46 protein-coding genes, 1 other RNA gene and 1 pseudogene (1 of these 48 running past the window's edge) are annotated in these 50,503 nt (G+C 62.6%); 14 read left to right on the forward strand and 34 right to left on the reverse strand.

Annotated features, from left to right (window positions below; genetic code table 11):
* The 10 genes from HU738_RS07780 to HU738_RS07825 form a co-directional block, all read right to left on the reverse strand.
* A protein-coding gene (locus HU738_RS07780; RefSeq protein ID WP_186601911.1) for an efflux RND transporter permease subunit crosses the window boundary here: on the reverse strand, positions 1-1,029 show its 5' end (the start). The gene continues 2,037 nt to the left of window position 1, outside the view; 1,029 of the gene's 3,066 nt are visible here — the first part of the coding sequence; it begins with the start codon at positions 1,027-1,029; its stop codon lies beyond the left edge, outside the window.
* Positions 1,026-2,093: an efflux RND transporter periplasmic adaptor subunit gene (locus HU738_RS07785; protein WP_176507562.1), complete on the reverse strand. Its 1,068-nt coding sequence runs from the start codon at positions 2,091-2,093 to the stop codon at positions 1,026-1,028. The genes HU738_RS07780 and HU738_RS07785 overlap by 4 nt, the downstream gene beginning before the upstream one ends.
* A complete protein-coding gene (locus HU738_RS07790) occupies positions 2,090-3,178 on the reverse strand; it encodes an efflux RND transporter periplasmic adaptor subunit (protein WP_186601913.1) in 1,089 nt (362 codons plus the stop codon). The genes HU738_RS07785 and HU738_RS07790 overlap by 4 nt, the downstream gene beginning before the upstream one ends.
* A 250-nt stretch (positions 3,179-3,428) precedes the next feature.
* Positions 3,429-4,322, reverse strand: coding sequence for an ABC transporter permease subunit (locus HU738_RS07795; protein WP_054885467.1), 894 nt, complete (start codon positions 4,320-4,322; stop codon positions 3,429-3,431).
* Positions 4,319-5,200: an ABC transporter permease subunit gene (locus HU738_RS07800; protein WP_176507617.1), complete on the reverse strand. Its 882-nt coding sequence runs from the start codon at positions 5,198-5,200 to the stop codon at positions 4,319-4,321. Before HU738_RS07800 ends, HU738_RS07795 begins: the two co-directional genes overlap by 4 nt.
* Before the next feature lie 35 nt (positions 5,201-5,235).
* Positions 5,236-6,378 (reverse strand): ABC transporter ATP-binding protein, encoded by a 1,143-nt coding sequence (locus tag HU738_RS07805; protein WP_186601915.1) that lies wholly within the window; start codon positions 6,376-6,378, stop codon positions 5,236-5,238.
* A gap of 71 nt (positions 6,379-6,449) precedes the next feature.
* Positions 6,450-7,544 carry a polyamine ABC transporter substrate-binding protein gene (locus HU738_RS07810; protein WP_176507559.1) on the reverse strand — a complete coding sequence of 365 codons (1,095 nt, stop codon included), beginning with the start codon at positions 7,542-7,544 and terminating at the stop codon, positions 6,450-6,452.
* A gap of 174 nt (positions 7,545-7,718) precedes the next feature.
* Entirely contained in the window at positions 7,719-8,816 is a 1,098-nt protein-coding gene (locus HU738_RS07815; RefSeq protein WP_176507558.1) for a polyamine ABC transporter substrate-binding protein, read from the reverse strand.
* Positions 8,817-8,985: 169 nt separating this feature from the next.
* Positions 8,986-10,347: an aspartate aminotransferase family protein gene (locus HU738_RS07820; RefSeq protein ID WP_186601917.1), complete on the reverse strand. Its 1,362-nt coding sequence runs from the start codon at positions 10,345-10,347 to the stop codon at positions 8,986-8,988.
* 46 nt (positions 10,348-10,393) lie between these two features.
* A complete protein-coding gene (locus HU738_RS07825) occupies positions 10,394-11,752 on the reverse strand; it encodes a glutamine synthetase family protein (protein WP_176507556.1) in 1,359 nt (452 codons plus the stop codon).
* Positions 11,753-12,326: 574 nt separating this feature from the next.
* On the opposite strand from HU738_RS07825, the gene HU738_RS07830 reads away from it, so the two are divergent.
* A complete protein-coding gene (locus HU738_RS07830; RefSeq protein ID WP_186601919.1) occupies positions 12,327-13,703 on the forward strand; it encodes a glutamine synthetase family protein in 1,377 nt (458 codons plus the stop codon).
* Between the two features lie 62 nt (positions 13,704-13,765).
* Here the strand turns inward: HU738_RS07830 and argA are convergent, their stop codons facing one another.
* A complete protein-coding gene (gene argA / locus HU738_RS07835; protein WP_186601921.1) occupies positions 13,766-15,064 on the reverse strand; it encodes an amino-acid N-acetyltransferase in 1,299 nt (432 codons plus the stop codon).
* A gap of 125 nt (positions 15,065-15,189) precedes the next feature.
* On the reverse strand, positions 15,190-16,332 hold the full coding sequence (gene argE, locus HU738_RS07840) for an acetylornithine deacetylase (protein ID WP_186601923.1): 1,143 nt from the start codon (positions 16,330-16,332) through the stop codon (positions 15,190-15,192).
* Between the two features lie 115 nt (positions 16,333-16,447).
* Here argE and HU738_RS07845 point away from each other — a divergent pair, with 115 nt between their 5' ends.
* Complete coding sequence (locus tag HU738_RS07845; RefSeq protein WP_186601925.1) at positions 16,448-17,815, forward strand: CYTH domain-containing protein; 1,368 nt, start codon at positions 16,448-16,450, stop codon at positions 17,813-17,815.
* Between the two features lie 91 nt (positions 17,816-17,906).
* Here HU738_RS07845 and HU738_RS07850 read toward each other — a convergent pair whose 3' ends face one another.
* Complete coding sequence (locus tag HU738_RS07850) at positions 17,907-18,377, reverse strand: Lrp/AsnC family transcriptional regulator (RefSeq protein WP_186601926.1); 471 nt, start codon at positions 18,375-18,377, stop codon at positions 17,907-17,909.
* Between the two features lie 126 nt (positions 18,378-18,503).
* Here HU738_RS07850 and HU738_RS07855 point away from each other — a divergent pair, with 126 nt between their 5' ends.
* The 3 genes from HU738_RS07855 to HU738_RS07865 all read left to right on the forward strand — a co-directional run bounded on the left by HU738_RS07855 (position 18,504) and on the right by HU738_RS07865 (position 21,000).
* Positions 18,504-18,821 (forward strand): ACT-like domain-containing protein, encoded by a 318-nt coding sequence (locus tag HU738_RS07855; protein ID WP_186601927.1) that lies wholly within the window; start codon positions 18,504-18,506, stop codon positions 18,819-18,821.
* A gap of 97 nt (positions 18,822-18,918) precedes the next feature.
* The gene (locus HU738_RS07860) at positions 18,919-20,595 is read left to right on the forward strand and encodes a GspE/PulE family protein (RefSeq protein WP_186601928.1); all 1,677 of its coding nucleotides are present in this window, start codon (positions 18,919-18,921) and stop codon (positions 20,593-20,595) included.
* A gap of 90 nt (positions 20,596-20,685) precedes the next feature.
* Complete coding sequence (locus tag HU738_RS07865) at positions 20,686-21,000, forward strand: DUF2388 domain-containing protein (RefSeq protein WP_060513227.1); 315 nt, start codon at positions 20,686-20,688, stop codon at positions 20,998-21,000.
* A 56-nt stretch (positions 21,001-21,056) separates the two neighbouring features.
* On the opposite strand, the gene gcvP is transcribed toward HU738_RS07865, so the two are convergent.
* From gcvP to HU738_RS07915, 10 genes are all read right to left on the reverse strand, one after another.
* Positions 21,057-23,930 carry an aminomethyl-transferring glycine dehydrogenase gene (gene gcvP, locus HU738_RS07870; RefSeq protein WP_186601929.1) on the reverse strand — a complete coding sequence of 958 codons (2,874 nt, stop codon included), beginning with the start codon at positions 23,928-23,930 and terminating at the stop codon, positions 21,057-21,059.
* Between the two features lie 195 nt (positions 23,931-24,125).
* On the reverse strand, positions 24,126-24,509 hold the full coding sequence (gcvH, locus tag HU738_RS07875) for a glycine cleavage system protein GcvH (RefSeq protein WP_054883889.1): 384 nt from the start codon (positions 24,507-24,509) through the stop codon (positions 24,126-24,128).
* A gap of 48 nt (positions 24,510-24,557) precedes the next feature.
* A complete protein-coding gene (gene gcvT / locus HU738_RS07880) occupies positions 24,558-25,640 on the reverse strand; it encodes a glycine cleavage system aminomethyltransferase GcvT (protein WP_186601930.1) in 1,083 nt (360 codons plus the stop codon).
* A 123-nt stretch (positions 25,641-25,763) separates the two neighbouring features.
* Complete coding sequence (locus HU738_RS07885) at positions 25,764-27,386, reverse strand: ABC transporter permease (protein WP_186601931.1); 1,623 nt, start codon at positions 27,384-27,386, stop codon at positions 25,764-25,766.
* Between the two features lie 34 nt (positions 27,387-27,420).
* A complete protein-coding gene (locus tag HU738_RS07890) occupies positions 27,421-28,422 on the reverse strand; it encodes an extracellular solute-binding protein (protein WP_176507546.1) in 1,002 nt (333 codons plus the stop codon).
* Between the two features lie 115 nt (positions 28,423-28,537).
* Positions 28,538-29,755, reverse strand: coding sequence for a 2-octaprenyl-3-methyl-6-methoxy-1,4-benzoquinol hydroxylase (locus tag HU738_RS07895; RefSeq protein WP_186601963.1), 1,218 nt, complete (start codon positions 29,753-29,755; stop codon positions 28,538-28,540).
* Between the two features lie 9 nt (positions 29,756-29,764).
* Positions 29,765-30,247, reverse strand: coding sequence for a DUF4442 domain-containing protein (locus tag HU738_RS07900; protein ID WP_176507545.1), 483 nt, complete (start codon positions 30,245-30,247; stop codon positions 29,765-29,767).
* Positions 30,244-31,443 carry a 2-octaprenyl-6-methoxyphenyl hydroxylase gene (ubiH, locus tag HU738_RS07905; RefSeq protein ID WP_176507544.1) on the reverse strand — a complete coding sequence of 400 codons (1,200 nt, stop codon included), beginning with the start codon at positions 31,441-31,443 and terminating at the stop codon, positions 30,244-30,246. Before ubiH ends, HU738_RS07900 begins: the two co-directional genes overlap by 4 nt.
* Positions 31,440-32,774, reverse strand: coding sequence for a Xaa-Pro aminopeptidase (gene pepP / locus HU738_RS07910; RefSeq protein WP_186601932.1), 1,335 nt, complete (start codon positions 32,772-32,774; stop codon positions 31,440-31,442). Before pepP ends, ubiH begins: the two co-directional genes overlap by 4 nt.
* A 22-nt stretch (positions 32,775-32,796) precedes the next feature.
* Positions 32,797-33,351 (reverse strand): YecA/YgfB family protein, encoded by a 555-nt coding sequence (locus HU738_RS07915; RefSeq protein ID WP_176507542.1) that lies wholly within the window; start codon positions 33,349-33,351, stop codon positions 32,797-32,799.
* 182 nt (positions 33,352-33,533) lie between these two features.
* Between HU738_RS07915 and HU738_RS07920 the strand changes: the two genes are divergently transcribed.
* From HU738_RS07920 to HU738_RS07935, 4 genes are all read left to right on the forward strand, one after another.
* On the forward strand, positions 33,534-33,716 hold the full coding sequence (locus HU738_RS07920; protein ID WP_031322377.1) for a TIGR02449 family protein: 183 nt from the start codon (positions 33,534-33,536) through the stop codon (positions 33,714-33,716).
* The gene (locus HU738_RS07925) at positions 33,713-34,033 is read left to right on the forward strand and encodes a cell division protein ZapA (protein ID WP_054883897.1); all 321 of its coding nucleotides are present in this window, start codon (positions 33,713-33,715) and stop codon (positions 34,031-34,033) included. Before HU738_RS07920 ends, HU738_RS07925 begins: the two co-directional genes overlap by 4 nt.
* A gap of 17 nt (positions 34,034-34,050) precedes the next feature.
* A non-coding RNA gene (gene ssrS, locus HU738_RS07930) (6S RNA) lies at positions 34,051-34,230 on the forward strand.
* A gap of 56 nt (positions 34,231-34,286) precedes the next feature.
* Entirely contained in the window at positions 34,287-34,895 is a 609-nt protein-coding gene (locus HU738_RS07935; RefSeq protein WP_186601934.1) for a 5-formyltetrahydrofolate cyclo-ligase, read from the forward strand.
* 18 nt (positions 34,896-34,913) lie between these two features.
* Here HU738_RS07935 and HU738_RS07940 read toward each other — a convergent pair whose 3' ends face one another.
* Positions 34,914-35,063, reverse strand: coding sequence for a hypothetical protein (locus tag HU738_RS07940; protein ID WP_176507540.1), 150 nt, complete (start codon positions 35,061-35,063; stop codon positions 34,914-34,916).
* Positions 35,064-35,242: 179 nt separating this feature from the next.
* Between HU738_RS07940 and HU738_RS07945 the strand changes: the two genes are divergently transcribed.
* A complete protein-coding gene (locus HU738_RS07945; protein ID WP_186601936.1) occupies positions 35,243-35,695 on the forward strand; it encodes an EVE domain-containing protein in 453 nt (150 codons plus the stop codon).
* 154 nt (positions 35,696-35,849) lie between these two features.
* Here HU738_RS07945 and HU738_RS07950 read toward each other — a convergent pair whose 3' ends face one another.
* Positions 35,850-36,290 (reverse strand): type II toxin-antitoxin system PemK/MazF family toxin, encoded by a 441-nt coding sequence (locus tag HU738_RS07950; protein WP_186601938.1) that lies wholly within the window; start codon positions 36,288-36,290, stop codon positions 35,850-35,852.
* Positions 36,291-36,421: 131 nt separating this feature from the next.
* On the reverse strand, positions 36,422-36,826 hold the full coding sequence (locus HU738_RS07955) for a flagellar basal body-associated protein FliL (RefSeq protein ID WP_186601940.1): 405 nt from the start codon (positions 36,824-36,826) through the stop codon (positions 36,422-36,424).
* Positions 36,827-36,982: 156 nt separating this feature from the next.
* Between HU738_RS07955 and HU738_RS07960 the strand changes: the two genes are divergently transcribed.
* Entirely contained in the window at positions 36,983-37,960 is a 978-nt protein-coding gene (locus HU738_RS07960) for an NADPH:quinone oxidoreductase family protein (protein ID WP_186601942.1), read from the forward strand.
* 65 nt (positions 37,961-38,025) lie between these two features.
* On the opposite strand, the gene HU738_RS07965 is transcribed toward HU738_RS07960, so the two are convergent.
* The 5 genes from HU738_RS07965 to trxA all read right to left on the reverse strand — a co-directional run bounded on the left by HU738_RS07965 (position 38,026) and on the right by trxA (position 43,324).
* Positions 38,026-38,700, reverse strand: a complete 675-nt coding sequence (locus HU738_RS07965) for a gamma-glutamylcyclotransferase (RefSeq protein WP_186601944.1) — start codon at positions 38,698-38,700, stop codon at positions 38,026-38,028.
* Between the two features lie 246 nt (positions 38,701-38,946).
* Entirely contained in the window at positions 38,947-39,915 is a 969-nt protein-coding gene (locus HU738_RS07970; RefSeq protein WP_176507534.1) for a CDP-6-deoxy-delta-3,4-glucoseen reductase, read from the reverse strand.
* On the reverse strand, positions 39,915-41,381 hold the full coding sequence (gene ubiD / locus HU738_RS07975; protein ID WP_099814417.1) for a 4-hydroxy-3-polyprenylbenzoate decarboxylase: 1,467 nt from the start codon (positions 41,379-41,381) through the stop codon (positions 39,915-39,917). The genes HU738_RS07970 and ubiD overlap by 1 nt, the downstream gene beginning before the upstream one ends.
* Positions 41,382-41,504: 123 nt before the next feature.
* Positions 41,505-42,764 (reverse strand): transcription termination factor Rho, encoded by a 1,260-nt coding sequence (gene rho / locus HU738_RS07980; RefSeq protein WP_003253661.1) that lies wholly within the window; start codon positions 42,762-42,764, stop codon positions 41,505-41,507.
* 230 nt (positions 42,765-42,994) lie between these two features.
* Complete coding sequence (trxA, locus tag HU738_RS07985) at positions 42,995-43,324, reverse strand: thioredoxin TrxA (protein WP_054883904.1); 330 nt, start codon at positions 43,322-43,324, stop codon at positions 42,995-42,997.
* A gap of 242 nt (positions 43,325-43,566) precedes the next feature.
* On the opposite strand from trxA, the gene ppx reads away from it, so the two are divergent.
* Entirely contained in the window at positions 43,567-45,069 is a 1,503-nt protein-coding gene (ppx, locus tag HU738_RS07990; protein WP_176507533.1) for an exopolyphosphatase, read from the forward strand.
* Here the strand turns inward: ppx and ppk1 are convergent.
* A complete protein-coding gene (gene ppk1, locus HU738_RS07995) occupies positions 45,056-47,287 on the reverse strand; it encodes a polyphosphate kinase 1 (RefSeq protein WP_176507532.1) in 2,232 nt (743 codons plus the stop codon). The genes ppx and ppk1 overlap by 14 nt on opposite strands.
* A 213-nt stretch (positions 47,288-47,500) precedes the next feature.
* Between ppk1 and HU738_RS08000 the strand changes: the two genes are divergently transcribed.
* Positions 47,501-48,145 carry a DedA family protein gene (locus HU738_RS08000; protein WP_186601945.1) on the forward strand — a complete coding sequence of 215 codons (645 nt, stop codon included), beginning with the start codon at positions 47,501-47,503 and terminating at the stop codon, positions 48,143-48,145.
* 501 nt (positions 48,146-48,646) lie between these two features.
* On the opposite strand, the pseudogene HU738_RS26185 reads toward HU738_RS08000, so the two are convergent.
* Positions 48,647-49,273, reverse strand: a pseudogene (locus HU738_RS26185) (sterol desaturase family protein); the annotation flags it as partial.
* Between the two features lie 113 nt (positions 49,274-49,386).
* On the opposite strand from HU738_RS26185, the gene elbB reads away from it, so the two are divergent.
* Positions 49,387-50,052 (forward strand): isoprenoid biosynthesis glyoxalase ElbB, encoded by a 666-nt coding sequence (gene elbB / locus HU738_RS08010; RefSeq protein WP_099814415.1) that lies wholly within the window; start codon positions 49,387-49,389, stop codon positions 50,050-50,052.
* Here the strand turns inward: elbB and HU738_RS08015 are convergent.
* Positions 50,053-50,503, reverse strand: a 451-nt coding sequence (locus tag HU738_RS08015; protein WP_217871437.1) for a YaiI/YqxD family protein, incomplete at its 5' end; no start/stop codon positions are given.

Genomic DNA, 50,503 nt, shown 5'->3' on the forward strand with positions numbered 1-50,503 from the left:
GAACAGCGCGCTGGTGAAGCCGCCTACGGCCTGCTTGACCACCACGGCCTGGTCCGACACGGTGTGCACGCCAACGCCAACCGGCAGGTCCTCTATGACCCGCTCCATGCGTTTTTTCAGCGCCGCGCCAAATACCTGCATGTTGCCGCCGGCCTTCATGCCGATGGCCAGGCCGATGGCGGTCTGGCCGTTGTAACGGAACATCGGTGAGGGTGGGTCGACGTAGCCGCGCTGGATGTCAGCGATGTCGGCCAGGCGGAAGAAACGGTCGTTGATCTTCAGGTTGACCGTCTGCAGGTCCTTTTCCGAAGCGAACTGCCCGGTGGTGCGTACCGAAATGCGCTCGGGACCAGCCTCGATAACCCCGGCCGGGGTCACCGCGTTCTGCGACTGCAGGGCTTGCATGACTTGGCGCTGGTCGATGCCCAGGGCCGCCAGCTTGCGGGTCGAGAAGTTCAGGTACAGCACTTCGTCCTGGGTGCCGACCAGCTCGATCTTGCCGATGTTGGGGACATCGCGCACTTCCGCGCGCGCCTGCTCCACGTAGTCACGCAACTGACGCAGGGTGAGGCCGTCGGCGGTGAAGGCGTAGATCGAACCAAACACGTCGCCGAATTCATCGTTGAACCCAGGCCCCTGGATGCCGGCCGGGAATTCACCGCGGATGTCCTGGATCTTCTTGCGCACCTGGTACCAGATTTGCGGGATGTCCTTGGCCTTGGTGGTGTCGCGCAGATACACGTACACCGTCGACTCGCCCGGGCGGGTATAGCTCTTGGTGTAGTCGAGGGAATCGAGTTCCTCGAGCTTCTTTTCGATGCGGTCGGTGATTTGGTACAGGGTTTCGTCCTGGGTCGCACCCGGCCAGCGGGTCTGAATCACCATGGTCTTGATGGTGAACGAAGGGTCTTCCTCCCGGCCAAGGTTGAAGTACGAGAAAATGCCCATCAGCAGGGCAACGAACATCAGGTACCAGACGAACGATTGATGCTTGAGCGCCCATTCGGACAGGTTGAAGCTTCCTTTCATTGCGCATCCTCGTCGAAGGTGACCTTCTGGCCAGGCTTGAGGCTGTTCACACCCGCCGTCACCACACGCTCGCCCGGCTGCACGCCCGACGCCAGGACGATGCTGTCGGCGGTACGGTCGATCAGGGTGACGTCGCGGGTACCTACGGTTTTCTGCTCGGTGTCGATCACCCAGACCTGAGTCTTGCCATCACGCTCGAGCAAGGCACTGAGCGGCAGCTCGCTGCGCGGGCTCACTTCAGAACTCAGGGTCACGCTGATCGCGGTGCCCAAGTGGAAGGCCGGCGGGGTGCTGGCCAATGTCAGGCGCGCGCGGCGGGTGCGGGTGGTTGCGTCGGCCTGTGGCTCCAGTTCACGCAGGGTGGCGGTGGTGTTGATGGTCGGGTCGAGCTGCGAGGCAACGGTGAAGGTCAGGCCTTTGTTCAATTGCTCGGCGAGGCCGATCGGCAGGTCGATCACCGCTTCCTTCACATCCGGCCGCGCCAGGGTCACCACGGCCTGGCCGGCGGTGACGGTCTGCCCGGCTTCGGCCTGCCAGGCAGTGATGACCGCCGCATGATCAGTGCGCAGGGTGCTGTAGTCGAGCTGGTCGCGGGCCTGGCTGAGCGCCGAGCGCGCCTGCTCCAGTGCGGCGCTGGTGGTTTTCAGGTTGGTCTGGGCGATATCCAGCTGGGCCTGGGCCCCGACGCCGCGGTCAAACAGCTGCTGCTGGCGGCGGGCATCGGCCTGGGCGTTGATCCACTGCGCCTGCACTTTGGCCAGGTCGCCTTCGGCGGCACGCAGCTGGTTCTGCTGGTCGGTGGGGTCGAGCGTGGCCAGGGTATCGCCCGGTTTGACCTGGGCGCCCACATCCAGCCAGCGCCGGGCGATGCGCCCGCCGACCCGGAAGCCCAAGGTGCTTTCGAAGCGCGCTTCGATAAGGCCAGCGAAGCGGCCCAGCTGCGATTGCATCTGTGGTTCCACCTTGACCGACAGCACCGGCCTGATCGGCTCGGGCGCTTGCTCATCGCTACCACAGGCGGCCAGCAGCATGCCGGCCGACAGTATCAGCAGCAGGCGCTTCATAGCTCACCTCCCTGGGACCTGGCATCGACCTTCTGCACCTGCATGCCGGGGTGCAGCAGCTGGCCACCGACCACCACCACGGTTTCACCGGCCTTCAGGCCGCTGGCAACCACGATCTTGCCGGTCAGATAACGGCTGACCTCGACCTTGCGCAGTTCGACCTTGTCGCCCTCGCCCACCACCCAGACTGCTGGCTCATGCAGCGCCTTGGTCAATGCCGACCATGGCAGCTCGACGCTGGGCCGCCCCACCGCATTGGTGCTGGCAGTGACCGGCGCGCCCAACTGCATGTCTGGCGGCACATCCTTCAGCGCCACCTTGACCTGCACGGTGCCGCTTTGCGCGGACACGGTGGGGGTGATTTCACGGACAAAGCCGTGAGCCTGGACCTGGGGGTCATCCAGCAGGCTGACGATGACCCCAGCGTCGCTGGGCGGCGCCACCAGCAGCGATTCGTAGACGTTGAACACCGCATCGCGGTCGCCGTCACGGGCCAGGCTGAAGATCGGCATGGTCGCCTGCACCACCTGGCCCACCTCGGCCTGGCGCTCGGTGATCACGCCATCGGCATCGGACACCAACGCGGTGTAGCTCAGCTGCTCATTGGCATCGGCCAGCTCTGCCTGGGCAGCCTTGAGCGCGCTCTGGTTGCTGCGCAGCGCAGCTTCGGCGGCATCGTATTCGCTCTGGCTGGTGTAGCCCTTGGGCAGCAATTTTTGCTGGCGGACAAAGGCCGCGCTGGCCTGGGTGACCCGCGCTTGCGCCGCGAACACCTCGGCCTTGGCCGAGTCGACATTGTTCTGCAGGTCTTTCGGGTCGAGCCGCGCCAGCACCTGGTTGGCCCTGACGTGATCGCCCACATCGACGCTACGGGAAATGATCTTGCCGCCCACGCGGAACGACAGGTCGGTCTGCACCCGCGCCTGCACGTCGCCCGTCAGGGTGACTCTGGCAGCGAAGTCGGTGGGTGTTACCTGCTGCACGCCGACCCGCGGCAGCGTTTCGGTGGTTTCTTCCTTGCTACAGCCAGCGAGCAGATACAGCAGCCCCAGGCAAACTACCGACAGCGGACGCATCAACGTCATGCAGGCTCCTTGCTTTGCGCGCAAATGATTCTTGGGATGCGACTGTCAGCGTAGTTCAGGGTTCGATAAACGGCACTGATCGGAATCAGCTATGGGAGGCCGTCATGGCATCCAGGTGCCTGACGTGACATTTTCGGCGGCGGTAAGATCGAGCGCCGCGCGGGCGGCGCTCGGTTTCGCAGGCGCTGAAGATATTGTGCCTGGCACCCGACACCCCACAGAACCAAAGCCCTGCAGGGTGCCCTCAAGATCAGGCCGAAGCGGCCACTTGAGTCGGGCGCTTGACCTGCGGCTGCGAGGCGTTGGCCGCCGCACCCTCTTCGATCGCCTGCTGGATCGCCTTGCGCCGACGCTCTTCGGCCTGGCGGCTGAAGAACCAGACAAAGAAGGTCACCAGCGACACCGACAGCAGGATCAGGCTGGCCACGGCGTTGATCTCAGGCTTCACGCCCAGACGCACCGCCGAGAACACCTCCATCGGCAAGGTGGTCGAACCTGGGCCGGACACGAAGCTCGCCAGTACCAGGTCGTCCAGCGACAGGGCGAACGACATCATGCCGCCTGCCGCCAGCGACGGCGCGATCATCGGGATGGTGATCAGGAAGAACACCTTCCACGGCTTGGCTCCCAGGTCCATCGCCGCTTCCTCGATCGACAGGTCCAGCTCGCGCAGGCGTGCCGACACCACCACCGCCACATACGCCGCGCAGAACGTGGTATGCGCGATCCAGATCGTGACGATGCCACGCTCCTGTGGCCAGCCGATCATCTGTGCCATGGCCACGAACAGCAGCAACAGCGACAGACCGGTGATCACTTCGGGCATGACCAGCGGTGCGGTGACCAGGCCGCCGAACAGCGTGCGGCCCTTGAAACGGGTGACCCGGGTCAGCACGAAGGCCGCCAGGGTACCCAGCGCCACCGCAGCCACCGCCGTGTAGCAGGCGATTTCCAGCGAGCGCATCACCGAACCCATCAGCTGGGTGTTGTCGAGCAGGCCGACGTACCACTTCACCGACCAGCCGCCCCAAACCGTCACCAGTTTCGAGGCGTTGAACGAGTAGATCACCAGGATCAGCATTGGCAGGTAGATGAACAGCAAGCCGAGCACCAGCATCAGCTTGGAAAAACTGAAACGCTTCATGCCCTGCCCTCCATTTCTTTGGCCTGGCTGCGGTTGAACAGCAGGATCGGCACGATCAGGATCGCCAGCATCACCACCGCCAGGGCGGATGCCACCGGCCAGTCACGGTTGTTGAAGAATTCCTGCCACAGCACTTTACCGATCATCAGGGTTTCCGGGCCGCCAAGCAGTTCAGGAATGACGAACTCGCCCACCACCGGGATGAACACCAGCATGCAGCCGGCGATGATGCCGTTCTTCGACAGCGGCACGGTGATTTTCCAGAAGCTGTTGAAGGTACTCGACCCCAGGTCGGAAGCCGCTTCGAGCAGGCTCGGGTCGTGCTTCACCAGGTTGGCGAACAGCGGCAGGATCATGAACGGCAGGTACGAATAGACCACACCGATGTATACCGCCAGGTTGGTGTTGAGGATCTGCAATGGCTGATCGATCAAGCCGGTCCACAGCAGGAAGCCGTTGAGCAGCCCGTTGTTGCTGAGGATGCCCATCCAGGCATAGACGCGGATCAGGATCGCAGTCCAGGTCGGCATCATGATCAGCAGCAGCAGGACCGTCTGGGTCTCCTTCTTGGCGTTGGCGATGGCATAGGCCATCGGGTAGCCGATCAGCAGGCACAGCAGGGTGCTGAAGAATGCCATCTTCAACGAGCCCAGGTAGGCCGAGATGTACAGCTCATCCTCGGTCAACAGGCCGTAGTTGGCCAGGTTGAGCACCAACTGGATCTTGTCTTCGACGTAGGTGTAGATCTCGGTATACGGCGGGATCGCCACGTCGGCTTCGGCGAAGCTGATCTTCAAGACGATGAAGAACGGCAGCATGAAGAACAGGAACAGCCAGATGAACGGCACGCCGATCACCAGGTGCCGTCCCTCCGGGATAAGGCGCTGGAAGGCTCGCTTGAGCTTGCGAGGTTTCATGACCGCAGTACCACGCCGCTGTCGTCTTCCCACCACACGTACACTTCATCGCCCCACGTCGGGCGGGCGCCCTGGCGCTCGGTGTTGGCGACGAACGACTGGACGACCTTGCCGCTCGGCAGCTCGACGTAGAACACCGAGTGGCCGCCCAGGTAGGCGATGTCGTGGACCTTGCCACGCGACCAGTTGTGCTCGCAGGTCGGTTGCTGGGAGGTGACCAGCATCTTCTCCGGGCGCAGGGCGTAGGTGATGTGCTTGTCTTCCACCGAGGTGGTGATGCCGTGGCCCACGTAGATCTTGCGCTCCAGCTCCGGGCTGGCAATGATCGCGTGGCCTTCGGCGTCGTCGACCACTTCACCCTCGAACAGGTTGACGTTACCGATGAATTCACACACCAGGCGGCTGGTCGGGGTCTCGTAGATATCCACCGGCGAGCCGATCTGGGCGATCCAGCCCAGATGCATGATGGCGATACGCTGGGCCATGGTCATGGCCTCTTCCTGGTCGTGGGTCACCATCACGCAGGTCACCCCTACGCGCTCGATGATTTCCACCAGTTCCAGCTGCATCTGCGAACGCAGTTTCTTGTCCAGCGCACCCATCGGCTCGTCGAGCAGCAGCAGTTTGGGACGCTTGGCCAGCGAACGGGCCAGAGCCACCCGCTGACGCTGGCCACCGGAGAGCTGGTGTGGTTTGCGCTTGGCGTACTGGGTCATGTGTACCAGCTTCAGCATCTCGGCCACGCGGGCGTCGATCTCAGCCTTGGGCATCTTGTCCTGCTGCAGGCCGAAGGCGATGTTCTGCGCCACGGTCATGTGCGGGAACAGTGCATAGGACTGGAACATCATGTTGATCGGCCGCTCGTACGGCGGCATATCGGTGATGTCGACGCCGTCGAGGTAGATGCGCCCCTCAGTCGGGCGCTCGAAGCCGGCCAGCATACGCAGCAAGGTCGACTTGCCGGAACCGGAGCCACCCAGCAGGGCGAAGATTTCGCCTTTGCGGATTTCCAGGGACACATCGTCCACGGCCACCGTTTCGTCGAACTTTTTTGTAACCCGGTCGATCTTGACCAGCACCTGCTTGGGTTGCTGGCCACCCTCGAGGGCTTTTTTATAGGCACCGGAGGCAACTGCCATGAGTGAAACTCCCAACAAGATTTTTGTGCCCGCGCGGCCTGTATTCCAGGTACCGCTACGGGTCTGGATGATTACTTGCCCGACTTGACCTTGGTCCAGCTACGGGTCATCAGACGCTGCACCTTGGGTGGCAACTCTGAGTTCACGAACATCTTGTCCAGCACTTCCTGCGGTGGGTAAACCGCAGCGTCAGTCCTCACGGCCTGGTCCATCAGGTCGCCAGCCTTTGGGTTCGGGTTGGCGTAACCGACGTAATCACTGACCTGGGCGATAACCTCAGGTTTCAGCAAATAGTTGATGAAGGCATGGGCCTCCTTGACGTTCCTGGCGTCCTTGGGGATCGCCAGCACGTCGAACCAGAGGTTGCCGCCTTCCTTGGGAATGGCGTAGGCCAGGTTCACGCCCTTTTTCGCCTCGATGGCGCGGGACTTGGCCTGGAACACATCACCCGAAAAACCTGCCGCGACGCAGATGTCGCCATTGGCCAGGTCGGTGATGTACTTGGACGAGTGGAAGTAGGTCACGTATGGGCGTACGGCCAGCAGCTTCTGCTCGGCCTTGGCGTAATCCTTGGGGTCGGTGCTGTTGGGATTGAGCCCCATGTAGTTGAGCACCGCCGGGAGCATTTCATCCGCCGAGTCGAGGAAGGCCACACCGCACTTGGAGAGCTTCTTCATGTTCTCGGGTTCGAACAACACGGCCCAGGAGTCGATCTTGTCCACGCCCAGCGTGGCCTTGACCTTGTCGACGTTGTAACCGATGCCGTTGGTGCCCCACAGGTAAGGCACGGCGTACTGGTTGCCGGGGTCGTTCTTTTCCAGGCGCTTCATCAGCGCCGGGTCGAGGTTGGAATAGTTGGGCAGCAGGTGCTTGTCGAGCTTCTGGAACGCGCCCGCCTTGATCTGCTTGCCGAGGAAATGGTTGGACGGCACTACCACGTCATAGCCGGTGTTGCCGGCCAGCAGCTTGCCTTCCAGGGTTTCGTTGGAATCGAAAACATCCTGCACGGGCTTGATGCCGGTTGCTTTCTCGAAGTCCGCAAGGGTGTTCGGGCCAATATAGTCCGACCAGTTGTAGAAGTGCACCGTAGGCGCCGCTTGGACGCTGCATGCCAGCGTCAGGCCCGCTCCAGCCATCAAGGCCTTGCGTAGTACAGAAATAGACAAGTGGGTGGTCCTCACAATCAGTGCCTCGGTGACGGCGTGCTTATCGGTACAAGCGCTGCCGCGCACACAAAACCGGCGCGCAACTTACCTGCGCAGCTTCGTTGCCGCAATCATCAATTGCCATTCACTGGCTCTGGGCCGGGAAACCCCGGCCCAGAGGTCACGCATCGGGGCTTATTTGCCCGATTTGATCTTGGTCCAGCTACGGGTGATGTCACGCTGGACCTTGGCATCCGGTGCAGCGATGGCGTACAGCTGTTTCTTCACTTCAGCTGGCGGATAGATGCTCGGGTCGCTGGTGATGGCCTTGTCGACCAACGGAGTAGCGGCCTCGTTGCCGTTAGGGAAACGCACGGCGTTGGTGATTTCAGCCATGACTTCCGGTTGCATCAGGAAGTCCATGAACTTGTAGGCAGCTTCCTTGTGCTCGGCATCTTTAGGGATGGCGACCATGTCGTAGAAGGTACCGGCACCTTCTTTCGGAATGATGTAGTCCACTTTGACCTTGTCGCCAGCTTCGTGGGCGCGGGCCTTGGCCTGCTCGACGTCACCCGAGTAACCGACGGCTACACAGATGTTGCCGTTGGCCAGGTCGCCGATGTACTTGGACGAGTGGAAATAGGTGATCGAAGGACGGACCTTGAGGAACAGCTCCTCGGCGGCCTTCAGGTCTTCCTTGCTGGTGCTGTTGGTCGGCTTGCCCAGGTAGTGCAGCGCGGCCGGGAGCATTTCGGTCGGGGCATCCAGGAAGCTTACGCCGCAGCTCTTGAGCTTGGCGATGTTCTCAGGCTTGAACACCACGTCCCACGAGTCGATCTTGTCCACGCCCAGCGCGGCCTTGACCTTCTCCGGGTTGTAGCCGATGCCGATCGAGCCCCACATGTACGGGAAGGCGTGCTTGTTGTCCTTGTCGCTGGCATCGCCTACGGCCTTGAGCAGGTCTTTGTCGAGGTTCTTCCAGTTAGGCAGCTTGGAGCGGTCCAGCTCCTCGTAGACACCCGCTTTGATCTGCTTGGCCAGGAAGTTGTTCGACGGCACGACGATGTCGTAGCCCGACTTGCCGGCCAGCAGTTTGGCCTCCAGGGTTTCGTTGCTGTCGAACACGTCGTACTTGACCTTGATACCGGTCTGCTTCTCGAACTTGGCGATGGTGTCCGGAGCGATGTAGTCCGACCAGTTGTAGACGTTCAACACGGTATCGTCAGCGTGAACAGCGGTAGCCATGCCACCCATCAGGGCGGCGGCCAGCAACGTTTTGCCCATTTTATTCATGCGTAGTGCTCCAGAATTTTTATGTTAGCAACTGTCCAGCAGCCAGAACCCACGGTGCAGAGCGCGCGGCGACTGAAACAACCGCTAGTCTGGCAAGTTACAAGGCTCTGTTTCAAGGAAAGCAGGGCCTTGTAACGACTTAATGTCACATCGCTAGCCTAGCAAACGCTTATCGAATCGCTTCCAACGTCAAATCGAGGCATTTGCGCGCCTTTTCCACCAACTCGTCGATCTCTTGATGGCTGATCACCAACGGCGGAGCGATGATCATCGTGTCGCCGACCGCACGCATGATCAGGCCATTCTCGAAGCAGAAGTTTCGGCAGACCATGCCGACGCCCTTGCCCTCGTAACGGCTGCGGGTCGCCTTGTCCTTGACCAGCTCGATCGCGCCGAGCATGCCCAGGCCACGTACCTCGCCAACCAGCGGGTGGTCTTGCAGCTCACGCAAACGCTTTTGCAAATACGGTGCCGCTTCCGTACGCGCCTTCTCGACGATTTTCTCGTCACGCAGGATGCGCAGGTTTTCCAGGCCCACCGCAGCCGCCACCGGGTGGCCGGAATAGGTGAAGCCGTGGTTGAAGTCGCCACCTTCGCTGATCACCTTGGCCACCTTGTCACGCACGATCACGCCGCCCATGGGGATGTAACCAGAGGTCAGGCCCTTGGCAATGGTCATCAGGTCGGGCTTGAGGTCGTAGTAGTCGGAGCCGAACCACTCGCCGGTGCGCCCAAAGCCACAGATCACCTCGTCGGCGATGAACAGGATGTCGTACTTGGCCAGGATCTCCTTGACCTTCGGCCAGTAGGTTTCCGGCGGAATGATTACCCCGCCGGCGCCCTGGATCGGCTCGGCGATGAAGGCGGCGACGTTGTCTTCGCCCACCTCCAGAATCTTTTTCTCGAGCTGCTCGGCCGCCCACACGCCGAAATCGTCGGGGCTCATGTCGCCGCCCTCACCGAACCAGTACGGCTGCGGAATGTGCACGATGCCCGGAATCGGCAGGCCGCCCTGCTCGTGCATGCCGCTCATGCCGCCCAGGCACGCACCCGCGAAGGTGGAGCCGTGGTAACCGTTGATACGGCCAATGATGGTCTGCTTATGCGGCTTGCCCTTCAGCGCCCAGTAATGGCGAACCATGCGCAGCACGGTGTCGTTGCCTTCGGAGCCAGAGCCAGTGAAGAACACATGGGTCATGCCCTCAGGCGCCACGTCGGTGATCGCCTTGGCCAGCTCCAGCGCTGGCGGGTGAGCGGTCTGGAAGAACAGGTTGTAGTACGGCAGCTCGCGCATCTGTTGTTCTGCCGCCTGCACCAGTTCTTCACGGCCATAGCCGACCGCCACGCACCACAGGCCGGCCATGCCGTCGAGGATCTTGTGCCCCTCGCTGTCCCACAAATGCACACCCTGCGCCTTGGTGATGATGCGCGGCCCCTTCGCCTTCAGCTGTTTGTAGTCAGAGAAGGGTGCAAGGTGGTGCTCGCCGCTCAGGGCCTGCCATTCACGGGTTTGCGGGTTGTTGACGCTCATGTGCCTCTCCATTTTCCGGCGGCCGCACCCGCGGCCTCAGGGTTGATCAGACAGCGAACAGCAGGAACTCACGCTCCCAGGAGCTGATGACGCGCTTGAAGTTCTCGTGCTCGGCGCGTTTGGTGGCGACGTAGCCGGTGATGAACTTCTTGCCCAGGTACTGCACCAGCGCACGGCTGTTTTCCATGCGCTCGAGGGCGTCCTCGATGGTCAGCGGCAGGCGCAGGTTGCGGCGCTCGTAGCCACGGCCCTGGACTGGCGCGCTGGCCTCGATGCCCTCGACCATGCCGATGTAGCCGCACAGCAGGCTGGCGGCGATGGCCAGGTAAGGGTTGGCATCGGCGCCTGGCAGGCGGTTCTCGACGCGGCGGTTTTGCGGGCCGGCATCCGGTACGCGCAGGCCGACGGTGCGGTTCTCCTCGCCCCACTCGACGTTCACTGGCGCCGAGGTGTCAGGCAGGAAGCGGCGGAACGAGTTGACGTTGGGGGCGAACAGCGGCAGCGCTTCGGGAATGAACTTCTGCAGGCCACCGATGTGGTGCAGGAACAGTTCGCTCATGCTGCCGTCTTCATTGCTGAAGATGTTCTTGCCGGTAGCCACGTCGATCACGCTCTGGTGCAGGTGCATGGCGCTGCCCGGCTCGCCGGTCATCGGCTTGGCCATGAAGGTCGCGGCCACGTTGTGCTTGAGCGCCGCCTCGCGCATGGTGCGCTTGAACACCAGGATCTGGTCGGCCAGGTGCAGGGCGTCGCCATGACGGAAGTTGATCTCCATCTGCGCCGTGCCGTCTTCGTGGATCAGCGTGTCGAGGTCCAGGCGCTGCAGTTCGCACCAGTCGTAGACGTCTTCGAACAAAGGGTCGAATTCGTTGGCGGCTTCGATCGAGAACGACTGGCGGCCGGTTTCCGGGCGGCCGGAGCGGCCGACCGGCGGCTGCAGCGGGAAGTCCGGGTCTTCGCTGCGCTTGGTCAGGTAGAACTCCATCTCCGGCGCGACGATCGGCTGCCAGCCCTTGTCAGCGTAGAGCTTGAGGACTTTCTTGAGCACGTTGCGCGGCGACAGTTCGACCGGGTTGCCCTTCTTGTCGTAGGTATCGTGGATCACCTGGGCGGTCGGCTCGATGGCCCACGGCACGAGGAACACGGCATCCTGGTCGGGGCGGCAGATCATGTCGATGTCGGCCGGGTCGAGCAGGTCGTAATAAATGTCATCGTCGACATAGTCGCCGGTCACGGTCTGCAGCAGCACGCTCTCGGGCAGGCGCATGCCTTTTTCGGCGATGAATTTGTTGGTCGGCGAGATCTTGCCGCGGGTGATGCCGGTCAGGTCGCTGATCAGGCATTCGACTTCGGTGATCTTGTGCTCTTTCAACCAATCGGTGAGCTGGTCGAGGTTGTTACTCATAAATACCTCAGGAGGTAAGGTGGTCCGCGCCCTGATTCTGGATGGAGTACATTGCTAAAGCAAAAACCCACGCGCAGGCGCACTGTGGATACACTGAGAATGAGCGTGTCCGCAGCGGTTTCAAAGGGCAGATAGACGAGAAGAGCAACGAAAAAGCGTTACGAGGTGTGGTCCGGGTTCGCCAAGCGTCAATTATTGCGACCATGCAGGCCACAGCTTGACTGATGCGTGCGGGAACGGCAGGGATACCCGACTGCACTGCGCAGGCAGCGCGTTCAGGTCGCGACAAGCGGACCATGTGACCCTCGTATTATTGTGTTCTGGGTTGAGTCCGAGCTTAGCCTTGTTAATTTTTTTACACAACACCTCCGTAAAAAATAAAACACGGCTTGTCGGAGATAGCCCTTTGTGAGGGAAATAGCGGATAATGGCACGCCCCGATATGCAGCAAATCTGCCGTCGATGTGCCATTTCGAGGCATCATGGGGTTGGCTTGACATCAGTTTGTCTTTTCGATTGACTGGTCCTGCAAGCCCCCCTTGATTGATATTTTTAACAACAAAGGTGTTGCATCATGTCGGTACCCCCGCGTGCCGTTCAGCTTAACGAAGCGAACGCGTTCCTTAAGGAACATCCTGAGGTTCTCTACGTTGACCTTCTGATTGCAGATATGAATGGTGTGGTGCGTGGCAAGCGCATTGAGCGCACCAGCCTCCACAAGGTTTACGAGAAAGGCATCAACCTGCCTGCCTCCCTCTTCGCCCTGGACATCAACGGTTCCACCGTCGAAAGTACCGGGCTTGGCCTGGACATCGGCGATGCTGACCGCATCTGCTACCCGATCCCCGGCACCCTCTCCAACGAACCCTGGCAGAAGCGCCCGACCGCGCAGCTGCTGATGACCATGCACGAACTCGAAGGCGAACCGTTCTTCGCCGACCCGCGCGAAGTGCTGCGCCAGGTGGTGAGCAAATTCACCGAAATGGGCCTGACCATCTGCGCCGCGTTCGAGCTGGAGTTCTACCTGATCGACCAGGAGAACGTGAATGGCCGTCCGCAGCCGCCACGCTCGCCGATCTCCGGCAAGCGCCCACAGTCGACCCAGGTATACCTGATCGACGACCTCGACGAGTATGCCGACTGCCTGCAGGACATCCTCGAAGGCGCGAAAGAGCAAGGCATTCCGGCTGACGCCATCGTCAAGGAAAGCGCCCCGGCGCAGTTCGAAGTCAACCTGCACCACGTTGCCGACCCGCTCAAGGCCTGTGACTATGCGGTGCTGCTCAAGCGGCTGATCAAGAACATCGCCTACGACCATGAAATGGACACCACTTTCATGGCCAAGCCCTACCCGGGCCAGGCTGGCAACGGCCTGCATGTGCACATTTCCGTGCTGGACAAAGATGGCAACAACATCTTCACCAGCGAGGATCCCGAGCAGAACGCCGCGCTACGTCACGCTGTCGGCGGTGTGCTCGAGACCCTGCCCGCGTCCATGGCCTTCCTCTGCCCGAACGTCAACTCGTATCGCCGTTTCGGTGCACAGTTCTACGTGCCGAACGCACCGAGCTGGGGCCTGGACAACCGCACCGTGGCCCTGCGCGTACCGACCGGTTCGCCGGACGCCGTACGCATCGAGCACCGCGTGGCCGGTGCCGACGCCAACCCGTACCTGATGATGGCTGCCGTGCTGGCTGGCGTGCACCATGGCCTGACCAACCAGATCGAGCCAGGCACGCCCATTGAAGGCAACTCGTACGAGCAACTGGAACAGAGCCTGCCGAACAACCTGCGCGATGCCCTGCGCGAGTTGGACGACAGCGAGATCCTGAACAAGTACATCGATCCGAAGTACATCGATATCTTCGTCGCGTGCAAGGAGAGCGAGCTGGAGGAGTTCGAGCATTCGATCTCCGACCTCGAGTACAACTGGTATCTGCATACCGTGTAAGCAAAGACGCCGCCCACCAGGGCGGCGTCTTTCATTCCGGCCCGCGAACAGGCCGGTGCAGCCTACAAGGATTTCTCGAAAATCTTCGAATTGCGCTGGTAGTTGTACAGCGAAGCTCGCGCCGCCGGCAGGCGCTCGACGCCGCTGGGCGCAAACCCGCGCTCGCGGAACCAGTGCGCCGTGCGCGTAGTGAGCACGAACAAGGTATTCAACCCCAGCTGCCGGGCCCGCCCCTCGATGCGCTCGAGCAGCTCATCACCGCGCCCGCCATGGCGGTATTCCGGGTTCACCGCCAGGCACGCCAATTCACCTGCCTGCGAATCGGCAATCGGATACAGCGCCGCACAGGCGATGATCATGCCTTCGCGCTCGACCACGCTGAATTGCTCGATCTCACGCTCCAATACCTCGCGCGAACGACGAACCAGGATGCCCTGCTCTTCCAGCGGACTGATCAGCTCCAGCAAGCCACCGACATCGTCGATGGTCGCCTCGCGCAGCACTTCGAACTGCTCCTGGGAAACCAGCGTACCGCCACCTTCGCGGGTGAACAGTTCAGTCAGCAACGCACCGTCCTCGGCATAACTGACGATATGGCTGCGCGCCACGCCGCCTTTGCAGGCCTCGGCGGCGGCATCCAGCAACTCGCCCTGATAATCGCTGCCCAGCCGCGCCAGGTGCGGGGCGATCTGTTGCGGGCGCAGTTCACGCACCAGTTTGCCGTTTTCGTCCAGCAGCCCAGGCTCGGCGCCAAACAGCAGCAGCTTGTCGGCGCCCAGCTCGATGGCCGCCCGCGTGGCGACGTCTTCGCAGGCGAGGTTGAAGATTTCCCCGGTGGGCGAGTAGCCCAACGGCGACAGCAGCACGATGGAGCGCTCGTCGAGCAGGCGGCTGATGCCCTTGCGGTCGACCCGACGCACCTCGCCGGTATGGTGGTAGTCCACCCCTTCAAGCACGCCGATCGGCCGTGCGGTGACCAGGTTGCCGGAGGCCACCCGCAGGCGCGAGCCTTGCATCGGCGAGGCGGCGATATCCATCGACAGGCGCGCCTCGATGGCCAGGCGCAGGGCGCCGACAGCGTCGATCACGCAGTCCAGGGTGGCGGCATCGGTAATGCGCATGCCCCGGTGGTAGTGCGGGGTCAGGCCACGATCCGCGAGGCGGCTTTCGATCTGCGGACGCGAACCATGCACCAGCACCAGGCGCACACCCAGGCTGTGCAGCAGCACCAGGTCGTGGACGATATTGCCGAAATTCGGGTGTTCAACCCCATCGCCGGGGAGCATGACAACGAACGTACAATCGCGATGGGCATTGATGTAGGGGGAGGCATGACGCAGCCAGTTGACGTATTCGGGCATGACAGGGCCTGTGGATAAAGGGGACGGAGAACGGTGGATGACACGGCGTTCAGGATCATCGTCGGAACAGGCTTGCGGTCACGCGCGGTCTCCTCTAGGCAAGAACGAATCGACAAGGTGTTCGTTTAGGACAGGCAGTAATGCCGTATCAGGTCACGCAATAGACGCACGGTAGGCTCGATTCGTGACATTTCAAGGTACTCGCCAGGCTGGTGGGCGCAGGCGATGTCGCCCGGGCCCAGGACGATGGTCTGGCAACCCAGCTGCTGAAGATAAGGCGCTTCGGTACCGAACGCCACCGCTTCGGCGCGATGGCCGGTGAGGCGCTCGGCCACTTGCACCAGCTCGGCATCGGCGGCCTGCTCGAAAGGCGGCACCTCAGGGAACAGCGGCGCATAGTCGATACGCACCTCATGGCGCTCCGCCACCGGCTGCAGCTTGCCGCGAATGGCGGCGCGCAGCTGCTCCACGTGCATGCCAGGCAGCGGGCGCAGGTCGAATTCCAGGGCGCACTGGCCACAGATGCGGTTGGGGTTGTCACCACCATGGATACAACCAAAGTTCAGGGTTGGCGTAGGCACGGTGAACTGCGGGTTGCTGAAGGTTGCCTGCCACTGCCGGCGCAGGCTCATCAACTCGCCCATCACGTCGTGCATGGCCTCCATCGCGCTGTGGCCCAGGCTCGGGTCGGACGAATGCCCGCTGCGCCCGAGGATGTCGATGCGGTCCATGAGGATGCCCTTGTGCATGCGGATCGGCCGCAAGCCCGTGGGCTCGCCGATCACCGCTGCGCGGCCGAGCGGCTGGCCAGCGGCAGCCAGGGCGCGAGCGCCGGACATGGAGCTTTCTTCATCGCAGGTGGCTAGGACCAGCAGTGGCTGCTTGAAGTCGTGCTCCAGCAGCGGGATTACCGCTTCGATGATCAAGGCAAAAAAGCCTTTCATGTCGCAACTACCCAGGCCGACCCAACGGCCATCGGCCTCGGTGAGCTTGAGCGGATCGCTGGACCACAGCTGTTCGTCATAAGGGACCGTGTCGCTATGGCCGGCCAGCACCAGGCCACCAGGGCCGCTACCGCGGCTAGCCAACAGGTTGAACTTGCCAGGGCTGACCTGCTGGATGTCACAACGGAAGCCCAGATCGCCCAGCCAACCGGCCAGCAGGTCGATGACCTGGCGGTTGGACTGGTCCAGGGCGGCTTGGGTGCAACTGACCGAGGGCGCGGCGATCAAGGCGGCAAACTGGTCTTTCAACGTCGGCAACGGCATGCGCATACTCCTCGGAAGCGTTGCCCATCATAGGACTATCCGCCGTCTGGAATAAACCGTTGGCGGCCGACTCCTGTAGACTGCCCTGCAACGACGCCCCTCCTTCGAGCCTGTGATGCACAAAGAAACCGAACTCAAGCTCCGCGCCAGCCGCGATACCCTGGCCGCCCTGCGTGAACACCCCCTGCTGAAAAAGCGCAACAAGTCCGGCTGGCAGACCCGCGAGCTGCTGAATCAGTACTTCGACACCCCCGAGCGCGACCTCTCCGCCGCCCGTGTCGCCCTGCGCCTGCGCCGCGACGGCGAGGAGGTCATCCAGACCCTGAAGTGCCGCGGCCAGAGCGTCGCCGGGCTGTCCGAACGCAACGAATACGAATGGCACCTGGACAAGGTCAAGCTCGACCTGAAAAAACTCGACGCCACCTGCTGGCCCGAGCAGCTGGCCGAGCTGGACAAAAAAACCATCAAGCCGCTGTTCACCACCGACTTCACCCGCGAATACGCTGAAATCAGCTGGGGCCGCGGCAAGAGCAAGGTGGTGATCGAAGCGGCGCTGGACCAGGGCTTCGTGATTGCTGGCAAGCGCAAGGAAGCGATCTGCGAGGTGGAGCTGGAGCTGCGCGAAGGCGCCCCTGAAGCGCTGCTGGAGCTGGCCGCCGAACTGGCCGCAAGCTTGCCACTGATGCCGTGCGACATCAGCAAGGCCGAACGCGGCTACCGCCTGCTGGAGCCGGACAGCTACGAGCTGGGCCTGCCGGCGACCGAGCTGAGCCCCGAAATGGCCGTGGACGATGCCTTCACCGCGCTCGCCTGGCAATTGCTGGGCAGCAGCCAGCGCCTGGCCGAACAGTACCGCCACAATGGCCACTGGCGCCTGCTGCAAGACTGGGTGCAGTGCCTGGCCGAACTGCGCGCACTGGTTGCCAGCCTGGGCCAGGCCGCGCCACGCGCCACCACCCGCGAACTGCGCGCCAGCCTCGATGCGCTGCTGGAAGACTGGCGCCCGCTGGTGCAGGCCGGCAATGACGACGAAGACATCCGCCGTGCGGCGCCAGAGCAGTTCAGCGACGAACTCGAAGACGTACGCTGGGGCCAGTTCTCCCTGGAAACTTCGCGTTGGCTGCTGGCCCGTGCCTGGACCGTGGAGCGCAAGGGCCGTGGCGAGCGCCAGGGCAAGGCGCAGCTGGCCAGCTGGCTGGCGCACCTGCTGGGCGAAGAAGGCCGCTCGCTGAAGCTGCCGCTGTATACCCAGCGCCCGGAAGACCTGGCCGAGCAGCTGCCGCGTATCGAACAGCTGCTGGCCTGGCTGCACCATGCCCGCCAGGTGCTCGAAGCGCCGCAAATGGACCGGCTTTATGGCGACCTGAAAAAACTGCACGAGCTGGCGGAACTGCCGATCAGCGATGAAGTGCTGGAAGCGCGGATCGAGCAGGCTCGGGCTGTAGATCAAAGCCGGGGCTGGAAGCACCTGCTCAAGGCTTGATTCGCTTCGCGGATAAATCCGCTCCTGCAGGCCCTGCGCAGCATTCAGGCTTCGTGCAATTCCTGTGGGAGCGGGCGAGCCCGCGAAGGCCTCACCTCGAGAGTGGCAAGCTGATAGTAGACTTGATCTCCGACAGCGCCACGATCGAGTTCACTTCCTGGATCCCTGGCACGTTCGATAGCTTTTCGAAGAAGAAGCGTTCATAAGCCTCGATATCCGCAGTAACGATACGCAGCAAAAAGTCCACCGCCCCCATCAGCACATAGCACTCCAGCACTTCCGGAAAGCCGCGGATCGCCTCGGTGAACTCGGCGAAGTTGGAACGGCCGTGGGCGTTCAGTTTCACCTCGGCGAAGATCTGCGTATTAAGGCCGACCTTCTTGCGATCCAGCAGGGTCACCTGCCCTCGGATTACACCCTCCTCTTTCAACCGTTGAATCCTGCGCCAGCAGGGGGACTGTGACAGCCCTACGCGATCGGCGATCTGCGCACTGGACAGCGATGCATCCTCTTGCAGGAGTTCGAGAATGCGTCGGTCATAGGCATCCAGTTCGCCTTGCATGAATAATTCTCCAAACCACACTTATTCGAATTGAACGATCGGTAGCACACGGGATTTGATGGAATCATAGCGAAAAAATACCGGCCTGGACGTGCAAAAATTTCTCCCATATTTGCGGAGACCAGCATGAACGCACTCGAACGCCCACAGCCCCGCTGCGATGCCTGGGCCGCCAACGCCAGCCACAGCAACGTACGCTATCGCCTGCAGGCCGAAGCCGAGCCGGATACCCTGTGCCGGGTGCTCAACTTGTTTGCCTTGCAGTTCCTCACGCCGCACACGGTGCATGTCCGCCAGCAGGATGACTGGCTCGATATCGAAGTCGGTATCGGCGGGCTGAGCTGGCATCGGGCGGAGGTGATTGCACAAAAACTGCGCAACCTGGTGTGCGTCGCGGACGTGAGCCTGGAAAACCTGGCGCGCCTGGAGCTGGCGGTGATCTGACCTCCGGTGGCGCAAAATCCTGAAAACCTTTGCCGCGCCTCGCCCAGCCTGGCCCGGCTAGCCTTGCATCAGGATCCCCGAAGGTACGGACGCCGTTATGTTCCTCCCCAACGAGCAACCCCTCGACCTCAAAAGCCTGCTGGATGCCTTGCAAGCCGACCAGCACCTGAACGCCAACGATTGCTGCCAGGTTCGCGAACAGGCCTCTCGCTACACTGCTCACCACCCGCTTGAAACCATCGCGGCCGCGGGCCTGGAAGACCGCAGTCAGCCCGGCCAATGGCTGAATCTTGACACCCTCTGCCAGTGGTTGGCGCGAAAGGTCGGCCAGCCTTACCTGCGCCTCGACCCCATGCAACTCGACCTGACCCAGGTCAATGGCCTGATCTCACCGGCCTTCGCGCAACGCCACGGCATCCTGATCGTGGCCAACGACGCCAACGCCATCACCGTGGCCAGCGCTGAGCCCTGTCAACAGCTGTGGCAGGCCGACCTGGCGCGCAGCCTGGGCAAGCCAATCCGCCGCGTACTGGCCAGCCCGCTGCAACTCCGCCAACTGGGCCAGTCGCTGTTTCGCCTGGCGCACTCGGTACAAGGTGCGCAGCACCAGCAAGCCGCCAGCCTGGGCGAGCTGGAGCATTTGCTTGAACTCGGCAAGCGTCAGGCGCAGGCCACCGCAGACGACGCGCACATCGTGCATATCGTCGACTGGCTGCTGCAGTACGCCATCGAGCAACGCGCCAGCGATATCCATCTGGAGCCGCGTCGCGAACAAGGCCATCTGCGCTACCGCATCGACGGGCTGCTGCACACGGTCTACACCTTTCCGGCCAACGTCACGCTCGCCGTGGTCAGCCGCCTGAAACACCTGGGCCGCATGGATGTTGCGGAAAAGCGCCGGCCGCAGGATGGCCGGGTAAAGAGCAGCCTGCCAGGCGGTAGCGAGGTGGAGCTGCGCCTTTCGACACTGCCTACACCCTTTGGTGAAAAGCTGGTGCTGCGCTTGTTCGACCCTCGGCAATTGCAGGAAAACTTCGACCAGTTGGGCCTGGAGGGCGAACAACTGGCCCAGTGGCAAACACTGCTGCAGCGCCGCCAGGGCATCCTGCTGGTCACCGGGCCTACCGGCTCCGGCAAAACCAGCACGCTGTACGCCAGCCTCAAGCAACTGGCTACGCCACAGGTCAATCTGTGCACCATCGAAGACCCGATCGAGCGGCTGGAGCCGGCGTTCAACCAGTTGCAGGTGCAGCCTGCCCTGGGCCTGGGTTTTGCCGATGGCGTGCGCGCGCTGCTGCGCCAGGACCCGGACATCATCATGATCGGCGAAATTCGCGACCGCGAGACTGCACTGGTGGCCGTTCAGGCTGCGCTCACCGGGCATCTGGTGCTTTCGACCCTGCACACCAATGACACGTGTAGCGCCATTACCCGCCTGCTGGAGCTGGGCGTGGCCGACTACCTGATCCGCGCGACCCTGGGCGGAATCATGGCCCAACGCCTGGTGCGCTTGTTGTGCGACACGTGCCAGGGCCTCCCATCGAGCGATCCGTGCCAGGGCTGTCGGGGTACCGGCTACCGTGGCCGCACAGGCTTGTTCGAATTGTTGATCCCGAGCGAGAGCCTGCGTGCACGGATAAGCGCCAGCACCGACCTGGCAGAACTGCAACGCCAGGCTCTAGCCGACGGGTTACAGGATTTACGCAGCTGCGGGGAGGCGAAAGCGGCCCGTGGGCTGACCCGTCCCGAGGAGGTATTGCGGGTCTGCTCTTGAGCAAAAAACCCATGTATTCAAGGAACTTGCGCCCGTTTCTCTGGATCAAAGCGGCCATCCCCCAACCCTCACCCTTCGAGGTGTTTCATCATGCGTCTCAAAACCGCCATTGCAGCGGCTGCCCTGCTTTCGCTGCCCGTTGGCTCTGCCATGGCCGATACCTTCTGGCGTAACGTAATGACCTCCGGCGCGACCACCGCGTCGAGCTATATCACTTCGCACGATCACAAGCTGGTACTCGCGGCGCAGGATGACGCCGGCAGCTTCGTCGCCAGCGAGGGCGCAATCCGCGGGCCGTTCCTGGAGCAGGCGCTGCAGCAGGTGCGCGCTGAAAACCCAGGCCTTGAGGCCTCTGACATGGATCTGGCCAACGCCATCCTGGCCAAGAACGCGGTAGCCGAATAACCGCGCCGCCTGCTTCGCGGGTTTACCCGCGAAGAGGCCTACGCCGATCCTGTGCCTTACCGGTAAGCCTCTACCGGCACGCAAGCACAGAACAGATTCCTGTCCCCATACACATTGTCGACCCGGTTCACCGCTGGCCAGTACTTGTGCAAGCGCACGTGGGCACTGGGCGCAATCGCCTGTTCCAGGCTGTAAGGCCGGTTCCAGGGTGCCAATACATCGGCCAGGGTGTGTGGCGCATGCTTGAGCGGATTGTCCTCTGCCGGCCAGTTACCCTCCTGCACCTCGGCAATCTCTGCCCGAATCGCCAACATCGCGTCGACAAACCGGTCCAGCTCGGCCTTCGATTCGCTTTCCGTGGGCTCAACCATCAAGGTTCCCGGCACCGGGAACGACATGGTCGGGGCATGGAAGCCATAGTCCATCAGGCGTTTGGCGACGTCCTCCTCGGTGATGCCGGTCTGCGCCTTGAGCGGCCGCAGGTCGAGAATGCACTCATGGGCTACGCGCTGATTGCGCCCGCGATACAGCACCGGGAACGCGCCACCGAGCTGGCTGGCTAGGTAGTTGGCCGAGAGGATCGCCACCTCGCTGGCATCGGCAAGCTGTGGGCCCATCATGGCGATATACATCCAGCTGATCGGCAGGATGCTCGCACTGCCCCAGGGCGCGGCGCTGACTGCAGTGTTGTTCGGGTCCAGCCCCGGCACCGGGACGACCGGATGGCTGGCGACAAACGGCTTCAGATGAGCACGAATGCCAATCGGCCCCATGCCTGGGCCACCACCGCCATGGGGGATGCAGAACGTCTTGTGCAGGTTCATGTGCGAAACATCGGCGCCAATGTCCGCCGGCCGCGCCAGACCGACCTGAGCGTTGAGGTTGGCGCCATCCATGTACACCTGGCCACCGTGCTGGTGAATTACCTCGCAGATTTCGCGGATGCCCTCTTCATACACACCATGGGTCGAGGGATAGGTGATCATCAGGCACGACAGCCTGGCCCCGGCGGCATGGGCCTTGGCCTTGAGGTCTTCGAGGTCGACGTTGCCAGCATCGTCGCAATCGACGATCACCACCTCCATGCCAGCCATCTGCGCCGAGGCTGGATTGGTGCCGTGGGCCGACGATGGAATCAGGCAAAGCGTGCGCTGGGGCTCATGGCGGCTGCGGTGATAACGGGTGATGGCCATGAGCCCGGCGTATTCACCTTGGGCGCCGGAGTTGGGTTGCATGCAGATGGCGTCGAAGCCGGTAATCGCGCACAACCAGCCTTCCAGCTCATCGATCATCGCCTTGTAGCCCATGGCCTGCGCGGCGGGGGCAAAAGGGTGCAGCTGGGCGAAGGCAGGCCAGGTGATGGGAATCATCTCGCTGGTGGCATTGAGTTTCATGGTGCAGGAGCCGAGCGGGATCATCGACTGGTTCAGCGCCAGGTCCTTGCTTTCCAACTGCTTGAGGTAGCGCAGCATCTCGGTTTCGCTGTGATGCAGGTTGAACACCGGGTGGCTGAGGAATGGCGTGCGTCGCACCAGCGCAGCGGGAATGCCTTCGGGCAGCGCCTGCTGGTCGAGCGCGGCGATGTCCAGGCCGTGATCGACGCCCAGGAAAATGTCGAGCAGCCGCTGCACGGTGGCTTCGTTGCAGGTTTCGTCCAGGCTCACACCCAGATGGCCGCGCCCCAGGATGCGCAGGTTGATGCGCGCAGCCTCGGCGCTTTCAATGATCGCTGCCTGGGCGCCACCGACATCGAGGGTCAGGGTGTCGAAAAAGTGCTGGTTGAGGCGCTTGATGCCTTTGGCCTCAAGGCCTGCGGCTAGCACAAAGGTCAACCGGTGCACCCGCTGGGCAATGCGCTGCAGGCCTTCCGGGCCGTGATACACCGCGTAGAAGCCAGCGATATTGGCCAGCAGCACCTGAGCGGTGCAGATGTTGGAGTTGGCCTTTTCGCGGCGGATATGCTGCTCTCGCGTCTGCAGGGCCATGCGCAGTGCCGTGTTGCCACGCGCATCGCGGGACACGCCGATGATGCGCCCGGGCATCGCTCGCTTGTACTCGTCACGGCAGGCGAAGTAGGCCGCGTGCGGACCTCCGTAGCCCATCGGTACGCCAAAACGTTGGGTCGAACCCAGCACCACATCGGCACCCAGCTCGCCGGGCGGTGTCAGCAGCACCAGGCTGAGCAGGTCGGCAGCGACGCAGGCCAAGGCCTGCTGGCTGTGCAACTGGTCGATCAGCGGGCGCAGGTCGCGCACCTCGCCGTGGGTATCCGGGTATTGCAGCAAGGCACCGAAGACCTGGTGCCTGGCGAGGTTATCCACCGCGTCGATGATCAACTGGAAACCAAACCCTTCGGCGCGGGTTTTCAGCACCGACAAGGTCTGTGGATGGCAATGCTCATCGGCAAAGAACGCGTTGCTCTTGTTGCGCGCCACTCGCTTGGCCAGGGCCATGGCTTCGGCAGCTGCCGTGGCCTCGTCGAGCAATGACGCGTTGGCCAGCGCCAGGCCAGTGAGGTCGATGACCATCTGCTGGAAGTTGAGCAGCGCCTCCAGGCGGCCTTGGGCGATTTCGGGCTGATAGGGCGTGTACGCGGTGTACCAGCCGGGGTTTTCCAGCACATTGCGCAGGATGACCGTAGGCGTGACGGTGCCGTGGTAGCCCATGCCGATGAGGCTGGTCCACACCTGGTTCTGCTCGGCGAAGCCGGCGAGCCTGGCCAACGCAGCCTGTTCATCGAGGGCCGGTGGCAGGTCAAGGGCGCGGTTGAAGCGGATGCCAGGCGGCACAGTCTGCTCGATCAGCTCACTGCGGCTGTCGAGGCCAAGGGTGCTGAGCATTGCTTGCTGCTCCGAGGCATCGGGCCCCAGATGGCGGCGCAGGAAAGGGTTGAGCTCTTGCAGTTGATGCAGGGATGGCGACTGGGACATGTCGACGCTCTCTTCCTAGCCAGGTCTCATGGAGACTTATAAGTCTAGGAAGGGATCGGCGATGGTGCGGGAAAACTTGTTTCAGCAGGCTCGCGTCTTCGCGGCTGAAGCCGCTCCTACAGGGGAACGCACAGGCCTTGAATGCGGCACTGTACCTGTAGGGGCGCCTTCAGCCGCGAAGCAGGCGACGCGGTTTTACTCGCCGATAGCGGCTTTATAGCCAGCGGCATCCAGCAGCTTGTCCAGATCAGCCGGGTTGCTTGGCTTGAGCTTGAAGATCCACGATGCGTAAGGTTCTTCGTTGAGCAGTTCCGGGCTGTCGGCCAGCTCTTCGTTGACCGCGATCACTTCGCCGGCAACCGGGGCATAGATGTCGGAAGCGGCCTTGACCGATTCGACCACACCAGCAGCGTCGCCAGCAGCGAACACCTTGCCGACTTCGGCCAGCTCGACGAACACCACGTCACCCAGCGCCTGCTGGGCGTGGTCGCTGATGCCGACGGTGACAGTGCCATCGGCTTCCAGGCGCGCCCACTCGTGGCTTTCGGCGAAACGCAGATCGGCGGGGATATTGCTCATGTCTTGAATTCCTCGTTTGGGTCAGCGGTTCGGCCCGCCGTTGAATGTTCAGATCAAAATCTTGCCGTGGCGCACGAAGGTCGGTTTGACCACCCGCACCGGGTACCATTTGCCGCGGATCTCGACCTCGGCGCGGTCACCGGTGGCCATGGGCACGCGCGCCAGGGCGATGGACTTGCTCAGCGTAGGCGAGAAACTACCACTGGTGATCTCTCCTTCGCCAATCCCGGCTACACGAACCACCTGGTGAGCCCGCAGAACGCCGCGCTCCTCCAGCACCAGGCCAACCAGTTTTTCCTGCACGCCACGCTCGATTTCCGCCAGCAGGCTGGTACGGCCGACAAAGTTGCGCTCTGCCGGCTCCCAGGCAATGGACCAGCCGAGGTTCGAGGTCAACGGGGTGTGGCTTTCGTCGATGTCCTGGCCGTACAGGTTCATGCCGGCTTCCAGGCGCAGGGTATCGCGCGCGCCCAAGCCGCTCGGCGCGATGCCGGCGCCAACCAGGTCGTTGAAGAAGGCGACGGCCTGATCGCCCGGCAGGATAATCTCCAGGCCGTCTTCACCGGTGTAGCCGGTACGGGCAATGAACCAGTTGCCTTCGGCAACACCTTCGAACGGGCGCAGTTCACGGATCAGCGCGGCACGGGCAGGGCTCAGCAGCGCGGCGACTTTCTCGCGGGCATTCGGCCCCTGGATGGCGAGGATGGCCAGGTCGGGGCGAACGTCGAACGATACGCTGAAACCGGCGCTCTGCCGCTGCAACCACTCGGTGACCTTGGCCCGGGTGGTCGCGTTGGTGACCAGGCGGTAACCGCTCTGGGTACGGTAAACGATCAGATCGTCGATGACCCGGCCGTCTTCGTTGAGCAATGGGCTGTAAAGGGCCTTGCCAGTGCTGTCGAGACGGGCCACGTCGTTGGCCAGCAAACGCTGCAGCCAGGGAGTGGCATCTTCACCGGCAATGTCGATGACCGTCATGTGGGAAACATCGAAGACACCGCAGTCGCTGCGCACCTGATGGTGCTCCTCGACCTGCGAGCCATAGTGCAGCGGCATGTCCCAGCCGCCGAAATCGACCGTCTTGGCGCCGAGCGCCAGGTGCAAGTCGTACAAAAGCGTGCGCTGTCCCATGGGTTTCTCCTTCCGGGCGTGGCGAAGCGGCGGCGGTCGATGACGTTTGATCGTCAGCTCTTCTTGTAGGACCCGCCGCGCGAATGCCGCGCATTGTAGCCGCAAGGGCGCAAGCTGGCATCCTTAGTGACTGTGACCCGGACGACGCGCTGAACGACGGATCAGCCCGATGACCGGCAGTAGCCCTACCAGCACCAACGTCAACGCCGGCAGCGAGGCACGCGCCCATTCGCCTTCGCTGGTCATCTCGAACACCCTGACGGCCAGGGTGTCCCAGCCGAACGGGCGCATCAGCAAGGTGGCGGGCATTTCCTTGAGCACATCGACGAACACCAGCAACGCGGCGCTCAAGACCCCTGGCACCAGCAGCGGCAGATACACCTTGAAAAACAACCGCACGCCACCGACGCCAAGGCTGCGCGAGGCTTCCGGCAAGGAGGGGCGGATGCGCTCCAGGCTGCTCTCCAACGGGCCATGGGCCACGGCGATGAAGCGCACCAGGTAAGCCAGCAGCAAGGCCGCCAGGCTGCCCAACAGCAGCGGCTTGCCTGCACCACCCAACCAGGTGGACAGCGGAATGACCAGCTGATTGTCGAGGTAACTGAATGCCAGCATGATGGAGACCGCCAGCACCGAGCCAGGCAAGGCATAGCCCAGGTTGGCCAGGCCAACGCCAGCGCGAATGCCGGCCGTCGGCGCCTGACGGCGGGCGAAAGCCAGCAGCAATGCCACGCAAACGGTGATCAGAGCGGCCATGCCGCCCAGGTACAGCGTGTGCAGCACCAGGCCGACATACCGCTCGTCCAGGTCATGCCGACCGCGCTGCCAGCACCACACCAGCAACTGCAGCAGTGGAATGACGAATGCGCAGGCGAACACCAGCAGGCACCAGCCGCTGGCGAGCAGCGCCTTGGCCCCGCGCAAGTGATAGAGCGCATGCCCGCGCGGGCGTTCGTTGCCGCTGCGGGTTGCGCCACGGGCGCGGCGCTCGCCGTACAGCACCAGCATTACCGCGAGCAGCAGCAGACTGGCCAGCTGGGCTGCGCTGGACAGGCTGAAGAAGCCGTACCAGGTCTTGTAGATCGCCGTGGTGAAGGTATCGAAGTTGAACACCGCCACTGCACCGAAATCGGCCAGGGTCTCCATCAGCGCCAGGGCGACGCCCGCGCCAATCGCAGGCCGCGCCATTGGCAAAGCCACCCGCCAGAAGGCCTGCACGGGCGACAGGCCGAGTACCCGGGCGGCCTCCATCAAACCCTTGCCCTGGGCCAGGAACGCCGAGCGCGCCAACAGGTAGACGTAGGGGTAGAACACCAGCACCAGGACGAAGATCACCCCGCCGGTGGAGCGGACCCGTGGCAGGCGCATGGGCCCGAACACCTCGCGCAAGGCGCTCTGCACAGGGCCGGCAAAGTCCAGCAAGCCGACGAAGACAAAGGCCAGCACATAGGCCGGGATGGCGAACGGCAGCATCAGCGCCCAGTCGAGCCAGCGCCGGCCGGGGAACTCGCAGAGGCTGGTCAGCCAGGCCAGGCTGACGCCGAGCAGGGTCACCCCGATACCAACGCCGACCACCAAGGTTGCGGTATTGCCCAGCAGGCGCCCCATCTGGGTGTCGAGCAGGTGCGACCAGATCTGCAGGTCGACCGACTGCCAGGACAGCAGCAGCACGCTCAGGGGCAGGAGCACCAGGGCGGCGGTCAGGGTGACCGGGAGGTACCAGCGGCGTTGGGCAGTATGGGGCAAGGTTGGATTCTCGATTGCGCTGGCGGCCTGCTACTTAATTCCAGCCAGCGCGATCCATCAGACGAATAGCTTCGGCCTGGCGCTTGCCGGCCACTTCAACGGGAATGCTGTCAGCCTTGAAGCTGCCCCAAGCCACCACTTCGTCCGACGGTTTGACCTTCGGGTTGGCCGGGAACTCCTGGTTGATGTCGGCAAACAGCTTCTGCGCCTTCTCGCCAGTCATCCATTCCACCAGCTTCCTCGCGGCTTCCGGGTGCGGCGCATGCTTGGTCAGGCCGATGCCCGACAGGTTGACATGCACGCCGCGGTCGCCCTGGTTGGGCCAGAATATCTTCACCGGCAGTTTCGGGTTCTGCGCGTGCAGGCGACCGTAGTAGTAGGTGTTGACCACCCCGACATCGCACTGGCCGGCCTCGATGGCCTGGATCACCGAGTTGTCGTCAGAGAACACATCGGTGGCCAGGTTGCCGACCCAGCCTTTGACGATCTGCTCGGTCTTGGCCTCACCGTGGTTCTCGATGAGCGTGGCGGTCAGCGACTGGTTGTAAACTTTCTTCGCCGTGCGCAGGCACAGGCGGCCTTCCCAGTGCTTGTCGGCAAGGGCTTCGTAGGTGCTCAGCTCAGCCGGCTTTACCCGTTCGGTGGAGTAGACGATGGTCCGTGCGCGCAGGCTCAGGCCGGTCCAGTCATGGGATGAGGCACGGTACTGCGGTGGAATGTTCTGGTCGATGATGGCCGACTTGATCGGCTGCAGGATGCCCATCTGCTCGGCCTGCCACAAGTTGCCGGCATCGACGGTGAGCAGCAAGTCGGCCACACCGTTCTCGCCCTCGGCCTTGATGCGCTGCATCAGCGGGGCTTCCTTGTCGGTGATGAACTTGACCTTGACCCCCGTCTCGGCGGTGTAGGCGTCGAATACCGGCTTGATCAGCTCGTCGATGCGCGAGGAGTACACCACCACTTCGTCCGCCGCCTGAGCGGTGCCGCCGAACAGGGTCAGGGCCAGGGCGGCCAGTAGGGGCTTGCGTGGCAACATGGAAAGCACTCCTCGGATCGTATGAGAGGCGCAAATGGTAGTGAATCCCATTTTCCAGCTCATCATCAGAGCAGTTACCGGATGTTGCAGAGGGACGCAAAGCGCCCCCGTGGTCTCAAGCCTTGGCCAGTTCCGGCAGGTCCCCGGTCAGCCCCAACGCCTGGCGCACGAACATCGCCTTGGCCTCCGGCATCTGCTCCACCAGCTTCAACCCGCTGTTACGCAACCAGCGCAACGGCAACGGATTGGCCTGGAACAACCGCTCGAAACCTTCCATTGCCGCCATCAACGCAAGGTTGTGCGGCATGCGCCGGCGCTCATAACGGCTGAGCACTTTCACATCCGCCAACTGCTCGCCGCGCTCGCTGGCATGCTCCAGCACCTCGGCCAACACCGCAGCATCGAGAAAGCCCAGGTTGACGCCTTGCCCGGCCAACGGGTGAATGGTGTGTGCGGCATCGCCAATCAGCACCAGCCCTTCGTCCACGTAGCGCTTGGCGTGACGCTGGCGCAACGGCACGCAGACGCGCGGGTCGGCCTCCAGCACCTCACCCAGTCGCCCCTCGAAGGCCCGCGCCAAAGCCTTGAGGAAAGCCGGCTCATCCAGCGCCATGATCTGCTCGGCCTGCTCCGGAGTCGTCGACCAGACAATCGAGCACCAATCCTGCTTGCCGTCACGCGACAGCGGCAGGAAGGCCAGCGGCCCCTCGTCGGTGAAGCGCTGCCAGGCGGTGGCCTGGTGCGCGGCGCTGCAGCGCACACTGGTGACGATCGCATGGTGCAGGTAATCCCACTCCCGCGTCTCGCAGCCAGCCAGGCGGCGCACCGCCGAGTTGGCGCCGTCGGCGGCCACCACCAGCGGCGTACGCAACTGACGGCCATCGGCCAGGGTCAGCAGCCATTCGTCACCGGAGCGGCGCAGCTGCTCCAGGCGGGCATTGGGCAACAGGCCGATGTCGCTATCGTGCAGGCGCTCCAGCAGCCCGTCCTGCACCACCCGGTTCTCGACGATATGGCCGAGCACCTGGGCATGCACACTGGCGGCCGAGAAATGTATCTGACCGGTACCGCTGCCGTCCCACACATGCATGTCGGAATACGGCGACACGCGCCGCCCGGCGATGCCGTCCCAGGCCCCGAGGCGTTCGAGGATGCGCTGGCTGGCCGCCGACAGGGCACTGACCCGCGGCTCGAACGGTGCATCGGCGTCGAACGGTTTGACCGACAGCGGGCCGCCGTCGAGCAGGACAATTTCCAGGCCGCTGTGGCGAAGCGCCAGGGCCAGGGCGCTGCCGACCATACCGGCACCGACAATCAACAGATCTGCGCGCATTTCCATGCCTTACGCCTGCCTCGCTTGCGGCTTGAGCCGCACGTATAGGGTTTTATCGACCCGTGCCACCAGCTCGCCGGCTTCGTCACGGATATCGACCTGCACACGCGGCAGGTACTTCTTGCCGGTGGCCGTCTGCTGGCGGATGTCGTCCAGCAGCGCGTCATCGACGTGGAATTCGGCGTACACCGTGCCCTTGCCCGGCGCAATGAAATCGATGCTGGCAGCCTTGTCCCAGACAATGTATTCGCGGCCCAGCTGCTCGATCAGCAGCAACATGTAGAACGGGTCGACCATCGAATACAGGCTGCCGCCGAACTGGGTACCGACGTAATTGCGATTCCAGCGGGTCAGCTTCATGCGTACCTTGACGCTGCGCATGTCCGGGCTGATGTGCTGGATGTGGATGCCTGCGCCGAGGTACGGCGGGTAGACATTCAGCAGCCAGCGCAACATGCGCGCGCGGCGCGCCAGCCTGCGCGGGTTGCTCATGCCTGGCCCCGCGGATCGGGGCGGGTCCCGAGGCCCATGGCCTGGCGAGCGAACCAGCTTTTTGCCGGTGGCAACAGGTCAAGCCCGAGCAGGCCGATGTTGCGCCCGGCCGCCAGCAGTGGCTGGTTGCTGCCGAACAGGCGGGTGACCTGGTCGGAGAAGCCGATGGTCAGGGCCTGGTCGAGACGCTGGCGCTGGTGATAGGCCTGCAAAGTGGCGAGATCGCCCGGATGCTGCGGGCCGAGCAGCAGCGCGTCGGCCAGCGCCTGCACATCACGCAGCGACAGGTTGAAACCCTGGCCGGCAATCGGGTGCAGGCTGTGCGCGGCGTTGCCCAGCACCACCAGGTGTGGACGAACCTGCTCCTGGGCTTCGATCAGTGCCAGCGGGTAGAGATGCCTGGCACCGACTTGGCGCAGGCCGCCGAGCCGATAACCAAAGGCATCCTGCAACTCCCGCAGGAAACTGCGCTCGTCGATCTCGGCCAGACGCTTGGCATCCATCCCCTGCCGCGTCCAGACCAGCGCGCAGCGGTTTTCCGGCAGTGGCAGCAAGGCCATGGGACCTTGCTCGGTGAAACGCTCAAAGGCTTGGCCGCGGTGGGCCTCGCCGGGTGTGATGTTGGCGATCAGCGCGCTTTGCTCATAGGGCGTACGGCGCACGTGGATACCCAACTGCTCACGCAGGCCGGAGCGGCCACCGTCAGCCAGCACCGCCAGGTCACACTCCAGGCTGGTGTCGTCGTCCAGCAGCAGGCGGTAGCCACCCTCGATGGCTTGCATCGCCTTCACTTCGGCCGGGCAGCGCCAGCTCACCACCTCACTGTCCAGCCCTTGCCACAGGCACTGCCCGAGCCAGGCGTTCTCCACCACGTATCCCAGGGCCGGCACGCCTTCTTCCATGGCGTCCAGGCGGGTGGCGCCGAAACGGCCACGGTCGGAAACCTGGATCTGCCGGATCGGCTCGGCGCGCGGGCTGATGGTTTGCCAAAGGCCGAGGTGCTGGTAGATCTGCCGAGTACCGAACGACAGTGCCGAAGAGCGCGCATCGTAGCTGGGCTGGAAGCTGTCGCCGGGGGCGAACGGCTCGATCAGCAGGATCTTCCAGCCGCGCGCCTTGGCGCCTGCCTGCAGGGCCAAAGCCAGGCTTGCGCCCACCAGACCACCACCGATGATCGCCAGGTTGACCCGACTCATGCCGCGTCCTTGCGCGCAGCCTGCATCAGCGCCTCGATCTCGGCAACCGTGCGGGGCACACCCGAGGTCAGAATTTCACAACCTTGCTTGGTCACTACCACGTCGTCCTCGATCCTGATACCGATGCCGCGCCATTTCTTCGCGACCTCCTGGTTGTCGGCGGCTATGTAAATGCCTGGCTCGACAGTCAGTGCCATGCCGGGCTCCAGCACCCGCCACTCGCCACCGACCTTGTATTCGCCGACATCGTGCACGTCCATGCCCAGCCAGTGCCCGGCGCGGTGCATGTAGAAAGCCCGGTAAGCCTCGCTGTCGATCAGCGCCTGCACCTCACCCTTGAGCAAACCGAGCTCCACCAGGCCCTCGGTGATCACCCGCACGGTCGCCTCATGGGCGTGGTTCCAGTGCTTGCCCGGGGCGATCTCGGCAAAGGCGGCAGCCTGCGCCTTGAGCACCAGCTCATAGATCGCCTTCTGCTCGGGCGAAAAACGCCCGCTGACCGGGAAGGTGCGGGTGATGTCGCTGGCGTAGCAATCGATCTCGCAACCGGCATCGATCAGCACCAGGTCGCCATCCTTGAGCGGCGCATCATTCTGCTGATAGTGCAGGATGCAGCCATTGCGCCCGGCGGCGACGATCGAGCCGTAGGCCGGCATCTTCGCCCCACCCTTGCGGAATTCGTAGTCCAGCTCGGCTTCCAGGCTGTACTCGTGCAACCCGGCCCGGCAGGCCTGCATGGCGCGCACATGGGCGCGCGCAGAGATCTGCGCAGCCGCACGCATCACCTTCACTTCCGCTGCCGATTTATACAGGCGCATATCGTGCAGCAGATGATCCAGCGCAACGAACTCGTTTGGCGGCTGGGCGCCGAGGCGCGCCTTGGAGCGGATCACGTTGATCCAGTCCATCAACCGGCGGTCGAACTCAGCGTTGCTGCCCATGGCGCTGTAGACCCGCTCGCGGCCTTCGATCAGGCCCGGCAGGATCTCGTCGATATCGGTGATCGGGAAGGCATCGTCCGCGCCATAGTCACGGATTGCGCCTTCCTGGCCGGCACGCAGCCCGTCCCACTGCTCACGCTCCGGGTTGCGCTCGCGGCAGAACAGCACGTACTCGCCATGCTCGCGGCCAGGGATCAGTGCAATCACCGCCTCAGGCTCGGGGAAGCCGCTGAGGTACTGGAAATCGCTGTCCTGGCGGTACACGTGCTCGACGTCGCGGTTGCGGATGGCAACGGCGGCGGCGGGCAGAATGGCGATGCTGTTGGGGACCATCTGCGCCATCAGCGCCTTGCGCCGACGGGCATACTCGGCCTTGGGTATGTGGCTCATGGGCAGAACTACCCCCGGTTGATCAGTGCAGCGAAGGTTTTGGTGCGGGTGCGGCAGGCGCGGCCAGCTCCGTGTACAGCAGCAGCGGTGCGACGCGCAGGTACTCCATGACTTCCATGTAGTCGCTTTCGCCGTCTTCGGATTCCTCGAGGGCTTCCTGGACCTGGGAAATGGCCACCAGGTCCTGCAGCACTTCCTTGGCTTCGGTAGACAGGTCCTGCCCCCCGGCGTTCAGGCCGAAGCCGGTGATGAAACCCTGGCACCACTGGCCCAGCGCTTCGGCGCGGTCGGCAAGTGCCGCATCGTCGCTCGGCAGCAGCAGGACAATGGCCATGTCTTCGCTGCTCAGCTCGCCCTTGACCATCTCCTGCAGGCCGATCAGGGCATTGCGCACGGCGTCACCGGGTTCGGTTTCCAGCAGTTGGGCGGCATCAGCCAGCCAGGCCTCGGCATCGAAGCCTGCGCCGGCACAACTGCGGCCGATCAGCAGGCCGTGCAGTTCGGCAGGGGTTACAGGGTGGCCATTGCTGGAAAGGAGCATGGCGAAGGCAACGTAAGGCGATTGAGTATTAGGCATGGTCGGCTAGGCGCCAGACGGCGCATTTGACTAGAATGAAGACCTTGTATCCTAGCACCGGCAGGCGCGCCAAGACCATCGGCACTGGCCGCCGCTGCGCCGGGAGAGGCATCCTCGCAGGGTGATTCAACGACGGAGCGAATCGAGTGCAACCCACGCAAGAGAACGACCTGCAAGCGCTGATGAGCCGATTCGAGTTGCTGATTGAACGCATCGAGCAACTAAAACGGCAAAATGCACTCCTAGTAGCTCAGGAAAAATCCTGGCGCGAAGAGCGCGCCCACCTCATCGAAAAGAACGAGATCGCCAAGCGCAAGGTCGAGTCGATGATTTTACGCCTGAAGGCCCTGGAGCAAGACTCATGAGTTCAAGCAATAGCGTCACCGTGCAGATCCTCGACAAGGAGTATTCGATCATCTGCCCGCCGGAAGAGCGCAACAACCTGGTCAGCGCCGCGCGCTACCTGGACGGCAAGATGCGCGAGATCCGCAGCAGCGGCAAGGTGATCGGTGCAGACCGCATTGCGGTCATGGCGGCGTTGAATATCACTCACGAGATGCTGCACCGCCAGGAGGATCGCGCCGACGCCCCAGTGAGTGGCACCAGCCGTGAACAGGTGCGGGACCTGCTGGAGCGGGTCGATCAGGCGTTGTCCGACGATGCGGGTACCAAAAACGGCTGAGATTGGTATACTGGCGCCACTCCCTGGGGGATGCGCCAGTCGGTTATGTCCCTGAGCCGATACGCACAACCACGGGGGTTGCACGCTGGGGCCGGTGTGCATGTCCGCCCGACGGAAAGCCTTAACGCCCCCTGCAATCTCCACCTTGAACTTTCGGGTTCAAGGGCTACACCGATAGCGGTCTTATCGGGGAGCCTGATTCCTCCTGCCGAGCGCTCAGCTGGGCAATCCGACACCTGGGATAACCAGTGCCATGACCGAAACTGCGTCGCTTTCCCGCCCCCAGCTTCGTCGCCTGCTTCGCAATGCCCGCCGCGCCCTGACACCCGCACAGCAGCACCAGGCCTCACGCGGCCTGTACCGCCAATTGGCGCAGCACCCCTTGTTTCGCCGCGCCCGGCATATCGCCCTGTACCTGCCCAACGACGGTGAAATCGACCCGCGCCTGCTGCTGCGCGAGGCTCAGCGCCGGGGCAAGCGCACTTACCTGCCGGTACTGCATGCCTGGCCGCGCACACGCATGGTGTTCCAGCGTTTCGAGCAGGGCGAAAAACTCAAGCGCAACCGCTTCCGTATTCCCGAGCCATTGACCGACCGTCGGCGCCAGCGCCCGGTCTGGTCGCTGGACCTGATCCTGTTGCCACTGGTCGGCTTCGATGAGGTCGGTGGGCGACTGGGCATGGGCGGGGGGTTCTACGACCGCAGCCTGGCCTACCAGGCACGTCGCAAGACCTGGAAGAAACCATTGCTGCTGGGGCTGGCGCATGAGTGCCAGAAGGTCGAGCGACTGACGCAAGCCAGTTGGGACGTACCGCTGCAAGGGACGGTCAGCGACCGCAGCTGGTACCTGGCGCCGACCTGAGCGGCGTTAGCGGGTAGTTCAGCGTTTCTGCAGGGTAGCGTCGACCGGTGTCTGATAGGCGGTATCCAGCTTGCGCTCCCAGATACCCTGGGCATAACCGGTGGTGACCACACCAAGACCAAAGATGAAGACCAGGATCCACAGTAGATCCGGTTTGCGTTGGTTCATCGAAGAATGCCCCCCTAGGCATACGTTCAGGCTCGGCGACCTTCTCGGTGCCGCCGGAGCGTCTAGCTTTAAAATCGGCGCATTTTCCGACAACCTGAGTCGACAACGCAAACGTTGACGCCAACCGGCTGTCGGTTTCGTGCAACAGGTTATTTCAAACCTTTTCAGGAGCAGTATCCATGGCCTATTGGCTGATGAAATCCGAGCCCGAAGAACTCTCGATCGAAGGCCTTGGCCGGCTGGGCGAGGCGCGCTGGGATGGCGTACGCAACTATCAGGCGCGCAATTTCATACGGGCCATGAGCGTAGGCGACGAGTTTTTCTTCTACCACTCCAGCTGTCCGCAGCCGGGCATTGCCGGCATCGCTCGAATCACTGCAGCGGCCTACCCTGACCCGACGGCACTGGACCCGGAAAGCCACTATTTCGACGCCAAGGCCAATGCCGAGAAGAACCCGTGGAGCGCGGTAGATGTGGCCCACGTGAAAACTTTCCGTCAGGTGCTGGGGCTGGGTTTGCTGAAGCAGCAGAGTGCGCTGGCAGAGCTGCCGCTGGTGCAGAAAGGCTCGCGGCTGTCGGTGATGCCGGTGACTGAAGAGCAGTGGGCGGCGATCATTGCGCTGGCGCGCTGAACCGGTTCCACACAGGCCAATAAAGACAAAGGGCGCCTTGCGGCGCCCTACTCACAGACAGGTAGGCTTGTTATCGCCTGTTACCTGCCCGGCTCTGTAATTGCTGGATAGACCAGGATCCGCAGAGTCTCACAAGCCCCTCTCGGGAACGCACTCAGTATGGTGCATCCTGCATGCCACTGACAACTGTCGGCACTGTTGCCGGATGTGTGAAGCCCAGCGCAAAGCTGACAGCTTCCCGTACAGCGGCAAAATGCTCAGGCTGCATCGTCAATACCACATACTCTCGACCACCACCTCGGCGCGACTTGATGCGACACCTGTCCAATCTGGTTATGGAGACGGTGTAAACCATGTCGCACTTGGCCCAGCATGCCAAAGCAGAGCCCGGCAGATAACTAGGCAACACGACATGATGCCTGGCCAACCGCTCAGGCTCCGTCGTACTCAGTGGCACTATCGTCACCAATTGTTGATTATGGCTATGTTTGCGAAGGACAACGACCGGACGAATCTTGACCATCTCAGGTACCTGAAAACCTGAGAAATCGCACATCAGCACCGTCGCTTCCTTTGGCTGATACCTCAATGGCATTTGCCAACTTCTCTCGAACGCCTGAACCCATGCGCAATCTAGCGTGGTAGAGACATCACGAGTCGAAAATTGGCAGGCCTACAGGAAAGATAGAGTTCTCCTACGCCATAGGTGCCATCAGAAAAGCCTAATCACTGCACAATCAAGTTATTGAACAGCAGATCCTCGACAATCGGCTTGCCCTCTTCCGATTCCATCACCTGCTGCACCTGCTTCAACGCTTCCTGGCGCAGCTTCTCCTTGGCCTCGACGTTGCTCATGCTATCCACCGTCTGCTGGGTGAACAGTGCGACCAATTGATTACGGATCAACGGCTCCTGGTGCTTGACCGCAGCCGCCGCAGCATCGCCGGTTACGCGCAGGGCCACATCGGCCTTGTACACGCGCAGCTTGGGGCTGCCATCGAGGGCGTAGTTGCCGACGAAGGGCGGGCTCAGGGTGATGTAGGCAACCTTCGGCTCCCCTTCCTTGGCTTCCTCGGCCATGGCCGCCGCTGGCAGCATCAGCGCCAGTACCATCAAGATCCACGCTTTCACGAATTCGCTCCTCAAAACAATTGGCGCCAGCTTACCCAGCATGCCGTTCAAACCCAAGCCCAGGCTTATGCCAGCACATCAGGGCGGGCCATGCTCGTTGACCCGGCAGACGACCCTCCTACACTTATCGGCCACTACACGCAAAGGAATAGCCCGATGAAAGCTGTGTTGTGCAAAACCCTGGGCCCAGCTCGTGACCTGGTGCTGGAGGAAGTGGCGAGTCCGGTGCCGAAGAAGAACGAGATCCTGCTCGATGTGCAGGCCGCCGGGGTCAACTTCCCCGACACGCTGATCATCGAAGGCAAATACCAGTTCCAGCCCCCCCTGCCTTTTTCACCGGGTGGCGAAGCCGCTGGGGTGATCGCAGCGGTCGGCGAACGGGCTGGGGCCTTCAAAGTCGGCGACCGGGTGATGGCCCTGACCGGCTGGGGAGCATTTGCCGAGCAGGTGGCGGTGCCGTTCTACAACGTGATGCCAATCCCCGAGCACATGGATTTTGCCACCGCCGCCGCGTTCGGCATGACCTATGGCACCTCGATACATGCATTGAAGCAGCGCGGCCAACTGCAGCCCGGCGAAACCCTGCTGGTGCTCGGTGCCTCCGGTGGTGTTGGCTTGGCAGCGGTAGAAATTGGCAAGGCCATGGGCGCAAGAGTGATCGCCGCAGCCAGCAGCGCCGAGAAACTTGCCGTTGCCAAGGCCGCAGGGGCTGACGAAACGATCGACTACAGCCAGGCCAGCCTCAAGGAAGAAATCAAACGCCTGACCGGTGGCCAGGGCGTGGATGTGATCTACGATCCGGTAGGCGGTGAGCTGTTCGACCAGGCCGTGCGTGGACTGGCGTGGCAGGGCCGACTACTGGTGGTGGGCTTTGCCAGCGGGACGATTCCGCAGATGGCGGCAAACCTGGTGCTACTCAAGGGGGCCGCTGTGCTCGGGGTGTTCTGGGGGGCCTTTGCCCAGCGCCAGCCCGAGGACAATGCGGCGAACTTCCGGCAGCTGTTTGCCTGGCATGCCGAGGGCAAGCTGAAACCCTTGGTGTCGAAGACTTATCCACTGGCTGAAGCCGGGGCCGCCATTGACGCGTTGGGGCAGCGGCGGGCTGTGGGTAAGTTGGTGGTACTGGCCAGGTAGGCAGGACCGGCCTCCTGTAGGTAAACCCGCACCTACAGGATTGTGCGATCCCTGTGGGAGCGGGTTTATCGGGGCGCCGAACCGCCGCGAAGAGGCCCGTGCAAGCTATGACAGCGCCGGAACCGCGCCTCGAGGTTGCGATCAGGCATCTGATGGCTGCGCAGCGCATTCAGTGTCTGCTCGACATAATCCCGCGTGGTGCCGTAGCGCCCTTTGGCACTGGCCAGAATCTGGCTAAGCAACGTATCCGGCAAGTTGCCTGCATAACACGGCAAGTGCCGCTCCAGTACGAAGCCCAAGGCCTGGACCTTGCTGCCATCACCCAGTCGGCAGCTAAGCCAGTGCGGCCGATAAGCTGGGTAAGGCATCTCCCGCTGCCACAGGGCCATCAGTGAATCGTCGAGGTTGCTTTCCTCCAGACGGTAGGCAAAACCGCTGCAAGAACCGCCGCGATCAAGGCCAAACACCAGGCCTGGCGTTTCCGGCGTACCCCGGTGCTCGTGCGACCACAGGTACAACCCGCGGTGATAACCATGCACTCGAGCCCGCTGGCGCTCCACGGAATTGCATTCCGGGCGCCAGATCAACGAACCATAGGCGAACAACCAGACCGGGCCACCTTCATGGCGGGACATGGTCGTTTGCATGGAGTTGAGCAATTGCTCACGGGTCAGTTGCTGGCCGAAGTCGAGCGTCGGTGGATAGGTAACTTCCCAGGACAAACTTTCAAGTGCCGACATAAGCTGCCGCCATTATTCCCTGTGTACTACGCATAAAGCTGGAGGCGCTGGCGACGCGGCCTGCGCAGCCGCGCCACGGGCGCTTGCAGTAACCATAGGATAGAACCGCAGCAATACTCAAGTCCCATGAACAGTGTTTCACGTACAGTTCCGACGACTGGGAAGTATTGTTTCTGTGGCCGCGAAAGTTAATGGCCCAGGCGGTAACAATGACCGCCTTATACCCACTACTTCAAACTTCGGTTATTAACTGCGTGGTGCGTAGGCAAACACATCGGCGCGCATGCGATGCGCATCCATGCCAGCCTCGACCAGTGCGTCGAGGGTGGCGTAGACCATGTTCGGAGAACCGCTGGCATACACATGCACGGTATTGAGGTCTTTCACATCTTCACGCACCGCGTCGTGCAGCATGCCGCAACGCCCTTCCCAGCCACAGAGGTCACTGACCACTTTGTGCAAGAACAGGTTGGGCAAGCGCTCCCATTCAGCCCAATGCTCGATGCTGTAGAAGTCTTCCGGGCGGCGCACGCCCCAGTACAGGTGCACCGGGTGCTTGAAACCCTGGGCGCGGCAATGTTCGACCAAGCTGTGCATCTGGCCCATGCCGGTGCCAGCGGCAATCAGCACCAGCGGCCCGTCAGGCAGTTCGGCGAGGTGGGTATCGCCGAATGGCATTTCGATACGCGCCATGCGGTCACGCTGCAACTGCGCCAGCAACTGCAGCGCGCTAGCCTCGCGGCCCAGCACATGCAGCTCGAGCTCGCGCCCGGAATGTGGCGCAGAGGCCAGCGAAAAGGCCGCCGGCTTGCCGCCCTCACGCTCGATCATCAGGTACTGCCCAGCATGGTACCGCGGCGGCTTGCCGGCTGGCGCCAGCAGGCGCACGCGCCAGACGTCGCCGCCGACCTCGACGCATTCGCTCAGGCTGCACGCCAGTTTGCGCACTGGCAGCTCGCCCGGGGCCAGCACACCATCCCAGAGCAACACACAGTCCTCCAGCGGTTCGGCGATGCAGGTAAACAACTCGCCATGGTCACGGACTTCACCGTCCTGACGCACGCTTCCTTCGACCAACAACGCGGCGCAGACATGGCAATTGCCATTGCGGCAGCTATTCGGGCAGTCATAGCCCAGCCGCCGCGCCCCATCCAGGATCCGTTCCCCGGGTTCAAGCGCCAGCACCGCCCCGGACGGCTGCAACGTTACCTGCATCAATCTATTCCCAACTGATCCCACAGCTCATCGATACGGCGGGTGACGGCCTCGTCCTTGACGATAACCCGGCCCCATTCGCGTGTAGTCTCGCCCGGCCACTTGTGCGTGGCGTCCAGGCCCATCTTCGACCCCAGCCCGGATACCGGCGACGCGAAGTCGAGGTAATCGATCGGGGTGTTGTCGATCATCACCGTATCACGCTTGGGGTCCATGCGCGTGGTAATGGCCCAGATCACGTCGTTCCAGTCGCGAGCGTTGATGTCGTCGTCGGTGACGATAACGAACTTGGTGTACATGAACTGTCGCAGGAACGACCACACACCCAGCATCACGCGCTTGGCGTGGCCTGGGTACTGCTTTTTCATGGTCACCACCGCCATGCGGTACGAGCAGCCTTCAGGCGGCAGGTAGAAATCGACGATTTCCGGGAACTGCTTCTGCAGGATCGGCACGAACACTTCGTTCAGTGCCACACCCAGAATCGCCGGCTCATCCGGCGGCCGGCCCGTGTAGGTGCTGTGGTAGATCGGGTTTTGCCGGTGGGTGATGCGCTCGACGGTGAACACCGGGAAGCTGTCCACCTCGTTGTAATAGCCGGTGTGATCGCCATAAGGGCCTTCCGGGGCCATTTCGCCCGGGTGTATCACGCCTTCGAGGATGATCTCGGCGGTGGCGGGTACCTGCAGGTTGCTGCCACGGCACTTGACCAGCTCGGTACGATTGCCACGCAGCAGGCCGGCAAAGGCGTATTCGGAGAGGGTGTCCGGTACTGGCGTCACGGCGCCAAGGATGGTGGCCGGGTCAGCGCCCAGGGCCACGGCGACCGGGAACGGCTGGCCCGGGTTCTTTTCGCACCACTCACGGTAGTCCAGCGCGCCGCCTCGGTGGCTCAGCCAGCGCATGATCACCTTGTTGCGGCCGATCACCTGCTGGCGGTAGATGCCCAGGTTCTGGCGGTCCTTGTTCGGACCACGCGTCACCGTCAGGCCCCAGGTGATGAGCGGCGCCACGTCGCCCGGCCAGCAGTGCTGGATCGGCAACTGGCCGAGGTCGACATCGTCACCCTCGACGACCACTTCCTGGCACACCGCGTCCTTGACCACCTTGGGCGCCATCGACACGACCTTCTTGAAGATCGGCAGCTTGGACCAGGCATCTTTCAGACCTTTCGGCGGCTCGGGCTCCTTGAGGAAAGCCAGCAGCTTGCCGATCTCGCGCAGTTCGTCGACCGACTCGGCGCCCATGCCCATGGCCACGCGCTCTGGCGTGCCGAACAGGTTGCCGAGCACCGGCATATCGAAGCCGGTGGGCTTTTCGAACAACAAGGCCGGGCCCTTGGCGCGCAGGGTGCGGTCGCAGACCTCGGTCATTTCCAGGACTGGGGAAATCGGAACCTGGATGCGCTTGAGTTCACCGCGCTGCTCCAGGCCACGGATGAAGTCGCGCAAATCGCGATACTGCATGCATGAGCCTCGTGTTGGCCGTATCGGTCGGGGTGCTGAGTGTAGCGCCGTTAGGGCCGCAATAGCCAAAGTACAGATAGCAAAAAGCCGGGTTTCCCCGGCTTGTTGCGTGGTATGACGATCTTACTTGCGCTTCATCGACAAGAAGAACTCGTCGTTGGTCTTGGTCTGCTTGAGCTTGTCGACCAGGAACTCGATGGCGGCGATCTCGTCCATCGGGTGCAGCAGCTTGCGCAGGATCCACATGCGCTGCAGTTCGTCGTCGGCGGTCAGCAACTCTTCGCGGCGGGTACCGGAACGGTTGATGTTGATGGCCGGGAACACACGCTTCTCGGCGATACGACGGTCCAGGGGCAGTTCCATGTTGCCGGTACCCTTGAACTCTTCGTAGATCACTTCGTCCATCTTCGAGCCGGTTTCGACCAGCGCGGTGGCGATGATGGTCAGCGAGCCGCCTTCCTCGATGTTACGCGCGGCGCCGAAGAAGCGCTTCGGCTTCTCCAGGGCGTGGGCGTCGACACCACCGGTGAGTACCTTGCCGGAGCTCGGGATCACGGTGTTGTAGGCACGGGCCAGACGGGTGATGGAGTCCAGCAGGATGACCACGTCCTTCTTGTGCTCGACCAGGCGCTTGGCCTTCTCGATCACCATCTCGGCAACTTGCACGTGACGGGTTGGCGGCTCGTCGAAGGTCGAAGCGACCACTTCACCGCGCACGGTGCGCTGCATTTCGGTCACTTCTTCAGGGCGCTCGTCGATCAGCAGGACGATCAGGTGGCACTCTGGGTTGTTACGGGTGATGTTCGCCGCGATGTTCTGCAGCATGATGGTCTTACCGGCTTTCGGCGGAGCGACGATCAGGCCACGCTGGCCTTTGCCAATCGGGGCGCACAGGTCGATGACGCGACCGGTCAAGTCTTCGGTGGAGCCGTTGCCGGCTTCCATCTTCAGGCGCTTGTTCGGGAACAGCGGCGTCAGGTTTTCGAAGAGGATCTTGTTCTTCGCGTTTTCCGGGCGGTCGAAGTTGATGGTGTCGACCTTCAGCAGGGCGAAGTAACGCTCCCCTTCCTTCGGTGGGCGGATCTTGCCGACGATGGTGTCGCCGGTACGCAGGTTGAAACGGCGGATCTGGCTGGGCGAGACGTAGATGTCGTCAGGGCCGGCCAGGTAGGACGCATCAGCCGAACGCAGGAAACCGAAACCATCCTGGAGAATCTCCAGCACGCCGTCACCCGAGATCTCTTCGCCGCTTTTCGCGTGCTTTTTCAGCAGGGCGAAAATCACGTCCTGTTTGCGCGAACGGGCCATGTTTTCGATGCCCATCTGTTCGGCCATTTCCAAAAGATCGGTAATCGGCTTTTGCTTGAGTTCAGTCAGGTTCATAAGGGGAGTGACGTAATCATGTAAGAAGGGAGAATTAAGCTTTGGCTTAATGAGGCCGCGCCGCTTGATGGCGACAGGATCGCGTACTGATTCGAATTAGGGATGCTTCGGCGACGGCGTGCAGAGGGCACTGAAGAAGCAGTGCGAGGCCGAATGTAACACTTGCTTTTTTCTGCGTCTAGTGCTCTGAAAAAGAAAAAACCCCGCATTTGCGGGGTTTTTTCTTCACATCACAGGTGGGCGTCGAGGAACGCGGCCAGCTGCGATTTGGACAAAGCGCCGACCTTGGTGGCTTCGACGTTGCCGTTCTTGAACAGCATCAGGGTCGGGATGCCACGCACGCCGTGCTTGGCCGGGGTTTCCTGGTTTTCGTCGATGTTCAGCTTGGCGACGGTCAGTTTGCCCTCGTAGGAGGAGGCGATGTCGTCCAGAACCGGAGCGATCATCTTGCATGGACCGCACCATTCAGCCCAGTAGTCGACCAGCACCGGGCCTTGAGCCTGCAGGACTTCGGCATCGAAGGTGGCGTCGGTGACGTGTTTGATCAGATCGCTGCTCATGGATATCTCCAGGGTCGTAAGCAAAAAAACGTGGCCCATGATAGCGGCACCCAGGCCCTACAGGAAGTCACGGACGATTGAGTGTAACTATAGTTGTGCAAGACACCACGAATCCAAACTGTCACACAAGTGTCATAGCATGGAATGGCACATTGCCTTGCATCAAGGCCCGGTGCGGTGCGCGTTGGCGTCAGCCAAGGATCGTGGCACGATTGCCGGGTTACCGACCGAGAACACACAGAATGCCGCATACCTCCGCGAAGAACCTGTCCCTGATCGCCGCCATCGACCTGGGCTCCAACAGCTTCCACATGGTCGTGGCCAAGGCTCACCATACCGAAATCCGCATTCTCGAGCGGCTCGGCGAGAAGGTTCAGCTGGCCGCCGGCATCGACGATGAGCGCAAGCTCAGCGAAGAAGCCATGGAGCGAGGCCTGGAATGCCTCAAGCGTTTTGCCCAACTGATCAACGGCATGCCGGCAGGCTCCGTGCGCATCGTCGGCACCAATGCCTTGCGCGAAGCGCGCAACCGCAACGAATTCATCCAGCGCGCCGAAGCCATTCTCGGCCACCCGGTGGAGGTCATCTCCGGCCGTGAAGAGGCACGCCTGATCTACCTCGGCGTGTCGCACACCCTGGCCGACACGCCCGGCAAGCGCCTGGTCGCCGACATTGGCGGCGGCAGTACCGAGTTCATCATCGGCCAGCGCTTCGAACCGCTGCTGCGCGAAAGCCTGCAAATGGGCTGCGTGAGCTTCACCCAGCGCTACTTCCGCGACGGCAAGATCACCCCGGCGCGCTACGCCCAGGCCTACACCGCCGCACGCCTGGAGCTGATGAGCATCGAAAACGCCCTGCATCGCCTGACCTGGGACGAGGCCATCGGCTCGTCCGGCACCATCCGCGCCATCGGCGCCGCAATCAAGGCCGGCGGCCTGGGCAATGGCGAGGTGAATGCCGAGGGCCTGGCCTGGGTCAAGCGCAAGCTGTTCAAGCTCGGCGAGGCCGACAAGATCGATTTCGAAGGCATCAAACCCGACCGGCGTACCATCTTCCCGGCCGGCCTGGCGATTCTCGAAGCCATTTTCGACGCCCTGGAGCTGCAGCGCATGGACCACTGCGACGGCGCCTTGCGTGAAGGCGTGCTGTTCGACCTGCTCGGCCGCCATCACCACGAGGATGTACGCGAGCGCACCCTCAATTCGCTGATGGAGCGTTATCACGTCGACCAGGGCCAGGCGGCACGCGTCGAACGCAAGGCACTGCACGCCTTCGACCAGGTGGCCAAGGCCTGGAAGCTTGAGGAAGGCAACTGGCGCGACCTGCTGGGCTGGGCGGCTAAAATCCATGAAATCGGCCTGGATATCGCCCATTACCATTATCACAAGCATGGCGCCTACCTGATCGAGCACTCCGACCTGGCGGGGTTTTCTCGCGACGAGCAGCAGATGATGGCGCTGCTGGTGCGCGGCCATCGGCGCAACATTCCCAAGGACAAGTTTGCGGAGTTCGGCGACGAAGCCGTGCAGCTGATCCGCCTGTGCGTGCTGCTGCGCTTCGCCATCTTGTTCCACCACATCCGTGGCAACCAGCAGATGCCCAAGGTAGAACTGCAGGCCGGCGAAGACAGCCTTGAAGTGGTGTTCCCTGAAGGCTGGCTGGAACAGAACCAGCTGACCCAGGCCGACTTCGCCAATGAGGCGGAGTGGCTGGCCCGGGTCGGCTTCGTCCTCAGCGTACGTTGAGGACCGGGTTGCTCAGGCGCTCCAGCAGGGTCGCCTGGGCACTGCGTGGGTTCTGGTTACCGGTCGGGGTGCTGCGCACGTAGCGCCCGTCAGGCTGCAAGGTCCAGGCGTGGGTGTTGTCGGTCAGGTAGCCTTCCAGCTCCTTTTTCACCCGCAGCAACAACTTCTTGCCCTCGACCGGGAAGCACGTCTCGACGCGCTTGTCGAGGTTGCGTTCCATCCAGTCGGCACTGGACAGGTAGATCTGCTCTTCACCGCCATTGAGGAAGTAGAACACCCGCGTGTGCTCGAGGAAGCGGCCGATGATCGAGCGCACCTGGATGTTGTGCGAAACCCCCGGAATGCCTGGACGCAGGCAGCACATGCCGCGCACCACCAGGTCGATCTTCACGCCCGACTGGCTGGCCTTGTACAGCGCCTTGATGACCTTGGCGTCGGTCAGCGAGTTGAACTTGGCGATGATGTGCGCGGGCTTGCCTTCCAGGGCGAACTGAGTCTCCCGGGCGATCATGTCGAGCATGCCCTTCTTCAGGGTGAATGGCGCGTGCAGCAGCTTCTTCATGCGCAGGGTCTTGCCCATGCCGATCAGCTGGCTGAACAGCTTGCCGACGTCCTCGGTGAGGGCATCGTCGGAGGTCAGCAGGCTGTAGTCGGTGTACAGGCGGGCGTTACCGGCGTGGTAGTTGCCGGTACCGAGGTGGGCATAGCGCACGATCTCGCCCTGCTCGCGGCGCAGGATCAGCATCATCTTGGCGTGGGTCTTGAAACCGACCACACCGTAGATCACCACCGCACCAGCCGCCTGCAGGCGGCTGGCCATCTGCAGGTTTGACTCTTCGTCGAAGCGCGCGCGCAATTCGATCACCGCAGTGACCTCCTTGCCGTTACGCGCCGCATCCACCAAGGCGTCGACGATTTCCGAGTTGGCCCCGGAACGGTACAGGGTCTGGCGTACGGCGAGCACGTGCGGGTCCTTGGCGGCCTGGCGCAGCAGGTCGATCACCGGGGTGAAGGACTCGAAGGGGTGCATCAGCAGGATGTCCTGCTTGCCGATCACGCTGAAGATGTTGTCTGCGTTCTGCAGCAGCTTGGGGATCGCCGGGGTGAACGGCGTGTACTGCAACTCCGGGTGGCTGTCGAGGCCGGTGATGCTGAACAGGCGGGTCAGGTTGACCGGGCCGTTGACCTGGTAGAGCTCGCTCTCGCTCAGGCTGAATTGCTTGAGCAGATAGTCCGACAGGTGTTTCGGGCAAGTGTCGGCAACTTCCAGTCGCACGGCATCGCCGTAGCGGCGCGAGAACAGTTCACCGCGCAGCGCACGGGCAAGGTCGTCGACCTCTTCGGAGTCCAGCGCCAGGTCGGCGTTGCGGGTCAGGCGGAACTGGTAGCAACCCTTCACCTTCATGCCCTGGAACAGGTCATCGGCGTGGGCATGGATCATCGACGACAGGAAGACATAATTGTCGCCTGGGCCGCCAACGTCCTCCGGCACACGAATCACGCGCGGCAACAGGCGTGGCGCCGGGATGATCGCCAAACCGGAATCGCGACCGAAGGCGTCGACCCCTTCGAGCTCGACGATGAAGTTCAGGCTCTTGTTCACCAGCAGCGGGAACGGGTGGGTCGGGTCAAGGCCGATCGGGGTGATGATCGGCGCGATCTCGTCGCGGAAGTAACGGCGCACCCAGGTCTTGAGCTTGGGTGTCCAGTAGCGGCGCCGAATGAAGCGGATGGCGTGCTTTTCCAGCTCCGGCAGCAGCACATCGTTGAGGATCGCGTACTGGCGCTCGACCTCGATGTGCACCAGCTCACTGATACGTGCCAGCGCCTGATGCGGCTGCAGCCCATCGGCGCCGGCCAGTTCGCGGGCGAAGTTGATCTGCTTCTTCAGGCCGGCGACGCGAATCTCGAAAAACTCGTCGAGGTTGCTGGAAAAGATCAGCAGGAATTTGAGGCGCTCGAGCAGCGGATACGATTCGTCCAGCGCCTGCTCCAGCACACGGATGTTGAATTGCAGCTGGGAAAGTTCGCGATGAATGTACAGGCTGCTGTCGTCCAGGCTCGGGACGGCAATGGCCGGCGTCGGCGTCGGGGCCGGAGCGGCGACTTCGACCACCGGCTCGACGACCTCGGGCAGGTCTGGCGGGGTCTGTACCATCTGTTCGGGGACTGCCTGGGCGTCCTTGATCGCGACAGGGGTTAGCACTTCATTATTCATCTGACGTTCCTGAGGACGTTAACGCCCTATGATCAATTGAGCGGCAAGATAAGCGCCCATTATGACGGCTGTGTTACCGCTTCGCGCAAGCCGCGACTTAAGGCTGCCGGTATTGTCCGTGTAGGAATTGTTCACGTCGAGACACATTTGGACACTTTCACGAATGCGCGCGAAGGGGTAGGCTGCGCGTTCATTTCGCCAGCACCTCAGAAAATGCTCCAACAATTCCTGCAGGATTTCGGCTACTTTGCCCTTTTTCTAGGCACCTTCTTCGAAGGCGAGACCATTCTGGTACTTGCGGGATTCCTTGCGTTCCGCGAATACATGGACATCAAGCTGGTGGTGCTGGTGGCGTTCTGTGGCAGCTACGCTGGCGACCAGCTGTGGTACTTCATGGGCCGACGCCACGGGCGCAAGATCCTTGCGCGCAAGCCTCGCTGGCAGGCCATGGGTGACCGCGCGCTGGAGCATATCCGCCGCCACCCGGACATCTGGGTGCTGAGCTTCCGCTTCGTCTACGGCTTGCGCACGGTGATGCCGATCGCCATCGGCCTGTCTGGCTACTCGCCGCGTCGCTACCTGCTGCTCAACGGCATCGGCGCCGCCGTCTGGGCCCTGGTATTGGGCCTGGCGGCCTATCACTTCGGCGCCATCCTCGAAGGCATGCTGGGCAGCATCAAGAAGTACGAGCTATGGGTGCTCGGCGGCCTGTTGCTGCTGGGTGGCCTGCTCTGGCTGCGCCGGCGTTTCCGCACCCTGCGCGCCGAGCGCCGCGCGGCGGCAGAAGAACAGCCCGCCAGCGCTGAACAGCAGGTAAAAACCGAGAACCAGCCAGAACACGGGCACGACCACCGCTAAGCCCAGCGTGCCGGCCAGGTACAGCGCCGGCACCAGCGTCAGCAGGCGCGCCAGTTCCAGGCGCACCGCCCACGGCCGGTTTTCCAGGGCCGCACCCAGCACGAACAAGCCAAACGCCATCAGCGACCAACCCAGCACCAGCGCGGCGCTCGGCACACGCTCGGCCACGTCCATCAGATAACTGCCCAACGCGATGTAGACCGCGAACTGCACCGCCACGTACACCTGCCACGCCCGGCCCAGGGCAATCTCGAACTTGCGGAACAACGCCAGGTTCTGCTTCGCCTGTGGATAAGCTGTCGCGACATCGGCCGGGCGCCAGCCAGTGGGCATGAACCAGATGCGCAGCTTGTCCTTCCAGCTGCGCGTGCGGCGGGCATCGCCGTACAGCTGGGCATAGAACTGCAGGTTGGCCCACAGCGGATTCCAGCTGGCCAAGGGTGTGGTCACACCGAACACGACCGGCTCGGCCGGGTCTTCCTCCTTGAACGTGCCGAACAGACGGTCCCAGACAATGAACACGCCGCCGTAGTTGCGATCCAAGTAAACAGGATTCTGTGCATGGTGGACGCGATGGTTGGAGGGTGTGATCAACACCCACTCGAGCCAGCCAAGCTTGGGGATATGCCGGGTATGTACCCAGAACTGATACAGCAGGTTCAGCGACGCCACGGTGATGAATACCACGGGCGGCACGCCGATCAGCGCCAGCGGCAAGTAGAAGATCCACGAGAAGATGAAGCCACTGCTGGTCTGGCGCAGGGCGGTGGTGAGGTTGTACTCCTCGCTCTGGTGATGAACCGAGTGCGCCGCCCACAGGACGTTGCGCTCATGGCCCAGGCGGTGCAGCCAGTAGTAGCACAGGTCGTACAGCACGAAGGCCAGCAGCCAGACCCACATGGCATTCGACGGCAGACGCAGCAGCGCCAGGTGCTCCCAGGCCAGCGCATAGGTCAACAGCCCGACCCCTTTGGTCAACAGGCCGGTGCTGGTGGACAGCGCGCCGGTGCTGAGGCTGTTGATCGAATCGGCAAGGGTGAAGTTGCGTTGACCGCGCACACGGTCGGCAATCAGCTCCACAGCGATCAGCACGAAGAAGAACGGCACGGCCAGCAGAATCAGGTCCATGGGCAACGCTCGATAGGGTTATCCACAGAGATTAGGATGCGCCCGGCGTAATCCCTATGGCCACATCTGCCAAACTAGACGACATTTAGCGCCTCGAAAATGGAGTAATGAGCATGACCAAGAAAGTAGCGGTGATTCTTTCCGGCTGTGGTGTATACGACGGCGCGGAAATCCACGAAAGCGTGATCACCCTGCTGCGCCTGGACCAGCGCGGCGCACAGGTGCAGTGCTTTGCGCCGAACATTGCGCAGATGCACGTGATCGACCACCTGACCGGCCAGGAAATGCCCGAGTCACGCAATGTGCTGACCGAGTCGGCGCGAATCGCCCGTGGCGAAGTGAAGGACATCCGTGAGGCCAAGGCCGAGGATTTCGATGCGTTGATCGTGCCCGGCGGTTTCGGCGCGGCGAAGAACCTGTCCAACTTTGCCGTGGAAGGCACCGAATGCACGGTGAACCCGGACGTGCTGAGCCTGGCCGAAGCCTTTGCCGAAGCCTGCAAGCCGATCGGCCTGATCTGCATCTCGCCGGCGCTGGCGGCGAAGATCTATGGCCCGGGCGTGGTCTGCACCATCGGCAATGACGCGGGTACCGCGGCGGCGGTGGAAAAGATGGGCGGCAAGCACGAAGTGTGTGATGTGCATGACATCGTCGAAGACACCCAGCGCAAGCTGGTGACCACGCCGGCCTACATGGTGGCCAAGTCGATCAGTGAAGCCGCCAGTGGCATCTACAAGCTGGTGGACCGGGTGCTGGAGCTGACCCACGAAGGGGAGTGATCAGCCCTTGCTCAGGCGGGTAAGGATACGGTCCAGGGCATTGGCGAACGCCTGCTTCTCGCGCTCGCCATAGGGCGCCTGCCCGCCTCCGACCTGGCCCTGTTCACGCAGCTCGGTGAACAGGTTGCGCACCGCCAGGCGCTCGCCCATGTTGCGTTCGTCGAACTCGCGGCCACGCGGATCCAGCGCGGCCACGCCCTTCTTGATCAGCCGGTCAGCCAGCGGCACGTCGCTGCAGATCACCAGCTCGCCGGGCACGGCGTGCTCGACCAGGTAATCGTCGGCCGCGTCCATGCCGCTAGGCACCACGATCAGGCGGACGATCGAGAAGGCCGGTTTGGCAACGGCCTGGCCAGCCACCATGACCACCTCGAGCTGGCGCTTGAGGGCGAATTTGACGATCAGGTCTTTGGCTGCCTTGGGGCAGGCATCGGCGTCGATCCAGATGCGC

This window comes from Pseudomonas vlassakiae (genome assembly GCF_014269035.2).
In the GTDB taxonomy this organism is placed as follows: Bacteria; Pseudomonadota; Gammaproteobacteria; order Pseudomonadales; family Pseudomonadaceae; genus Aquipseudomonas; species Aquipseudomonas vlassakiae.

What these genes read in the sequence shown, in the direction of transcription:
- HU738_RS07785 (WP_176507562.1), bottom strand. Translation starts at nt 2,093, where the DNA reads ATGAAGCGCCTGCTGCTGATACTGTCGGCCGGCATGCTGCTGGCCGCC.
- HU738_RS07790 (WP_186601913.1), bottom strand. Translation starts at nt 3,178, where the DNA reads ATGACGTTGATGCGTCCGCTGTCGGTAGTTTGCCTGGGGCTGCTGTAT.
- HU738_RS07795 (WP_054885467.1), bottom strand. Translation starts at nt 4,322, where the DNA reads ATGAAGCGTTTCAGTTTTTCCAAGCTGATGCTGGTGCTCGGCTTGCTG.
- HU738_RS07805 (WP_186601915.1), bottom strand. Translation starts at nt 6,378, where the DNA reads ATGGCAGTTGCCTCCGGTGCCTATAAAAAAGCCCTCGAGGGTGGCCAG.
- HU738_RS07815 (WP_176507558.1), bottom strand. Translation starts at nt 8,816, where the DNA reads ATGAATAAAATGGGCAAAACGTTGCTGGCCGCCGCCCTGATGGGTGGC.
- HU738_RS07820 (WP_186601917.1), bottom strand. Translation starts at nt 10,347, where the DNA reads ATGAGCGTCAACAACCCGCAAACCCGTGAATGGCAGGCCCTGAGCGGC.
- HU738_RS07825 (WP_176507556.1), bottom strand. Translation starts at nt 11,752, where the DNA reads ATGAGTAACAACCTCGACCAGCTCACCGATTGGTTGAAAGAGCACAAG.
- HU738_RS07830 (WP_186601919.1), top strand. Translation starts at nt 12,327, where the DNA reads ATGTCGGTACCCCCGCGTGCCGTTCAGCTTAACGAAGCGAACGCGTTC.
- argA (WP_186601921.1), bottom strand. Translation starts at nt 15,064, where the DNA reads ATGCCCGAATACGTCAACTGGCTGCGTCATGCCTCCCCCTACATCAAT.
- argE (WP_186601923.1), bottom strand. Translation starts at nt 16,332, where the DNA reads ATGCCGTTGCCGACGTTGAAAGACCAGTTTGCCGCCTTGATCGCCGCG.
- HU738_RS07845 (WP_186601925.1), top strand. Translation starts at nt 16,448, where the DNA reads ATGCACAAAGAAACCGAACTCAAGCTCCGCGCCAGCCGCGATACCCTG.
- HU738_RS07850 (WP_186601926.1), bottom strand. Translation starts at nt 18,377, where the DNA reads ATGCAAGGCGAACTGGATGCCTATGACCGACGCATTCTCGAACTCCTG.
- HU738_RS07855 (WP_186601927.1), top strand. Translation starts at nt 18,504, where the DNA reads ATGAACGCACTCGAACGCCCACAGCCCCGCTGCGATGCCTGGGCCGCC.
- HU738_RS07860 (WP_186601928.1), top strand. Translation starts at nt 18,919, where the DNA reads ATGTTCCTCCCCAACGAGCAACCCCTCGACCTCAAAAGCCTGCTGGAT.
- HU738_RS07865 (WP_060513227.1), top strand. Translation starts at nt 20,686, where the DNA reads ATGCGTCTCAAAACCGCCATTGCAGCGGCTGCCCTGCTTTCGCTGCCC.
- gcvP (WP_186601929.1), bottom strand. Translation starts at nt 23,930, where the DNA reads ATGTCCCAGTCGCCATCCCTGCATCAACTGCAAGAGCTCAACCCTTTC.
- gcvH (WP_054883889.1), bottom strand. Translation starts at nt 24,509, where the DNA reads ATGAGCAATATCCCCGCCGATCTGCGTTTCGCCGAAAGCCACGAGTGG.
- gcvT (WP_186601930.1), bottom strand. Translation starts at nt 25,640, where the DNA reads ATGGGACAGCGCACGCTTTTGTACGACTTGCACCTGGCGCTCGGCGCC.
- HU738_RS07890 (WP_176507546.1), bottom strand. Translation starts at nt 28,422, where the DNA reads ATGTTGCCACGCAAGCCCCTACTGGCCGCCCTGGCCCTGACCCTGTTC.
- HU738_RS07895 (WP_186601963.1), bottom strand. Translation starts at nt 29,755, where the DNA reads ATGCGCGCAGATCTGTTGATTGTCGGTGCCGGTATGGTCGGCAGCGCC.
- HU738_RS07900 (WP_176507545.1), bottom strand. Translation starts at nt 30,247, where the DNA reads ATGAGCAACCCGCGCAGGCTGGCGCGCCGCGCGCGCATGTTGCGCTGG.
- ubiH (WP_176507544.1), bottom strand. Translation starts at nt 31,443, where the DNA reads ATGAGTCGGGTCAACCTGGCGATCATCGGTGGTGGTCTGGTGGGCGCA.
- pepP (WP_186601932.1), bottom strand. Translation starts at nt 32,774, where the DNA reads ATGAGCCACATACCCAAGGCCGAGTATGCCCGTCGGCGCAAGGCGCTG.
- HU738_RS07915 (WP_176507542.1), bottom strand. Translation starts at nt 33,351, where the DNA reads ATGCCTAATACTCAATCGCCTTACGTTGCCTTCGCCATGCTCCTTTCC.
- HU738_RS07920 (WP_031322377.1), top strand. Translation starts at nt 33,534, where the DNA reads ATGAGCCGATTCGAGTTGCTGATTGAACGCATCGAGCAACTAAAACGG.
- HU738_RS07925 (WP_054883897.1), top strand. Translation starts at nt 33,713, where the DNA reads ATGAGTTCAAGCAATAGCGTCACCGTGCAGATCCTCGACAAGGAGTAT.
- HU738_RS07935 (WP_186601934.1), top strand. Translation starts at nt 34,287, where the DNA reads ATGACCGAAACTGCGTCGCTTTCCCGCCCCCAGCTTCGTCGCCTGCTT.
- HU738_RS07940 (WP_176507540.1), bottom strand. Translation starts at nt 35,063, where the DNA reads ATGAACCAACGCAAACCGGATCTACTGTGGATCCTGGTCTTCATCTTT.
- HU738_RS07945 (WP_186601936.1), top strand. Translation starts at nt 35,243, where the DNA reads ATGGCCTATTGGCTGATGAAATCCGAGCCCGAAGAACTCTCGATCGAA.
- HU738_RS07950 (WP_186601938.1), bottom strand. Translation starts at nt 36,290, where the DNA reads ATGCCATTGAGGTATCAGCCAAAGGAAGCGACGGTGCTGATGTGCGAT.
- HU738_RS07960 (WP_186601942.1), top strand. Translation starts at nt 36,983, where the DNA reads ATGAAAGCTGTGTTGTGCAAAACCCTGGGCCCAGCTCGTGACCTGGTG.
- HU738_RS07965 (WP_186601944.1), bottom strand. Translation starts at nt 38,700, where the DNA reads ATGTCGGCACTTGAAAGTTTGTCCTGGGAAGTTACCTATCCACCGACG.
- HU738_RS07970 (WP_176507534.1), bottom strand. Translation starts at nt 39,915, where the DNA reads ATGCAGGTAACGTTGCAGCCGTCCGGGGCGGTGCTGGCGCTTGAACCC.
- ubiD (WP_099814417.1), bottom strand. Translation starts at nt 41,381, where the DNA reads ATGCAGTATCGCGATTTGCGCGACTTCATCCGTGGCCTGGAGCAGCGC.
- rho (WP_003253661.1), bottom strand. Translation starts at nt 42,764, where the DNA reads ATGAACCTGACTGAACTCAAGCAAAAGCCGATTACCGATCTTTTGGAA.
- trxA (WP_054883904.1), bottom strand. Translation starts at nt 43,324, where the DNA reads ATGAGCAGCGATCTGATCAAACACGTCACCGACGCCACCTTCGATGCC.
- ppx (WP_176507533.1), top strand. Translation starts at nt 43,567, where the DNA reads ATGCCGCATACCTCCGCGAAGAACCTGTCCCTGATCGCCGCCATCGAC.
- ppk1 (WP_176507532.1), bottom strand. Translation starts at nt 47,287, where the DNA reads ATGAATAATGAAGTGCTAACCCCTGTCGCGATCAAGGACGCCCAGGCA.
- HU738_RS08000 (WP_186601945.1), top strand. Translation starts at nt 47,501, where the DNA reads ATGCTCCAACAATTCCTGCAGGATTTCGGCTACTTTGCCCTTTTTCTA.
- elbB (WP_099814415.1), top strand. Translation starts at nt 49,387, where the DNA reads ATGACCAAGAAAGTAGCGGTGATTCTTTCCGGCTGTGGTGTATACGAC.